Source organism: Variovorax sp. 278MFTsu5.1, assembly GCF_048305045.1.
In the GTDB taxonomy this organism is placed as follows: domain Bacteria; phylum Pseudomonadota; class Gammaproteobacteria; order Burkholderiales; family Burkholderiaceae_C; genus Variovorax; species Variovorax guangxiensis.
In genome coordinates this window covers 2,860,524-2,916,671 of the sequence record NZ_CP157622.1, presented here as the reverse complement: position 1 = coordinate 2,916,671, position 56,148 = coordinate 2,860,524, and the positions used below count along the sequence as shown (strand labels likewise).

Here is a 56,148-nt window from a genome sequence, read left to right as displayed (position 1 = left end):
TGGCAGGACTTGTGCAGCAGGTCGATGTTCACCAGCGGGTAGTCCGAGAGGTCGGACATGCGCCGCAGCCGGTTCTGCTGCTGCACCGCATCGAGAAAGAAGCGGTTGCCCGAGGCGCTGGCCAGCAGTTCGTGGAACTGCGCGTTGGCCTCGAAGAAATCCATCCACGAATAGCGTGAAGCCTGCGCGAGCAGCCCCTGCTGGCGCTCGCGGCAGGCGCGCAGCCGTTGCAGGTCGACCTTGAAGCCGGGCTCGCGCAGCCCGGCGCATTCGACGGTCAGGCGAAACCGGTAGCTCTCGCGCTCGCTTTCCACCGAATCCAGCGTCTCGGTGAACTCCCAGCGCTGGTAGTGGCGCCCGCGCAGCACGCCGTCCTGCAGCAGCGTGGTGAGCACGGTGCGCAGCAGCGGGCGCGGCACGGCGTAGGCCTGCGCCAGTTCCAGTTCGTTGACGCGCGTCGGCAGCTTGCCGGCCAGGCGGTCGCGCAGCAGGCGGTAGTAGAGCGTCTTCTCCTCGTCTTCGGGCATTTCGCGCCGGGCCTTGGCGAGTGCCTGGCGGTCGGCCACCAGCGTGTAGCCGCGGTTCGGCGTGTGGGCCAGCAATGCCCGCTCGTGCAGGACGCGCAGCGCCGCGCGCACCGGCGTGCGCGAGATGCCGAGCCGGCTCGCGAGCTCGGCTTCGGTGAGGTGGCTGCCGTTCTCGTAGCCGCCGGCCAGCGCCTGGTCGAGCACGTAGCGGCTCACGCGCTGGACGAGCGGAGCGACCGGCGCAAGGGGCGATGCAAGGGGTTTGTCGTCCGTCTGGGATGCGGCCATCCAGGGGTTCTCCGGAATCGCGGGGCTTGGGGCGCAGATCATCGCCCGGGTTTTGTATTTTTGGCCCGAAAAAACCATGTACATCTCGCGCCAAAAATACAATTCGAGTTTCAAGATCGGCTCCACGACGACCCGAGAGCCGGGTCGCTTCCCAACGGAGAACCATCTCGTGGCCCTTGCCGACACCCCCGCCTCCCCCGCGTCGCTCGACGCGTTCTGGATGCCCTTCACCCCCAACCGCAAGTTCAAGCAGTCGCCGCGCCTCATCGTCGGCAGCGAAGGCCTTTATTACGACCTGGCCGACGGCCGCCGCGTGCTCGACGCCATCGCCGGCCTGTGGTGCGTGAACGCGGGGCACCGCCACCCGCGCATCAGCGCCGCGATGAAGGCGCAGATCGACGTGCTCGACTACGCCTCCAGCTTCCAGATCGGCCACCCGGCTGCCTTCGTGCTCGCGCAGCGGCTGGCCGAAATGGCGCCCGCGGGCATGAACCACGTGTTCTTCACCAACTCGGGCTCCGAGTCGGTCGACACCGCGCTGAAGATCGCGCTGGCGTACCACCGCGCACGCGGCGACGCGGGCCGCTACCGCCTCATCGGCCGCGAGCGCGCCTATCACGGCGTGGGCTTCGGCGGCATCTCGGTGGGCGGCATCGGCCGCCAGCGCAGCACCTTCGGGCCGCTGCTCAACGGCGTGGACCACCTGCCGCACACGCTCGACCTGGCGCGCAACGCCTTCTCGCGCGGTGAGCCGGCGCACGGCATCGAGAAGGCCGACGCGCTGGAGGCGCTGCTCGCGCTGCACGACCCGTCGACCGTGGCCGCCGTCATCGTCGAGCCCGTGGCCGGCTCCACCGGCGTGCTGCCGCCGCCGCGCGGCTACCTCAGGCGCCTGCGCGAGATCTGCGACAAGCACGGCGTGCTGCTGATCTTCGACGAGGTCATCACCGGCTTCGGCCGCCTGGGCACCAACTTCGCGGCCGACCTCTTCGGCGTGACGCCCGACCTCATCACCACCGCCAAGGGCCTCACCAACGGCGCGGTGCCCATGGGTGCGGTGCTGATGCGCGACGAGGTGCACGACGCCTTCATGCAGGGCAGCGTGAGCGGCATCGAGCTCTCGCACGGCTACACCTACTCGGGCCACCCGCTGGCCTGCGCGGCGGCGATGGCCACGCTCGACGCCTACACGCAGGACGGGCTGATCGCCCAGGCGGCGGCCACCGCGCCCTACTTCGAGGAATGCCTGCACACGCTGCGCGGCCTGCCGGGCGTGATCGACGTGCGCAACGTCGGCCTGCTGGCCGGCATCGAGCTGCAGCCCTGGGCCGAGGGCGCGGGCACGCACGCACAGGCGGTGGCCCGGCACTGCGTGGACCAGGGCGGCGTGCTGGTGCGCTCAGTGGGCGACACCATCGCGCTGTCGCCGCCCTTCACGCTGGAGCGCCGGCACGTCGACCAGATCGTCGACAGCCTGCGCGCCGCCATCGCGCAGACCGCCCGGCCCACCGACGCCGCCGCCTGAACACACACGAAAGCACCAGATGGACATCGAATCGTTCCCCCTCTACGACATCGAAGGCGACGCCCGCCAGTGCGGCCAGCAGTACGGCCGCGCAGCAGGCGACCGCATCGACCTGAGCCTGCGCACCTACCGCGCCGCCTTCGAGCGCGTGGGACTCAGCTGGGAGCGCACACGCGCGCTGGCGCGCCGCTTCATGCCGGTGATCGAGGCCTTCGACGCCGGCATGCTGCGCGAGATCGAGGGCGTGGCCGAAGGCGCGGGCGTGCCGCCGGAAGACATCGCGGCGCTGAACGCGCGCAGCGAGATGCTCTACGCCTTCCAGCAGCTCGAAGCCACCGAGCCGCCAGACGGCTGCACCGGCGTGGTGGTGATGCCGTCGGCCTCGCGCGAAGGCCGGCTCATCCACGCGCAGAACTGGGACTGGCGCGTCGAGAGCCTGGAGTTGGGCATCGTGCTGCGCATCCAGCCCGCCAAGGGACCGTCGATGCTGACCTTCGCGGAGGCGGGCACGCTGGCGCGCGCAGGCCTCAACAGCGCGGGCATCGCCGTCACCGGCAACTTCATCAAGGCCGACAGCGACGGCAGGCAGCAGGGCGTGCCGCTGGCGCTGATCCGCCGCGGCATCCTGCAGTCGGAGCTGTATGCCAACGCGCTGGGGGTGGTGTGCCGCACGGCGCGTTCCATCTCCAACAACATGATCGTCACCCACGCCGAGGGCGAGGCCGTGAGCCTGGAGACCTGCCCCGAGCAGGTGTTCTGGCAGCAGCCCGAAGGCGGCATCCTGGTGCATGCCAACCACTTCAAGACGCCGGCCGCGCTCGCACGCGTGGTGGACCGCAGCCTGGAGACCACGCCCGACTCGCTCTACCGCGACCGCCGCGTGACCGAGGCGCTGCACAACCGGCGCGCCGCCGGCCTGCTCGGCGAGCAGGATGTGATGGACGCGCTGCAGGACCGCTTCGGCGCGCCGCGCGCCGTGTGCCGCAGCCCCAGCGCGGGCCCCGGCGGCGCCTCGTCGGCCACGGTGGCGACCATCGTGATGGACCCGGCGGCACGGAAGATGCGCATTGCACCGGCGCCCTTCAAGGAGCACCGCTTCACCGAATATTCCCTCTGAGTCCGACCGCTGTATCGACCGCCCAGCCCATGCCAGGAGTGTTGCCATGAAAGTCCCCGTTCCCCCTTCCCGCCCGCCCTCCGCATCGCCTGCATCGCTGATTGCCGCCCTGGCGCTCGGCCTGGCAGCCGCGGCTCCCGCCGTTGCCCAGCCGACGGTGGGCGCGGGCCAGACGCTGCGCATCCAGATCAACTCCGACATCCGCAGCACCGACCCCGGCGGCAACCGCGACGACAACACCGACAACGTGCTGCTGCACGTGGCCGAAGGGCTGGTCGCGCTGCGCGAGGACACCTCGGTGGGCCCGATGCTGGCGAGCAAGGTCGACACCTCGGCCGACGGCCTGACCTACACCTTCACGCTGCGCGACGGCGTGAAGTTCCAGAACGGCGCCACGCTCACCGCCGACGACGTGGTCTGGAACTGGCAGCGCTACCTCAAGCCCACGAGCGGCTGGCGCTGCCTGCCCGAGTTCGACGGCAAGGGCATGACCAAGGTGCTGTCGGTGGAAGCGCCCAATCCGAAGACGGTGGTGTTCAAGCTGGAGCGCGCGAGCGCCCTCTTCCTCACGATGATGGCGCGGCCCGACTGCGGCGGCGCAGCCATCCTGCACCGCAGTTCGGTCGGCCCCGACGGCCAGTGGAAGGAGCCCGTGGGCACGGGCCCCTACAAGCTCAAGGAATGGAAGCGCGGCCAGTACGTGGAGCTCACGCGCTTCGACGGCTACACCTCCCGCGCCGAGCCGCGCGACGGCCTCGCGGGCGGCAAGAAGGCCGAGATCGAGAACCTGCGCTTCGTCGTCATTCCCGACTCGGCCGCGGCCAAGGCCGCGCTCTACAGCGGCGGCATCGACGCCTTCGTCAATCCCAGCCCGGCCGACGTGGTCGAGATGCGCAAGCGCACCGACGTGCTGGTCGACACCACGCCGGTGATGTCGATGGTCGCGCTGCTGCTGCAGACCAACGACCCGGTGCTCAAGGACGTGCGCATCCGCCGCGCGCTGGCGCTGTCGCTCGACACGCCCGAGATCGCGCGCTCCGTCACCGAGGGCCTCTCTCCCGTCAACAACTCGGTGGTGCCGTCTTCCAGCCCCTACTACGACGCAGTGCAGGCCGGCGGCTTCAGGCGCGACATCGCCGCCGCGAAGAAGCTGCTGGCCGAAGCGGGCTACCGCAACCAGCCGATCCGCATGATCGCCAACAAGCGCTACGAGGCCCTGTACTCGGCCGCCGTGCTGGTGCAGGCCATGGCCTCCGAGGCGGGCATCAACATCGAGCTGGAGGTGCTCGACTGGGCCACCCAGCTCGACCGCTACACCAAGGGCCAGTACCAGAGCATGGCCTTCATCTACTCGGCGCGCATCGATCCCTCGCTCAACTTCGAGATGGTGTCGGGCGACAAGGCCGCCCAGCCGCGCAAGGTCTGGGACAGCGCCTACGGCCAGACGCGGCTGGCGGAGTCGATGGTCACGCGCGACAAGGCGCGCCGCCAGGTGCTGTTCGACGAGATGCACAAGCAGATGCTGCAGGACGTGCCGATGATCGTGCTCTTCAACGCCAGCGACGCCACCGCCATGCGCAAGAGCGTGACCGGCTTCAAGGGCTGGGCGCCGGCCAAGCCCAGGTTCTGGAACGTGCGGCTGGCCGCCGCCGGCTGAACGGAGCAGCGCAAGCAATGCCCGCCTATCTCCTGCGCCGGATCGCGATGACGATTCCGACGCTGCTGCTGGTCTCCATCGCGGTGTTCACCCTGATGCGGCTGATTCCGGGCGACCCGGTGCTGCTCATGCTGGGCGAAGGCGCCGACCCCGCGCAGCTGGCGCTCATGCGCCATCAGATGGGGCTGGACCAGCCCCTGCCCGTGCAGTACCTCGTGTGGCTGAGGCACGCGCTGGCCGGCGACCTGGGCGTATCGACCACCAACGGCCTGCCGGTGCTGCCGTTGATCTGGGAGCGCTTTCACGTCAGCGCGGTCATCGTGCTCGTCGCGGTGGCGCTGGCCTCGCTGATCGCCGTGCCCGCCGGCCTGGTCGCCGCCTGGCGCAAGGACAAGCCCACCGACCTCGCCATCATCGGCGCCGCGACGCTGATGCTCTCGGTGCCCAGCTTCTGGCTGGGCCTGCTGCTGCTGATGTTCTTCGGCCAGTACCTGGGCTGGCTGCCGGTGGTGGGCTACGTGCCGATGTCGGAGAACTTCTCGCAGGGCGTGCTCTACGTGATTCTTCCGATCGCCACTCTGCTGCTGGTGGAGACCGGCGTGCTCACGCGCATGTCGCGCGCCAGCACCATCGAGATTCTGCGGCTCGAATACGTGACGCACGCGCGCGCCAAGGGCGTGCCCGAGTCGCAGGTGCTGCGCCGCCATGTGCTGCCCAACGCCTTCAACCCGACCCTCACCATGATCGGGCTGATCCTCGGGCACCTGCTCAGCGGCATCGCGGTGCTGGAGACGGTGTTCACCCTGCCCGGGCTCGGGCGCCTGATGATCGACTCGATCTTCGCGCGCGACTACCCGGTGCTGCAGGGCTGCCTGCTGTTCACCGCCTGCATCTACGTCGTCATCAACCTGATCGTCGACATGTGCTACCCCCTCTTCGACCCGCGGGTCACTGTGCAGTGAAGACGAAGTTCAAGACCCATACCCTCATCGGCGGCGCGCTGGTCGCGGTGCTGCTGGCCGTCGCCGTGGTCGCCGCGCTGTGGACGCCCTACAACCCGCTGGGCATCGACCTGCGCTCCAAGCTGCAGCCGCCCTCGATGGCGCACTGGCTGGGCACCGACGAATTCGGCCGCGACGTGGCCAGCCGCGCGATGCAGGGCGCGGCCACCAGCTGCCTGGTCGCGCTGCTCACCGTGACGCTGGCCACCGCCATGGGGCTGGTGGTCGGCGTGGTCGCGGGTTTCGTGCGCGGCTGGACAGACCGCGTGCTGATGGCCTTCAACGACACGCTGCTGGCCTTTCCGGGCCTGCTGCTGGCGCTGGGCGTGATGGTGATCGTCGGCGCCAACAAGTGGGGCATCGTGCTGGCGCTGAGCATGGCCTATGCCCCTTCGGTGGTGCGCGTGGTGCGCGGCACGGTGCTGTCGCTGCGCGAGCGCGAGTACGTGGAGGCCTCGCGCATGATCGGCAACGGCGAGCTCTACACCATGTGGCGCCACGTGCTGCCCAACTGCATGGCACCCGTGGCGGTGCTGGCCACCAGCATGTTCGGCTGGGTGCTGCTGTCGGAAAGCGCGCTGAGCTTCCTGGGCCTGGGCGTGCCGCCGCCCGCGCCGACCTGGGGCAACATGCTCGCGAGCGCGCGGCCCTACATGGCCTCGGCCGTGTGGCTGTGCGTGGTACCAGGCCTGTGCATCGCGCTCACGCTGCTGGGCATCAACCTGCTGGGCGAATCGCTGCGCGACCGGCTCGATCCGCGGACGGAGAAGTCATGAGCGTTCAATCGAGTCAGACCGTGCTTTCCGTCGAGCACCTGAGGATCGAGCTGCGCAACGGCGCCCAGCCGCTGGTGCACGACCTGTCGTTCGAAGTGAAGGCCGGCGAGTTCCTCGCGGTGGTGGGCGAATCGGGCAGCGGCAAGACGATGGCGGCGCGTGCCATCCTGCAGCTGCTGCCGCCGGGCATTGCGCAGACCGGCGGGCGCATCGTGTTCGACGGGCAGGACCTTGCCACACTCGACGCGAAGGCCATGCGCCCCATCCGTGGACCGGGCATCGGCATGGTGTTCCAGGAGCCGATGGTCTCGCTCAACCCGGTGCACCGCATCGGCGAGCAGATGGCCGAAGGGCTGCGCATGCACACGCAGCTGCCGGCCGCAGAGATCCGCGCGCGCATCGTCGACATGCTGCGCCGCGTGCAGATCGCCGACCCCGAGCGCTGCATGCACGCCTATCCGCACGAGTTCTCCGGCGGCATGCGCCAGCGCATCATGCTGGCCAGCGTGATGCTGCTGAAGCCGCGCCTGCTGATCGCCGACGAGCCGACCACCGCGCTGGACACGCTGAGCCAGCGCGAGGTGCTCGACCTGATGGTGGGCCTGGCGCGCGACAACGGCACGGCCGTGTTGCTGATCACGCACAACCTCGGGCTGGTGGGGCGCTATGCGCAGCGCGCCATCGTGCTGGAGAAGGGCCGGCTGGTCGAGACCGGCGAGGTGCCGGGCATCCTGCTGGCACCGAGGCAGCCCTACACCCGCAAGCTGGTCGACGCGCTGCCGCGCCGGCAGGCGGCCAAGGCCGAACCCGCCGAGCAGCGGCAGCCGCTGGTACAGGTGCGCGGCCTGTGCGTGAGCTACGCCGGCGCACGCGCCGGCTTCTTCAAACGCCACGCGCCGGTTCGCGTGATCGACTCGCTCGACCTCGACATCCATCCGGGCGAAATGGTCGCGCTGGTGGGCGGCAGCGGCTCCGGCAAGACCACGCTGGGCCGCGCCATCCTGCGGCTCGCGCCTTCGCAGGCCGGGCAGATCCTGTTTCGCGGCGAGGACGTTCGCAGCGCCGGCCGTGCCGCGCTGCATCGCTTCAGGCTGGCCTGCCAGCTCGTGTTCCAGGACCCGTTCTCCTCGCTGGACCCGCGCATGCGCGTGCAGGAGATCGTGGCCGAGCCGCTGCGCCACCTGCCCGAGCTCGACGCGACGGCGCGCACGCGGCGCGTGAAGGAAACGCTGGACGAGGTCGGCCTGGACGGCCTCGGCGCGCGCTACCCGCACGAGCTTTCGGGCGGCCAGCGCCAGCGCGTGGCGATCGCTCGTGCGCTGGTACGGCGCCCCGCTTTCGTGGTGGCCGACGAGCCGGTGTCGGCGCTCGACATGACGATCCAGGCGCAGGTGCTCAAGCTGTTCCAGAGCCTGCAGCAGCACCACGGCTTCGCATGCCTGTTCATCAGCCACGACCTCGCGGCGGTGGAGCAGATCGCCGACCGCGTGATCGTGATGGAGCGCGGGCGCATCGTGGAGCAAGGCCCACGCGACGCGGTGTTCGACGATCCGCGCCATGCGTACACGCAGGCGCTGCTCGCAGCCACGCCGCGGCCGCTGGCGGCGCTGGATGCGCTGGACACGGCACAGGCAATGCCCGAAGCGGGTCGGGCCTTCGCGTGATGACGGGCGGCACGGCGGCACAATCGGCCGCGTGCCGCTCATCCGACATCACCTGCCCGCCGCCCTCCTCGCACTGACGCTCGTGTCCCCCGCTCCCGTGGCGCAAGCGGCGGAGCCGGTGCTGCTCGTCACCTCGCCCGCCGCGCTGCAGGCGGCCGAGAAATCCGGCGCCGGCTTCGCGCGCTGGATGAACGGCGAATCGGCACAGTCGGCCGATGGCGTCACCGCCAACGAGGCGCTGATGCGTACTCCTGCCTGGCGCTCCATCACCGAACCGCTGGGCGCCAGCCTTTCCGGCATCCAGCGGCGCGACAGGCAGGCGGGCGTGGGCATCTCGCGCTATCCGCACCGGCTGTTCGACGCGCGCTGGCTCGCGAGCCCCGATGCCTTCTTCGAGCTGGTCGGCGTCGCCAACCGCATGGACCGCCGGCCCTTCCAGAGCGGCGCCTGCGGCGAGACGCGGCTGGTGTACCGGCTGGCCTATCGCACGGCGGCGATGCAGTCTCGCCTGCCGATGACTGTCAACGTCGAACTGCGCGGCGACGCGCCCGATGCAGACGGAAGCTGCGCCGCCGCCGCGAAGCGATGGCAGCCGCCGCAGGCCGCGATGGCCGACGAGGCGCTGGGCCGCTGGCTGACCTCGGCCGATGGCCCGCTCGCGCCGAAGCGGCTGGAGCACGCGCGCATCGCGCAGCTCACCACCAACCTGCAGAGCGTGCGCTGGCCCTCAGCGGTGCGGCCCGACCTGGGCGGCCATGCCGAATACATGCTCCGCGCCTTCCATTGGAACGCGGGCGCCAGGCGCTTCGAGGTCGCGCCGCTGGAGAACACGCCCGACGTCGCCAGGCTCAAGGCCAATGCCCCGCTGCGCAAGGAACTGCAGCAGTGGCTTCGGCAACCCGCCAACCTGCGCGCGCTGGACGAGGCCACGCTGCAGATTCCCGACAGGTTCCTCGCGACCGAAGCCATCTCGGTCGCGCCGCGCGGACTCGAACGACTGGCCAACCGGCCCTTCGCGCAGATCTTCGCGCCCGGCGAATGGCAGGCCGTGCCCGGCAGCCGCACGCTGCAGTCGCCGCAGGCCATCCTGCGCCGCCTCGACGACCTGAGCTGCATGGGCTGCCACCAGAGCCGCGCGGTCGCGGGCTTCCACCTGCTGGGTGTCGACCGGCGCGGCGCCTCGCGGACCTTCACCACCGGCAACGCGCTGGCGGTGCCGCACTCGCCGCACGTGCAGGACGAGCTCGCGCGGCGCGAAAGCTACTTGCGGGCCGCGCTCTCCACGCCGCGGCCCGATCCGTTCCGGCCCCTGGCCGAGCCGATGGAAGCGGATCCCGCCGCCGGACGCGCGACGGTCGGCGCGCGCTGCGAGCCCACGCGCATCACGCAGTCGGCCAACGCGTGGACCGATCGCGCCGAGAAACTGCCGCCCGTTGCCTGCGAAGGCGCGGCCTCGGTGTGCGAGAAAACCTCGGTCGGCTTTCCGGGCGGCATGTGCTCCGGCCCCTGCGACCCCAGGGACCCGAACGGCACCTGCGGCGGCATCGCGATCCTCAGCGACTTCAACAGCTGCCTGGCCGCGAAGAAGCCCTTCGGCGAATGCCTGGCCAAGCACACGCGCCCCGGCAACCTGCGCAGCTGTTCGGCGCAGCAGGCTTGCCGAGACGACTACATCTGCGCGCAGGCCGATGGCAAGCCCGAGGGGCAAGGCGCCTGCATTCCGCCCTACTTCCTCTTCCAGATGCGGGTGGACGGGCACTCCTGAGGGCGGCCGGTCATTCGTTCGCGACAGGGCGCATCAGCCAGGCCGACCCCGCGGCCACCACGCCCAGCACCGCGACGTAGACGCCCACCGGCACGATGCTCGAATAGTTCGCCACCAGCGTCGCCGCGATGATCGGCGCCAGCCCGCCGCCGATGGCCGCCGCGAACTGGATGCCGATGGAGATGCCCGAGTAGCGCAGCTCGGGCGGAAACTGCGCCGCATAGAGGCTGGACTGCGGCGCGAACATCAGCGGGTAGTTGAGCGACAGCGCCAGCACCATCGCCACCGTGTAGGCCGTGAGCGAGCCGCTGCCGATGGCCTGGAAGAGCGGCACCGCCATGAGCGCCAGCAGCAGTCCGCCGAAGACGTAGAGCCGCCGCGCGCCCACCTTGTCCGCGAGCCAGCCACTGGCCGGAATGGTGAAGACCATCGCCGCCGAACCGGCGATGAGGGCGTGCAGCGCATCGGAGCGCGAGAAGCCGAGCCGGCTGGTCGCGTAGGAGATCGAGAACACCAGCACGGTGTAGATCAGCGTCACCTCGGCCAGCTTGCCGCCGATGGTCAGCAGCAGGGGCCTGAGGTGTGCCACCACCACCTCGCGCGCCGGCAGCACCGCCGTCCTGCGGTGGACCTTGACCTGCATGAACTCGGGCGACTCGTCCACCTTCATGCGGATGAAGACGCCCAGCACGATCAGCACCGCGCTCGCAAGGAAGGGCAGCCGCCAGCCCCAGCTCATGAAGCTGGACTCGGGCAGCTGCGTGACCAGCGCGAAGGCGCCCGAGGACAGCAGCACGCCGATGGGAGCGCCCATCTGCGGCATGCTGCCGACCAGCGAGCGCCAGCGCGGCGGCGCGTGCTCCACCGCCATGAGCATCGCCCCGCCGAGCTCGCCACCGAACGACAGGCCCTGCCCGATGCGCAGCAGCACCAGCAGCACGGCCGCCCACAGCCCGATGGACTCGTAGGTCGGCAGCAGGCCGATCAGCACCGTGCAGATACCCATCATCAGCAGGCTCAGCGTGAGCATCGACTTGCGGCCCAGGCGGTCGCCGTAGTGCCCGAAGATGATGCCGCCCAGCGGCCTGGCGAGCATGCCGCTGGCGAAGGTGCCGAAGGCCGCCAGCGTGCCGACGGTGGGGTCGAAGTTGGGGAAGAAAAGCTTGTTGAACACCAGCGCAGCGGCGGTGCCGTAGGCGAGGAAGTCGAAGGCCTCGATGGCCGTACCGACCATGGTGGCGGCGCCGATCTTCCACACGCTCTGGTGCTTTTTCTTCTCCACGGTGCCCTGCAACGGGGTAGCGATGCTGTTCATGGGCGCTCCCCGGTGATCTGCCGCGCGAACATCGCGAAACTGGCGTTGACGATGCTCCGCTGCAGCAGGAAGTCGTGCGACTCCCTGGCCAGTGCCGGGTCCACCAGCTTGAGGCGACCGTAGGCCGACTGCGCGATCAGCTGGTTGCGCGCCGCGCGCTCGATGAGCACCGACATGTAGAGCGACTCCTCGATGGTCGGCGTGGCGGCCAGGAAACCGTGGTTGGCAAGCAGCACGCAGCGCTTGGTGCCGAGCGCGGCCGAGATGATCTCGCCCTCGACGTCGGCGATCGGCAGGCCGGGCCACTCGGGCAGGAAGGCGCAGTCGTCGAAGAACGGGGTGGCGTCCATGTGCGCAATCTGCAGCGGCTCGCCGGTCATCGACAGCGCGGAGACGTATGGCGGATGCGTGTGGATCACGCAGTTCACGTCCGGCCTGCGCCTGTAGACCCACAGGTGGAAGCGCACGGCCGGGTTGGGCACGCCGCGGCCTTCGAGCACGCGCAGCGAATCGTCGATGCGCATGACCGAGTCGGGGCGGATCTCGCTGAAGGCATGCGCGAGCGGCGTGGTCAGGAAGCTGCCGTCCGGCTGCCGCACGGTGATCTGGCCGGCCAGGGTTTCGCAATGACCTTCCTTCGCGAGGATGCGGCAGCTCAGCGCGAGCTTCTCGGCCTCGGTCCAATTGCCGTAGCTGAGGCCGTCGAGGGACGGCGCGGGGCTTTCATGGGTTGTGGTGCGGGTGTCGTCGCTCACGCGTTGGCTCCTGTGTGCATTCGTGGGGGTGCGGCCAATGTATGAAGCAGCCCCCGCTTTGCTCTTGCGCGTGGGTGCACGCGCATTGATCCGGCGTGCCAACTAGTGGAAAGCCTCAGCCCCGGATCGGATGTCGGCCGCCTAGACTGCCCCTGCCGACGCTGCCTGGCACGAAGCATGCGCATCGGCGGCAGGAAACACAGCCATGCACCACGACACAGCAGCAGCCTCCGACCTGAGCTTCGCGCCATGCTTCCGTCCGTTCTACATGGGCGACGTGCAGGGCTACTCGAATGCGCTCGACTCGCTGGTGTACCCCGGCGAGCTCAGCGTGCGGGACAGCAACCCGCGCATGAGCCTGGAGGCCTGCCGGCTCGTGGGCGGCGGGCTGGCGATCAGCTTCGCATCCACGCCGCTGGCGGTTCGCCATGACACGGCGCTGGCTTCCATCGGCGGCGCGGGCGATGTGCTCGCGATGATCGCGGTCGAGGGCGAAGGCACCATCGAGCAGGGCGGGCGCTGCATGCCTTTCCGCAAGGGCGACATCACCTTCCGCACCACGCGGCTTCCTTCGGCCTGCACACTGACCACGCCCGGCAAGCTGGTGGTGCTGCGGGTGCCGTCGGACCGGTTCTTCGGCATCTACGCCGATCTGCACGACCGCTTCGTGCCTTCGATCTCGCGGGCGGATTCGCGCCTGGCCGAGGCGGCCCGTGTGCACATGGGGCATGTGTTTCCGGGCAATGCGCAGGCGTTGCCGGCATTGGCGTACTTCTCCGAGCAGTCCTTCGTCTCGCTGCTGGCTGCGGCCTATTGCGAATCGGTGGACGAAGACACGGCCGACGGCAAGCACCGCGAGCGCGACCGCTGGCAGCGGCTGGTGGCCTTCATCGAGGCGCACCTGGGCGATCCGGAACTCTCGGTCGATGCGGTATCGAGGGAGCTCGGCATCTCGAGGCGGCTCACGCATCGGCTCTTCGAGACGCAGCGCACGCAATATGGCGCGTACCTGCGCATGCGCCGCCTGGAGCGCGCGAAAGACGATCTGCGGAACAGGCGGCTCGACCATTTGAGCGTGGCCCAGATCGCCTATCGCAACGGCTTCGGCGACGCGAGCCATTTCAGCCGAAGCTTCAGGGACCGGTTCGGCGTGCCTCCTGGAGGCCTGCGCAAGTCGCCAGCCTGAGAAATCGTCCGGCCGATAAATATTGCTTGCCATTAGATCGCATGCGATCTAATATTCGCGCCATGCCTGCCAAGCGCATCACCGCCCCATCCACCGAAGCCCCGGCGAGCAATGCGCTGGCGCTGGACGAGCAGCTTTGCTTCGCCGTCTACTCGACGATGCTGAGCCTCAACAAGGTGTACCGCGGCCTGCTGCGCGATCTCGATCTCACTTACCTGCAGTACCTCGTCATGCTGGTGCTGTGGGAGAAGGACGAAATCAACGTCTCCGAGATCTGCACGCGCCTGGCGCTCGAAACCACCACCCTCACTCCCCTGCTCAAGCGGCTCGAAGCGCGCGGACTCATCCAGCGCGTGCGTTCGCCCAAGGACGAGCGGCAGGTCATCGTGTCGCTCACGGCCGATGGGCGCGCATTGCGCGCCAAGGCACAGGGGCTGCCGGGCTGCGTGGCGCAGGCGATGGAGCTCTCCCCCGAACAGATCGGCGAACTGCGCACCCAGTTGCTGGGCCTGCGCACAAGCCTCGACAGGAACGCGTGATGCACAGCAGCTTCGCCGTTCCTGCTTTTTCAAGACAAATACATCGCATGCGATATTAATTCATACGATATTTACCGCGCCGCACCACTTCACCACTCGACCTGCCAGCAAAAGGAAAGCACCATGACCGAACAACGCACCCAGACCATCGACTCCACCGCTCCCACCCGCCGCAGCCTGCTGCTGGGCGGAGCCTCCGTCGCAGCCGGCGCCCTCGTGGGCACCGGCTTCTCCAGCGCGGCATCCGCCGCATCCGCCGCCGCGCCCGCATCGGGCGCGGCCAACGCCTCTTCGAAAGGAAAGCAAACCATGAGCAAGAACATCATCGTCACCAAGGACGGCACCGAGCTCTATTACAAGGACTGGGGCCCCAGCACCGGCCAGCCCGTCGTGTTCAGCCACGGCTGGCCGCTGAACTCCGACAGCTGGGAATCGCAGATGCTCTTCCTCGCATCGCAGGGCTTCCGCACCGTGGCGCACGACCGCCGCGGCCACGGCCGCTCCAGCCAGCCGTGGAACGGCAACGACATGGACACCTACGCCGACGACCTCGCCACCGTCATCGAGACGCTGGACCTGAAGAACGCGATCCTGGTCGGCTTCTCGACCGGCGGCGGCGAGGTGGCGCGCTACATCGGCCGCCACGGCACGAAGCGCGTGGCCAAGGCGGCCCTGATCTCCGCCGTGCCGCCGCAGATGCTGAAGACCGCCGCCAACCCCGGCGGCCTGCCGATCGAAGTGTTCGACGGCCTGCGCGCCGCGCAGCTGGCGAACCGCTCGCAGTTCTACAAGGACGTGCCCTCGGGCCCCTTCTTCGGCTTCAACCGCCCCGGCGCGAAGGTGTCGCAGGGCCTCATCGACTCGTGGTGGGCGCAGGGCATGATGGGCGGCCACAAGAACACCTACGACTCGATCAAGGCCTTCTCGGAAACCGACTTCACCGAAGACCTGAAGAAGTTCGACGTGCCCACGCTCATCGTGCACGGCGACGACGACCAGATCGTGCCGATCGGCGCCGCCGGCCTGGCCTCGGCCAAGCTGGTGAAGAACAACAAGCTGATCGTCTACCCCGGCGCGCCGCACGGCCTGACCGACACGCACAAGGACAAGTTCAACGCCGACCTGCTGGCGTTCGTCAAGTCCTGATGCACTGATGCGTTGACGAAGAAGGGGCCCGCACGGGCCCCTTCTTCTTTTGCCGGGCGCGACAACGCGACCTCTTAGTATTCGGGGCAAACAACACCAAGACCGAGGCCCCGATGGACGTCTTCGAGAACGTGCTCGTCATGCTGATTGCCGCCTGCCTGCTGCTGCAGCTCTCTCGGCGTCTTGCACTGCCCTACCCGTCGATGCTGGCGCTGGCCGGCGTGTGCCTGGGCGCCATGCCCTGGGTGCCGCACGTGAGCCTCGATCCGCACCTGGCGCTCGCGCTCTTCATCGCGCCCGCCCTGCTCGACTCGGCCTTCGACACCTCGCCGCGCGAGCTGCGGCGCAACTGGATGTCGCTGGTCTCGCTGGTGCTGGTGGCGGTGCTGCTGACCACCGCCGTGGTCGCGTGGGCCGGCTGGGCTTTCGCGGGGCTGCCGCTGGCCGCGGCGATCACGCTCGGCGCCATCGTCGCGCCGCCCGACGCGGTGGCCGCGGCAGCGGTGATGCAGCAGTTCCGCATTCCGCGGCGCACGCTGTCGCTCATCAACGGCGAGAGCCTGCTCAACGACGCGGTGGCGCTGCTGGTGTTCGGCGTGGCGGTGTCGGCGGCCGGCGCCGCGCATGTGCCGATGACGAGCTCGCTGCCGATGCTGCTGGTGGCGGTGCCGGGCGGCGCGCTGGTGGGCTTCGCCTTCGCCAAGCTCAATCTGCACTTCGGCGCGCCACTCTTCGCGGGCACGCGCTCGGCCATCATCTTCCAGTTCGTGATGACCTTCGGCGCGTGGATCGTGGCCGAGCGGCTGCACCTGTCGCCCATCATCTCGGTGGTGGCCTTCGGCATGACGCTGGGCCAGTTCGCGCCGAAGCGCCATGCACCGCGCGACCGCGTGCATTCCTACGCGGTGTGGGGCGCGGTGGTGTTCACGCTCAACGTGCTGGCCTTCTTTCTCATGGGGCTGCAGGCGCGCGGCATCATCACGCGCCTGTCGGGGCCGCAGCTGGCGCATGCGCTGGAGTTCGCGGTCCTCGTGCTGGTGCTGGTCATCGCGGTGCGGGTGGCGTGGGTGCTGATCTATGGCGCGGCGATGCGCCGGTACAAGCTGCGGCTGATCGCGCGCGGACGCAAGGTTGCGCTGCCCTCGAAGCGCATCAGCCTGCTGGTCGGCTGGTCGGGCATGCGCGGGCTGGTCACGCTGGCCACCGCCTTTGCGCTGCCGGCGGATTTTCCGGGGCGCGATCTCATCGTGCTCAGCGCGTTCTCGGTGGTGCTGGGCACGCTGGTGATCCAGGGCTTCACCATCGGGCCGCTGATCCGCGCGCTGAAGATCGAGCCCGACGACTCGCTGGACAGGGAACTCTCGCTCGCCCGCACCGCGATGATGGATGCGGCGCTCGCCGCCATCGAAGCCGAGGACGGGCGCGAGGCCGACGCCGTGCGCGACGAATACCGCGCCGCGCGCGCCCTCGCGCAGGACCAGCGCCAGCCGCAGGCCAAGACCGCGCACGACCGGCTGCGCGCCGTGGCCATCCGCGCGCAGCGGGAGGCGCTCGACTCGCTGCGCCGCGCCGGCGAGATCGAGGACGACGCCTACCACCAGCTCGAGGAGGAGATGGACTGGGCCGAACTCAGCGCCATTCCGGCGAACGACGTGCGGCTGCAGAGCGTCTGACGCGCACTGCTCCCTCTCCCCTCGGGGAGAGGGTTGGGGTGAGGGCATCGGCCTCAACGCCAAGGCCGCGCCTCATCGATGGCACAGCGCCCTCACCCTGGCCCTCTCCCTGAGGGAGAGGGGACAAGACTTTCAGACCTCCTCGTACCACCGGTCCTTCGCCAGCATCACCCGGTGGTGCCCATGCCCCGAGGGCATCATCGGAAAGCAGTTTTCCTGCGCTTCGACCTGCACGTCGAGGAAGAACGGGCCCTCGCTGGCAAGGCACTCGGCCAAAGCATCCTCCAGCTCCGCCGGGTCGCTCACCCGCCGCGCACCCCAGCCGAAGGCCTTGGCCAGCGCCACGAAGTCGGGCAGCGCCTCGTTCCAGCTGTGGCTCAGGCGGTTGCCGTGGTTCAGCTCCTGCCACTGGCGCACCATGCCCATGTAGCCGTTGTTGCTCAGCACCAGCTTCACCGGCACGCGGTGCTGCACCGCCGTCGAAAGCTCCTGGATATTCATCAGCACCGAGGCGTCGCCGCTCACGCACACGGTCAGGGCGCCGGGGTGGCCGATCTGCGCGCCGATGGCGGCGGGCAGCCCGTAGCCCATGGTGCCGGCACCGCCCGAGGTGAGCCAGCGGCGCGGGCTGTCGAAGCGCAGGTATTGCGCGGCCCACATCTGGTGCTGGCCCACGTCGGTCGACACGATGGCGTCGCGCCCGGCGATCCGGGCGATCGCGCGCTGCAATGAAGACATCAGCTGCTGCGGCAGGATCGAGCCCGCCTTCGGCTCGAAGGCCAGGCAGTCGACTGCGCGCCAGCGCTCGATGCGCTCCCACCACGGCGCGAGCCGCTCGGGAGCGAAGCCCTCGGCCGGCAGCAGCGCGAGCAGGTTCTCGAGGATGGCTGCGCAGTCGCCCACCATCGGCACGTCCACGCGCACCACCTTGTTGATGCTGCCGGGGTCGATGTCGATGTGGATCTTGCGGGCGTGCGGGCAGAACTCGTCGAGCTTGCCGGTCACGCGGTCGTCGAAGCGCGCGCCGACGCACACCACCAGGTCGGCCTCGTGCATCGCGAGGTTGGCTTCGAGCATGCCGTGCATGCCCAGCATGCCGATGAACTTCGGGTCCGACGCCGGGAACGCGCCCAGCCCCATCAGCGTGAGCGTGCACGGCGCATGCATCAGGTTCACCAGCTTCGTGAAGGCCTCGCAGGCCGCCGGCCCCGAGTTGACCAGCCCGCCCCCGCCATAGATGACGGGCCGGCGCGCGGTCGAGAGCAGGTCGGCGGCGCGCTGCACCATGGCCTTCGGCGGCAACGCGGTACGGCTGGTGCGCAGGGCGCGCAGCGGGGCGGGCTCGGGGGCACGGCCCAGGCGTTGCAGCTGGATGTCCTTCGGCACGTCCAGCAGCACGGGTCCGGGGCGGCCGGTGGAAGCGATCTCCAGCGCGCGGCGCACCAGCGCGGGCACCTCGTCGGCGGCACGGACCTGGCGGTTCCACTTCGTCACCGAGCGCGACATGCCCAGCGCATCGCTTTCCTGGAACGCCTGCGTACCGATGACGGCGGTGGCGACCTGCCCGCTGATGCACAGCACCGGCACCGAATCGCTCATCGCGTCCAGCAGCCCGGTGATGGTGTTGCCCACGCCCGGCCCCGAGGTGACCAGCACCACGCCCACGCGGCCGGTGCTGCGCGCATAGCCCTCGGCCGCGTGCACGGCCGCCTGCTCGTGGCGCACCAGCACGTGGCGCAGCCGAGGCTCGCCGTGCAGCGCGTCGTACAGCGGCAGCGCCGCCCCGCCGGGGTAGCCGAAGATGGTGTCCACGCCGCACTCGACCAGGGTGTCGAGCAGTGCTTCGGCGCCGTTGCGGATGCGAACTGGCGTTGTGTCGGGGTGAAGGGACGGGGAGGACGTGGGGGGTAGGTCGAGCAGTCGCATGCCGTCAATTCTTCCGTTTCGGGCGCAGAATATGCATCTTTCTTTTGGCCCTTTAAGCTCGATTCATGAAAACCAATCGGCAAACACCGAGCGACAGCGAAGGATCTTTCGACAAGACCGACCTGGCGATCCTGCGGGTGCTCCTGCTCGACTCGCGCAAGACCCTGCAGGAGATCGGCAACGAGGTCGGCCTCTCGCCCACCAGCTGCTGGACACGCATCAAGAAACTGGAGGCCACGGGCGTCATCAAGCGCTACACGGTGGACGTCGACCCGGCCAAGCTGGGCTATCACGACTCGGTGATCGTGCAGGTCACGCTCGAGAGCCACACCGACGAGACGCTCTACGACTTCGGCCGCACGCTCGCCACCATTCCGGAGATCCAGGAGGCCTACCTGGTCTCGGGCGACTACGACTACTACATCCGCATCGCCGTGCGCGACACGCGCGACTACGAGCGGCTGCTGCGAGAGAAGCTCTACAAGATCCCGGGCATCCGCCACAGCAAGTCGCACTTCGTGCTGCGGGTGCTGAAGGAAGCGAGCGTGCCCATCATCTGAGGCACGCCGCCGTGGCCGGGCTCAGAGCCGGATCAGTTCCACCCGGCGGTTCTTCGCCCGCCCCGCCTCGCTGTCGTTGGGCGCCACCGGCTCCGAGGCGCCCGCGCCGCGGGTGGTGAAGCGGCGCGGGTCGACGCCGGCCTTCACCAGCACAGAGATCACCGCCAGCGCCCGGCGCTTCGAAAGATCGTCGTTGTGCTTCGCCTCGCCCTGCGCGTCGGTGTGGCCGACCACCGACAGCTTCAGCGGCGGGTTGTTGCGCATCAGCTTGGTCATCTCGTCGAGGGTGGGCTGCGACTCGGGGCGGATCACGTCCTTGTCGAGGTCGAACAGGATGCCGTAGAGATTGACACGCCCCGTCTCCGCCAGGCTCTTCTGCATGGCCGTGGCGTCGAGGAACACGATCTTGTTCTCCTCCATCGCCTTGCTCTCCACCACGCGCACGAAGGCATGGTTGCCGACCTCGGCGTTGTGCTCGGCCAGCGCGATGCTGGCGTAGACGGTGCCCGAGGGGCCGGTCTTCCGCGCGAGCAGATAGCGCCCGCTCACTGCGAAATAGTTGCGCGCATAGTCGCCCCGGCTGCCCAGGCGCGGCCATTCGGGCTGGTCGAAGGCCAGCGCGAAGTCGTAGGGCGTGGTGGTGTCCACGCTGCCGTCGCGCGGCTTGTAGCACGAGCCGTTGGCGGTGCCGCAGCTGAACACGATCTCGAAGCCCTTGGCCTTGAGGCTGGACTCGTAGTTGCGCTGCACTTCCAGCAGCGAGCGCTCCTTGGGCAGCCTGTATAGATAGAGCGTGACCTTGCCCTCCACCTTGAGCAGGTCGGGCTTGCCGCCGCCCCAGTTCTGCAACGGCTCCTTGATCAGGCCGACCTCGTCGTAGGCGGCGGCCTTGTAGCCGTCGAGCACCGAGCCTTCGTAGCGGCCGACGAGGGGGTTGTCCTTGGCCGGCTCGGCGGCGAAGCTGCCTGCGGAAGCCGAGATCAGCAGCGCGCCTGCGGCCAGGCGGGCAACGAGAACCATGAAGGCGGACTGTTTCATCGGCGGGCCTGGAAGATGAATGGAGGCGGAAAGCGGCGTCCTTTCCATGCTAGGCAATGCCGCCGTCGCTGTGCATTCGACGGACGGCCTATGCCGCGCACCACCCGTCGGACACCCCGCCGGGCACCCGTTGTGCACGGCCCCGGCTCGCGGCCCGCCCCGGGTCGCGGCCGTGTTAGAGGTCGTAATCGCGCGCGTATTCGACGGGGAACATAATCGCGCCCGTCTCGCGAGGGCGGGATCCGGGCTCCACGGCCCGAAGCCGCAACGCAGCGATTTCGGGCCGGTGCAAATCACAAAGAAGCGACTTCCAAGGCAGAGCGATCTATGAGGCTTGGCAGCAAGAGCTGTTGGCGAATCGGCAGGCGGATCGCAAAGCTTTTGCTGGCCGCCGTGCCGGTACTCCTGTCTAGCGCACAAGCCGCCGAGACGGCAGCACGGCAGTCGCCCCAGGACGGCGAGGCCCTCCACATCAGCCGGGCCGAGTTGCTTTCCGTGCCGGGCAGCGGCTACACCGCGCCTCCACGCAACGCGCAGGAGGCGGCACTGCCCGAAAAAGGCTGGAGGAAGGTCAACCTCCCGTACACGGTGGGACGCGAGCTGGTGCCCGACGAAGGCAGCGGCGCACGCACCGTGACCGACTGGTACCGCATCGACCTGTCCGGAAGGGCTTCGGTGCGAGAGCCTCAGCTGCTCTATCTCCCGCGCTGGAAGACACTGGGCCACATCGCGGTGTACGGCGACGGCACCCTGCTCTACCAGTCGCATGGCAGCCCCATCCACAACGGCTACAACCATCCGCTGCTGCTGCCGCTGAACCCGACCGCCGACACGCCGCCGCCGAAGACCGTGCTGATCCGCATCGACCGCCTGCGCAACAGCGGCAGCGGCTTCTCCACCGTCTGGGTGGGCAGCGAAGAGTCGCTGAGCTGGCGCTACCAGATCCGCCAGCTGCTGCAGGTGCAGTTGCCTTTCATGGGCAGCGCCGCCTTCCTCGCGGTCGGCGCCTTCGCTTTCGCGGTCTGGGTAGGCCGTCGGCGCGAGCTGCTCTACCTGCTGTTCTTCGCCATCTCGGCGCTCGCCTTCTTCAGGACGCTGCACTACTACGCGGGCGGCAGCTACATACCGATCTCGGACGAATGGTTCGAATGGATGACCGTCTCCAGCCTGCTCTGGCTGGTGATCCTCATCCACCTCTTCCTGCAGCGCCTGCACCAGCAGCCCTCGGTGTGGCTCACCCGCATCGCGGTCACGCTGGCCGTGGCCTGCAGCGTCTCCACGGTGCCGCACCTGTCGTCGAAGATCGTCAGCCTGTACCTGTTCACGCCGCTGCTCAACCTGGCGGTACTGCCCGTGGCGGTGCTGATCTTCACCGTCAACCTGCGCAAGTCGCTGGGCACCCAGCAGACCGAGGGGCGGCTGGTGGCGGTCTGGACGGTGTTCGCGCTCGCGCTCACTTCCTACGACGGACTGCTGCAGAACAACCTGGTGAGCCCGGAGAGCGTGTACATGTCGCCCTACGCCATCATCAGCCTGTTCTTCGTCTTCTCGTACATCATGTTCCAGCGCTACACCGGCGCCTTCGCCGAGGTGGGCCGGCTCAACCGGGGCCTGGCGCTGCGGCTGAAGGAGCGCGAGGCCGAACTGGAGCAGAGCTACCAGCGCCTTCGCGCGAGCGAGAACCAGCACATGCTCAGCGCCGAACGCCGCCGCCTGATGCAGGACATGCACGACGGGCTGGGCTCATCGCTGATCAGCGCGATCCGCTCGGTGGAGCGCGGCGCCATGACGGAGGCCGAGATCTCCCACGTGCTCAAGGGCTGCATGGAAGACCTGCGGCTGGTGATCGACTCCATGGAAAGCGTCGACGCCGACCTGCTGCTGCTGCTGGCGACCATGCGTTTCCGCCTCGCGCCGCGCATCGAGAGCGCCGGCATCGCGCTCCAGTGGGAAGTGCAGCCCGTGCCCGCCCTCGACTGGCTGGACCCGGATGGCGCGCTGCACATCCTGCGCATCGTGCAGGAGTGCGTGGCCAACGTGCTGCGCCACACGCGCGCGACCACCATCTGCGTGAGCACCACCGTTGTGGACGAAGGCGTGTGCGTGATCGTCGAAGACAACGGCGGCGGCTTCGACGTGAGCGAAGCCCTGCGGCGCGGCGGCCGCGGCCTGCGCAACCAGCAGCGTCGCGCGCAGGAAATCGGGGGCACCGTGAGCTGGGAGGCCGGCGCCGCAGGAACTCGCTTCGTGCTCTGGCTCCCGCTGGAGCGCACGGCCGGGGCCGGCAGGGTCCTGGGCGTGGCCTGACGGCTCAGAGACTCGACGCGATCTGCTCGCGCAGCCACCGGTGCGCAGGATCGCGATGCCGGCGCTCGTGCCAGAGCATCGCCATTTCGTAGCCCGGCACCTCCAGCGGCGCCTCGACCACGCTCAGCCCGGGTGCGCTGCGCGCCAGCCGCTCGGGCAGCATCGCGACCATGTCGGTGCCGGCCACCGCCGACATCATGAAGAGAAAGTGCGGCACCGACAGCACCACGCGGCGTGCCAGGCCCCTCTCGGCCAGCGCCTCGTCGGTGGGCCCCGCGAAGCCTCCGCCGGCCAGCGACACCACCACGTGCTCCAGCGCGCAGAACTGCGCCAGCGTCGGCCGGCGCTTCAGGCGCGGATGGCCGGCTCGGCCGACGAGCACATAGCGCTCGTTGAAGAGCACCCGCGCGTGCAGGCCCGGCGGCGCGCCCACGCTGGTGTGGAAGAACAGGTCGATCTCGCCGCTCTCCAGCTGCCGCGCCATGCGCGAAGGCACGGCCTCCACCACCGCCAGCCGCGTGTTCGGCGCCGCGGCGCGCAGCCCGGCCAGCGACGGCAGCAGGATGGCCGACTCGGCATAGTCGGCCGCGGCGACGCGCCAGGTGGTGCTGGCCTCGGCCGGCTCGAAGGGCCGCGTCGGCGCCACCGCGCGGCCCAGCGCCTCCAGCGCTTCGCGCAGCGGCTCGCGCAGTTCGTCGGCCCGCGCGGTGGGCCGCATGCCGCGCTGCGCGGGCAGCAGCAGCGGATCGCCGAAGACTTCGCGCAGCTTGGCCAGCTGCACGCTCACCGAAGGCTGCGACAGGTTCAACCGCTCGGCGGCGCGCGTGACGTTGCGCTCGGCCAGCAGGGTGTCGAGCGTGACCAGCAGGTTCAGGTCGAGGCGGCTGAAATTGTTCATGGCAATTCCTGGAATTCAGACTATTCATTTCCAATATATCGCCACGGCACCTAACCTGGGGGCATCTCCACTCGAACCTTCCAGAAATCATGAACGTCCTGCTCGTACTCGCCCATCCCGAAACAGCTTCGCTCAACGGCGCATTGCACCGCTTTATGGTCGACCGCCTCACGGCCGCCGGCCACACGGTGCGCGTGTCCGACCTCTATGCCATGCGCTGGAAACCCGCGCTCGACGCCGACGACTTTCCGGCGCGCGACACCGCCACGCGCTTCGACCCCGCCCTCGATTCGCAGCAGGCCTTCCAGGCCGGCACGCAGACCGCCGACATCACCGCCGAGCAGGAAAAGCTGCTCTGGGCCGACGCGGTGGTGCTGCAGTTCCCGCTCTGGTGGTACTCGATGCCCGCCATCCTCAAGGGCTGGATCGAGCGTATCTATGCCTACGGCTTCGCATACGGCGTCGGCGAGCACTCCGACACCCACTGGGGCGACCGCTTCGGCGAAGGCGTCATGGCCGGCAAGCGCGCCATGCTGGTCGTGACCACCGGCGGCTGGGCCTCGCACTACGCGCCGCGCGGCATCAACGGGCCGATGGACGACCTGCTCTTCCCGATCCACCACGGCATCCTCTACTACCCCGGCTTCGACGTGCTGCCGCCCTACGTGGTGCACCGTACCCGCAAGGTCGACGAGGCCGCGTATGCGCGCATCACGCAGGAATTGGGCGAGCGGCTCGACACGCTCTTCACCGCCGAGCCGATTCCGTTCCGTCGCCAGAATGCCGGCGACTACGAGATCCCCGCGCTCACCCTGCGCGAGCACATCGCGCCGGGCAAGACGGGCTTCGCGGCGCACACCGCCGGCTGAGCCAGCCTCAGGGCAGCACCGGATTCGCCACCGCGTTCGCGATGGCCGCATCGGCATCCACGCGCAGCATGAAGCGCTTCGCCACCAGGTCGTTGGCGGCCGCCGTCACCGCGGCCACGTAGCCGGCCTGGTCGGTGTAGCGCTCCTGCAGCGAGGGGCGCGGATCGGCGCCGCGCAGGGCAGCCGTCTTGGCGAACGGGAAGTACGAGCCGAACAGGCCCGCCTGGTCGATGCGGCCCGGCACGCCCGTGTAGTTCCAGCCGGTGTTCGTGCCCAGCGGCACGGCAACGTCGAGGCTGCGGATGCCGGCGAGGTCGTTGCCGTCGGTGTCCACCTGCGGCACCAGGATCGCGTAGTCGCGGCCCAGGTAGGCCGGCGGCACCTGGGTTGCGATGCCGCTCTCGTCCTGCGGGCGGTAGCCAGGGCCCCAGTCGAGCAGCGAGTAGTTGTTGACCAGGCCCGTGTAGCTCACGCCGGGAATGGCCGGGAACTTGACCTGCTGCGGCCGCACGAGTGTGGCGTCGGCGATCTTCGGCACCTGGCTGTCAGGCGGCGTCGTGCCCTTGACGACCCAGTCTTCCAGGTTCTGGTACAGCGCTCGCACCACCGGGATCACGCCGGCATTGCCGTTGGTCGCGTAGAGCGCGCCGGCGCTCGGGCCCGGCAGCGAGGCGAGGCCCAGCAGATGGTGCGTGCTCGCGTAGTAGTAGACGCGGGCGTTCGCGGGCTGCACGAGGTCGGTGGTGCCCCAGGCGTCGGTCAGCAGCGGCGAGCCCTGCAGCACGTAGAACTCGGTGCCGCTGAAGCCGATGAAGAGCTTCGGGCAGGTGCCGCTGGCCTCGCAGCGCGACAGGATGCCGCCACGGCGCTGGGCCACGTCGTCCACGTAGTCCTTCGAGAGCCCGCGCGTGCCGGCCTGCCCGAAGGCCGTGTGGTCGGCACGCACGCCGCCGCCGCCGCCCGGGATCGAGAAGCGCATGTTGATGTTGGTCTGCCGCGCCGCGATCTGCGCGAACACGCCGTCGAACACCTTCTGGCCCGCGCGGTCCTCATTGAAGCCCAGGTGCACGAAGGTCTTCATGAAGTTGCCGCACTGCGAGACGCCGGAGGCAATCGTGTTCTTGATCGCCGCGGCCACCGGGTTCGCCGTGCCGGACGAGTCGCTCGCGTCGCGGTGGAAGAAGCTGATCATGTCGCGCAGCGCCGCGAGCCCCAGGCCCATGACCTTCGGGTCCTTCGCGACGTAGACCAGCTCGTACAGGTAGGCCGGGTCCCACTTGTCCTTCAGGCACACGTTCGTCTCGTCGGGCGTGCCCGGGAACGGCGTGGCGGCGCTGCACTTGGCGAACTTCCAGTCGCTCGCGGGAATGAGCTGGCGCGCATCGCCTTCGTTGATGCGACGCGTGAGCACGTAGCCGGGCTTCGTGTTGTCGAGGCTCGCGGTCGGGTAGGCCTGCATCGCCGCGTTGAACGGGCCGCCGGGCAGCGGCAGCGAATCGTTGGTGGCCGCGGTGGGCAGCAGTTCGGCGCGGTAGGTGCCGGTGATGATGCTGCCGTCGGCATTCTTCGCGACGGGCACCTTCAGCGTGAGCTTGCCGGCTGCCGCCGGCACGTCGCCCTGCCATGCGGCCGTGAGGAACACGTAGCCGCGCGAGGCGAAGTACGGATCGAGGTTCACGATGTTGCCGCGATTCGGCGCGTCGTAGCGCAGCACGCCGCTGGCCTTGCTCATGTCCTTGGGCTTGAAGAGCACGAAGTCGGAGGTGTACTCGACCTTGCCGTTGGCATTGAGCGGCGCGAGCTGAAGGTCCTGGATGATCGCGTTGCGCGCGTCCTTCGGGTCGACCTCGCCGGTAAAGGTACCGGTGATCTTCTCGTAGGCACCGACGCTGCCGAAGGTGCCCGCCACGTCTTCCGTCGCGGTGATGGCGAGCTTGTATTTCGGCGCCGTGGCGGCCGCGGGCGGCGTGGTGGCAGGCGGCGTGCCGGCGGACGGCGGCAGCAGCAGGCCGCCCCCTCCTCCGCCGCTTCCGCCGCAGGCGCTCAGAAGAAAAAGGGCGGCCGAAGCCACCGTGGCAGCCCTGAGGCTCCAGCGTTTCATGGTTTGTCTCCTTCGTTGTGGATCTTCTGTATGCGTGCGGCGCCGATCCCCGCTACGGCGTGCGGGCCGTCAGATCACTCGGCCTCGATGCCGGCCGCCTTCACGATGCGGCCCCATTTCTGCGACTCGCCGGCCTGGAACTTCGCCAGTTCCTCGGGCGAGCTGGTGAACACCTCCGTGCCGGTCGGCTCGTAGAACGCGGTCTTCGCGGCTTCGCTCTTCGCGGCCTTCACCAGCAGCTCGTTGAGCCGCTTGACCACGGCCGGCGGCGTCTTCGCGGGCGCGTAGGCGGCGAACCAGTAGCCCATCTCGTAGCCCTTCACTCCCGCCTCGGCGATGGTGGGCACGTCGGGCGCGAGCGCCGAGCGCGTGGCGCTGGAGAACCCCAGCGCGCGCAGCTTGCCGGCCTTGACCTGCGGCAGGCCGGTGGCGGTGTCGGTGATCATCATGTTGATCTGCCCGCCCAGCAGGTCGGTCACGGCGAGCGTGTTGCTCTTGTAAGGCACATGCAGCAGCTTGATGTCGGCCATCTGCTGCAGCAGCTCGCCCGCCATGCGGCTCGATGAACTGCCGCTGCCGAAGCTGTACTTGCCCGGCTCCTTCTTGGCGAGCGCGATGAACTCGGCCACGCTCTTCGCGGGGAAGCTGGGGTTCACCACCATGATCTGGCCGCCCTTGCCGAGCGCGGCGACGGGCGCGAAATCCTTCACCGGGTCATAGGGCAGCTTCTTGAACAGGTGCTCGTTGGCGGCGTGCGTGGTGTTGGTGGTGATGAGCACCGTGTAGCCGTCGGCCGGCGCCTTCGCCACGCTCTGCGAGGCGATGAAGCCGCTGGCGCCCGCCTTGTTGTCGATGACCACGGCCTGCTTCGTTTCGGCGGTGATCTGCGTGCCGAGCGCCCGCGCGATCTGGTCGGTGGCGGTGCCCGCCGCGAAGGGCACGACGAAGGTGATGGGCTTCTCGGGAAAGGCCTCTGCTTGGGCCAACAGCGGCGCCACGGCGATGGCGGCGGCCAGCACGGCGAGGGGGAACAGCTTCATTGTTTTGTCTCCGTATGGGTCAGATGAAAAAAGAAAGGGGAAAGTCTTTGCTACGGCCCCGCCAGCAGCGGCTCGAATTCGCGCGGCACGCGCACCGGCATGTCGAGTAGCAGGAAGGAAAGCGCCTTGCCGTGCGCATCGAGGTTCAACGCGTCGTTGACGCCGCCGTCGAGCACCGCGTCGAGCACGAAATTCATCGCACCGAGCTTCGGCAGCAGGAAGCGCTGCACCTGTGAGGGCGAGCGGTGGTGGAACTGCGCCGCCACGCGCTCGGGCGTGAGTTGCTCGACCAGCATGGGATACAGCTGCGCATGCCAGGCGATGACGCTGATGTTGGAGCGGTCGCCCTTGTCGCCAGTGCGGCCGTGGGCGGCGCGGTACAGCGGCACTTCGATGGTGTCTGCCGTGTTCGTCATGCCAGTTCCTCCTGCGAGAGCAGCGCGAAGCGCACCGGTATCGCCTCGCGCGGCAGCAGGCACGACAGCGTGTTGAGCCGCGGCGTGAGCGCGGTACGCACGCCGCCGCCGCCCGCCGGGCCGCAGGTGTAGAGCGCCATCACCTCGCGCGCCAGCCGCTCGGCCTGCGCGCGCTCGGTGTGCGAGGCCGCGACGCGCAGGCGCACGTCGCGCAGGCCGGCATCGGGGGTGTCCGCCAGCGCGCGGCCGGCGTCGTCGCCGAAGATGCTCAGCGCGCCGATGAGGTCCACGCGCAGCGAGAGGCCGTCGAGGCGCTTTCTCAGCACTTCCGCCGCGAGCCGCGCGCGGGCCTCGGCGCGCGGGCCGGCGTAGGAGATCTCGCCCTCGGCCAGCCAGCCGCCTTCATGGCACACGTTGACCTTGTAGCGCTCAGGCCGCGCATGGCCGCGCACGCCCGAGAGCGCCACCCGGTCGGCGCCGTCGAGCGCGTGCACCTCGGCCTCGGAGATGTCGGCGACCACGTCGGGCGTCAGGTAGGCGGCCGGGTCGTGCACCTCGTAGAGCAGTTGCTCCTTCACCGTCGCCTCGCTCACGAGGCCGCCGGTGCCGTCGGCCTTGCCGATGGTGCAGCGGCCTTCGGCGTCGATCTCGGCGATGGGGAAGCCGACGGACTCCAGGCCGGGCACGTCCTTGTAGCCCGGATCGGCGAAGTAGCCGCCGCACACCTGCGCGCCGCATTCGAGCAGATGGCCCGCCATGGTCGCGCGGGCGAGCCTGTTCCAGTCGTCGGCGCGCCAGCCGAAGTGCGACATGGCCGGGCCGACAGTCAGCGACGGATCGGCCACGCGGCCGCACACCACGATCTGCGCGCCCGCGTCGAGCGCAGCGGCGATGGGCTCGGCACCAATGTAGGCGTTGGCGCTGACCACGCGCAGGCCTTCCATCCGTGCGCCCAGAGCTTCCTGGAACATCGCGCGATGCTCGGGCCCCGACAGGTCGTCGCCCTCCACCACTGCGATGCGCGGCGCGCTCGCGCCCAACTCGCGCGCCATGCGTGCGATATGCCGGGCAGCGGCACGCGGATTGGCCGCGCCGAAGTTGCTCACGATGCGGATGCCGTGCGCCAGGCAGCGCGCCAGCACGGGCCGCAGCATGGGGTCTAGCAGCGGCTCGTAGCCCGCCTCGGGGTTGTCGCGTCGGCGCAGCTGGGCCAGCGCGAGCGTGCGTTCGGCCAGCGTCTCGAAGATCAGGAAGGCGCGCCGGCCTTCGGGCCCTGCGGCCAGCCGCGCGATCAGCGTGTCGACCACCGGTCCGGCGGCGTCGGTGCGGTCGCCCGAGAAGCCTGCGGCGCAGCCGATCAGCAGCGTTGGCGTGTCTATGGGATTCATCGCCGTGCACTGTAGGCAGCGTGTTCTCATCCGTAAAATCGAAAATACGGATCGATTGATCTGCTTTTCAAATAAGAAGCCAGCTACCGGCACCAGAGACAGGACAGACATGCGAAAGACGCCCGACCTCTCCACGCGCCAGTTGCGCGCCTTTCTCGCGCTGGCCGAGCACCGCAACTTCACGCGCGCGGCGCAGGGCAGCCATCTCTCGCAGCCCGCCTTCAGCGCGTTGATCCGCACGCTCGAAGATGCCGTCGGCACGCGCCTGTTCGATCGCGACACGCGCAGCGTGCAGCTCACGCCCGAAGGCCGGCTGTTCGAAAGCTCGGCGCGCCGGCTGCTCGACGACATGGGCAGCGCCATGGACGACCTTGCCGATCACGTGGAGCGCCGCAAGGGCCGTGTGCGCGTGGCCGCCCTGCCCTCGCTCGCGGCCGGCTGGCTGCCCGCCGTCTTCGCCGAGTTCATGCAGGCGTGGCCCGGCATCCGCGTCGACCTGGACGATGCACTGTCGGACGCCTGCATCGCGCTCGTGCGCAGCGGCCAGGCCGACTTCGCGCTCGCCGCCTCGGGCGCGGGCGGCACGGCCGACAGCGACCTGCGCGCGAGCAGGCTGTGCACCGACCGCTTCCACCTCGTGTGCCGCGCCGACCACCCGCTCGCGCACGAACCGCGCCTGACGCTGAAGAAGATCGCGCCGCACCCGTTCATCCAGATGACGCGCAACAGCAGCGTGCGCCAGGCGCTCGACGCGGCGCTGCATCCGCAGCGGCTGAACTCGGTGTTCGAGGTGGAACATCTCGCCACGGTGATGGGCCTCATCGAAGCCGGCCTGGGCATCAGCGTGGTGCCCGCGCTCACGCTCTTCCACTTCCAGCGCGAAACGCTGGTGACGCGGCCGCTGCCGCTGCCTTCGCTCACGCGCACGCTCTACCTGGTGCAGCGGCGCGAGGGCAGCCTGTCGGTGGCGGCGCAGACGCTGCACGACCTCATCGTGGAGCGGCTCGGGTCGCTGCGGCTGGACTGAAGGCGGGCGAGCGCTGCTCGCCGCCTCAGGAGGAATCGAAAACGGTTCAGGCTGGTTCGGTGCCAGCCTCGGTGCCCGTTCCTGTCGCCTTGTCCGTTGCCTTCCCGGTCGCCGCCACCGCCTCCACCGCGGCTTCCACCACCGACTCCACCGCGGCCTCCGCCTGCGCCTTCATCGCGGCGAGCGCGGTCGGGTTCGGCGTTGGCTCGCCGATCTTGCGCATCGTGTTGCGGTCGGTGTGGCTGAAGGGCTCGGGCTTGCCGAGCACCTCGAGCACCGTTTCGAGCTCGTACGACCAGCTGCCGTCGTCGTGCACCGTTACCTCGATGCCGTAGCGCAGCGTCTTGAACGCATGCTGCAGAAAGGGGTTGTCCACGATGCCGTTGTTCTCGCTGCCGCGCACGGCTTCGAGCCTGAAGCTGCGGTCATCGGCCTTCGCACGGCCGGTGGCCATGGCGGTGAGGCCACGCGGAATGGTGAGCGTCTGGATCAGCGCGCCGGTGGAGGGCTCCCAGAGCCAGTAGCCGACCTGGTCATGGAAGGTCTCCACGTCGTCGGGCTTGACGATGCGCAGGTGATAGCGCAGGCCGTAGAAGATCTGCGGGCCGTTGGTCTGCGCATCGATGGGCTGGAACTCCGCGTGCTCGATGTAGGCCTCGGCCTCGGGGCCGTCCTCCTTCGGGCTCACGTCGTGGCCGGCCGAGCCGGTCCAGATGCCGGCCAGCGCGGTGAGCGGGCCCAGGTTGGCGAGCGTGTTCGGATCGGGTTCCGGCTCTGTGTAAATGTCGCGCGGGAATTGCGTCGCGGGTTGCTGCTGTTCCATGTTCTTCTCTCCTCGATGGGGCTTGCTGTATGGGGCAGGAGTGTCGCTCATCAACCTTCGGCTTCCCTGACTCGCCTGCCGCTCACTGGTCGAGCCGGATGCCGACCTTCGCGATGATCGCGCCCCATTTGCGCCCCTCGGCATCGATGAAGGCCCTGAACTCCTCGGGCAAACCGCCGCCCGCCACCAGCCCCTGGTTGGCCAGAAGTTCGCGCACCGCGGGCTCCTGCAGCACGGCATTGACGTCGGCGTTGATGCGCTGCACCACTTCGGGCGGCGTGCCGGCAGCGGTGAAAAGGCCGTTCCAGGCCAGCGATTCGAATCCGGGGTAGCCCGACTCGGCCACGGTCGGCAGGTCTTTCATGAGCTCGGAGCGCTTCGCGCTCGTGATGGCGATGAGCTTCACGCGCTGCCCCTGGATCAGCGGCAGCAGCGCGGGCGCCACCGTGAACAGCGCCTGCGTGTCGCCGGCCGCGAGCGAGAGACCGGCCGGCGGCGAGCCCGAGTACGGCACGTGCACCGCCTCGATGTGCGTCGCGCTGCGAAACAGCTCCATGGTGAGGTGCGACGAACTGCCCGCGCCCACCGACGCGTAGCTGAACCTGTTGCCGCGCTTCTTCGCCCATTCGACGAACTCGGGCAGCGTGTTCGCGGGGTTGTCGGCCTGCACCGCGAGCACGTTGGGCTGCGAGGTGGTGAGCACGATCGGGATGAGATCGCGCGCCGGCGCATAGGGCATGCGGGCGTACATGTAGGGTCCGAAGGCGATCGGCCCGTTGAAGCCGATGCCCAGCGTGTAGCCGTCGTGCGGCGCCTTGGCCACGGTGTCCATGCCAATCAGGCCGCCGGCGCCGGCCTTGGTCTCGATCACCACGGGCTGCTTCCACATCACGCGCAGGCGGTCGGCGAGCGTACGGGCGATCAGGTCGAGCGAGCTGCCGGCCGGCGCGGGGACGATCACGCGCACCGGCTTCGAGGGCCATGCCTGTTGCTGCTGCGCCCATGCGCCCGCCGAGAGAGCGGCGGCGAACAGAAAGACGGCAAGGGCCGGGAGCGGGTTCCTCATCTTCACTTTCTCGCCTCCTGCCGCGCGGCATCGATCTGCGCATGATTGGCCTCGGCCCATCGGTCGACCGCGATCAGCGTCCTGCTCAGCGACAGGCCCAAAGGGCTCAGCCTGTAATCGACGTGCGGCGGCACGGTCTGGTGGTCCTCGCGCAGCACCAGCCCGTTGAGCTCCAGGTCGCGCAGGGTCTGCGTGAGCATCTTCTGCGAGATGCCGCCCACCTTGCGCAGCAGTTCGTTGTTGCGCTGCGGCTTGCCGCGCAGCAGCGGAATCAGCAGCAGCGCCCACTTGTTGGCGATGAGTTCCAGGACGCGGCGCGAGGGGCAGTCCGCGCTCCACACGTCGGCGGAGGCTGCTTCGGCTTCTGCCTCCGCCTCTGCCACATCCAGGTTCTTCTTCGACGGCATCTTTGAATTTCCCATGGTTACCAGAAGGTGCGTACTTGTAGCTCGGTGCCCGGGCCGGAATTATCCGGTTCCTCTTTTCAGCAACCAACGACAACGAAGGAGTTTTTTCATGGGTTGGATATTTCTGCTGGCAGCGGGCCTGGTCGAGATCGCGATGGCCGCCGCGCTCAAGCAATCGGAAGACTGGTCGCGGCTCGTGCCCTCGGTGGTCGGCGTGCTGACCGCGTTGCTCAGCATCTACCTGCTGGCACGGGCGCTGCGCTACCTGCCGCTGGGGCCGGCCTACGCGATCTGGACCGGCATCGGCTCGGTGGGCGTCGTGCTCATGGGCGTGCTCTTCTTCGGCGAAGCGCTCTCCGCCGCGCGGCTTGCATGTATCGCAATGGTGATCGGCGGCACCGTGGGCCTGCGCCTGGTCAATGGGTGATGCGGAAAGGAAACACAATCGTGACCACACGCATCCTGCACATCGAGGCATCACCTTCCGGCGAGAGATCGCGCTCCGCGGATACGGCGCGTTACTTCCTTCAGCAACATCGGGCGCTGCATCCCGAGGTGGAAGTCGAGACGTTGCGCCTCTGGGACCTGGACCTGCCCGCCTTCGACGCCACGATGATCGAAGCCAAGTTCGCGGTGCTGCGCTCCACCAGTGCCACCGAGGACCAGAGGCGCCGCTGGCAGAGCGCCGTGCAGTTCGCGCGCGCCTTCAATGCCGCGGACAAATACGTCTTCAGCCTTCCGATGTGGAACTTCGGCATTCCTTACATACTGAAGCACTACATCGATATCGTTACCTTGCCCGGCGAGAACTGGCTTTGGACGCCCCAGGAAGGCTATAGCGGACTGCTGCGCGGCAAGCGTGCAGCCCTCGTCTATTCGAGTGCGGGCGACTATCCGGTAGGCATGCCGTCGCACGATAAGGATTTCCAGAAACCGTATATGCGCGCCTGGCTCGGCTTCCTCGGAATCCACGACGTTGCCGAGATAGCGGCGGCACCGACGCTCGCATCGCCGCAGGCTGTCGAGGCCTCTCTGGCCCGGGCGCGAAATGAAGCCGAAAGGCTTGCAGAGCGCTTCTGACGGGCATTCGGCCTTTAACCACGTCGGGAATGGGCTGATTTTCGGGGGACTTCAAATCGACATCCGGTCGCGGCAATATGCGCATCCCCCGATTCTTGTGTCACCCGATCTGACCTGAGGACTAAGGAGCTTTCCATGTTCGCTACAGCAGAGCGCACCATCAAGACCCCCGGCCCCGACCATCCCATCACCATCACACCGAACCCGCTGCGCGTGGTGGTGTCGGTCGATGGCTGCATCGTCGCCGATACCCGCGAGGCGCTGACAGTGCGTGAAGCCCATTTCGGCACCGTGCATTACTTCCCTCGCAAGGACGTGAAGATGTCGCTGCTGGAACGCACCTCTCACGCAACCTACTGCCCGTACAAGGGCGAGTGCAACTACTACAGCATCCCGGCCGGCGGCGAGCGCTCGGTGAATGCGGTGTGGACCTACGAGTCGCCGTACGACTCGGTCTCGCAGCTCAAGGACTACGTGGCCTTCTATCCCGATCGCGTCGGCCCGATCGAAGAGCGCGTCTACTGACCATTGCACGCGAGCACGCATCTTTCAGCAAAGCAAACAAAAAGCCGGGCCCCGCTTTCGCAGGGCCCGGCTTTTTGTTTTGCGCTTCTTCCAGCGCTGGGGTCGATTACAGCGGCAGTGCGTCACCGCGGGCCGCCGCACGGGCAGCGGCACGCACGGTGGAGCGATCGAGGCCGCTGGCCAATACCGGTGCGACGCGCGAGGTCACGCCTTCGGCATACGGGTTCTCGCTATGGGCGGCAGCCACTGCTTCGGCACGGACGGCGGCGCGGCTGGTGGTCGATGCGATCAGTTGCACGGGGCCTTGGTTGGCGCCGTCTGCATACGGGTTGCCGCTGCGCGCAGCGACCACAGCCTGGCTGGCAACGTCGGCACGGCTGGCGGCCGAGGTCAGCTGATGCACGCCGTCATAGCTTTCGGCATGGGCGGCACCGGCGGCAGCCAGCAGGGCGAGGGAGATGGCGGAGAGGAGCTTCGAGGCGGTCATTTGGATTTCCTTCAATTCAGTTCTTTGCATACGGGATGGTTTCGAACCGGTCTTGGGTGGGGCGCCGTCCCTCTCGGGGGCAGCCACCTCGCTCGGGGCCTGTTCATCCAGACTGGCTTGCTTGTTTGTCGTGGGCTGGTCTGTGAAATGAATTGTGAGCCTGCGGATAGGTAAAAACCCGAAGCAAAAAGAACCGCGGTGTTCATGCGGTGGAAACAATCGCCGCACCCGAAGGCGCGTTTCATCAGCCCCAGGTCAATGGGTCCAGGCGCAGATAGAAGTCGAGGCGCGCGTCGTCGGGCTCGCCGATCTCCAGGGTGTCGAACAGGCTCCTGCGCGCGGCAAGCTCGTCGTCGGGTCCGCGCCAGCTGTCGCGGGCGTTCGCAAGAAAGAGCGAGATATCCACATACCGGTCGGCGGTGCCGAGCCGGCCGAGGTCGATGAGCCCCGTGCAGCGCAGCGTCCGCGGATCGACCATGAAGTTCGGCATGCATGCATCGCCGTGGCACACGACACGATCGCGCGCCTCCTGCGCAAGGCGCTGCGGCATCTGCATGCGCACGACTTCCAGAAGTTGCGGCGGCGGAATGTCCTGCTGGTCCGGATCCAGGAACTCCTTGTTGACCGCATTGCGCCCGACCACGTCGACAGCGCGATCGAACATCGCCGAGAGGGGGCGCGCGAAGGGGCAATCCGCTACGGGAACTTCGTGCAGCAGCCTGAGCCGCCGCGCCATAGAGGGCCACGCCCGCAGCAGCTTGTCGGCCGGCAGCTCGCTGGCCGGTATGCCCGGCACAGCGCTCATGACGAGGCAAGCGCCCTCGTGCGACGCATGCCAGTCGAGCACTTTCGCGGACCCGAGATCGAAAGGCGCGAGCCACTCGGTGCGAAGCCGCTCCCCGGCCAGCGACTCTACACCGCCGACGGAGACCTTGGCGAACACCGAGGCATCGCTGCGGCGATAGACGCTGTCGCCCGACTCTCCATGATTCACGCAGAGCCACTCCATGCCGACTGGCAATGCGGGAAGAAGGAGACGGGGATCCGGAAGGGCCGATGTGGGCAGACTCATGCGAAGGAGCCTATCCAGTTCCGCCGGCCACGCGCCCAATTCCCCTATCCCGCCAACTACTGGCCGGCTTGCGCCACGTTCACCACACCCTTCATGCCCGCGTCGTAGTGCCCCGGCTGCAGGCAGCCGAAATCGACCTTCCCTGCCTTCGTGAACTGCCAGACGACTTCGCCCGTCTTGCCCGGCGCCAGCGTCACCATGTTCGGCTCGGCGTGCTCCATCTCGGGGTTCTTCATCATCGCGGCGTAGTGCGACTTCAGTTCCTGCGCGGTGCCGAGCACCAGTTCGTGCTTCAGCTTGCCCGAGTTCTTCACGACGAAGCGCACGGTCTCGCCCTTCTTGACCGTGATGTCGGCGGGCGTGAAGCGCATGCTGTCCGTCATGTCGACCTCGACCGTGCGGGTCGCCTTGGCGGCCACGCCGGGTTTGCCGATGGCGTCGCTGTGCGAGCCCGAGGCCGACGCGCCGGTGGCAGACAAAGCCAGCAGCGTTGCGAAGGCGGAGGTGGCGAGGAATGCGTGTTTCATGATTCGATGCTCCTTGAAGTGGCGATGGACGCGATGGACGATTGGCGAATGAATAAGAAAGAAGTCAGACCGACGCACCGGATTCTGGAAAGCCCATCCGGCCAGCGCCTTTCGCGCGGATTACAAGGGCGTAATCCGCGCACCCGCCCGTAAGATGGCGCCCGCCCCCTCCCGGGGCCATCCTGGAGCGAAGAAGAAAAAGATGTCCCACCCCGTCTACCTTTCCAGCTCGAAGCTGCCACGCATGCCCGAAGGCAGCCGCAACGAGTGGCGCGGCTTCTTCGGCCACGGCGGGGAACTGGAGGCCAACGCCTTCTTCCCGCTGTTCTGGCGGGCGCTCTTCAGCGAAGGCGACATCCGCCACGCACGCTTCGTCGAGGCCTACGACATCGATGACGAAGACAGCGCCATCGAACGCGAGGAGTGCCTGCAGGACTACGGCCCCGAAGCCGCCTATCCCTATCTCGTCACCGACAAGGCTACGGCGCTGTCACGGCTCGCTGCGCGGCGCGAAGCCATCGTCGCGGCCATCGGCGAGCGCTATCGGCCTCTGTACGAAGGCTTCGAGGCCTGGACCGCGCAAGGCTTCGCGGACCACATCCTGCTGCGGACCGAAGGCCTGCCCGATGCCGCCGATGCCGAGCCGTGGCTTCGCTCCGAATTGGCCCTCGTCGACAAGCTGAACGACACCGGCGCGCTCGCCGGGCTCGTGTCCGATCTCTCGCGCCATGACACCGACCCGGTCTGGCAGCTCGCGGGCATCGGCGCCTCGCCGGACGGCCCCTGGCCCACGCCGGCGGTGAGAGCCATCTTTCCCGACCCGAGGCAGCGAGCGCCTCGCAAACAAGGAAACGCCCGGCAGGCGGAGGAACGCAAGAGCAAACCCAGGAGCTGGATCGACCCGGTGCTCGAATGGCTGGCTGTCGCGCTGTCATCGGGCGCGGCGCTGGGAACCTATGCGTTCACGCGCTCGATCTGGCTGACCCTGCTTGTCTTTCTTTGCGCGGCCATCGCACTGGGCTTGGGAGTCGCCAGACTGCGCGGGCCGAGGTCCTGATGAAGCCCGGGGAAACTATCGGAGCCGGCCACGGTCCCAGCCCGCACAAGGAGTCCATTCGCACCATGCGCACATTCGCCGCAAGCGCCCTCTTCTGTCTTCTCGCCCTCATGCATGCCGGCGGCGCATCGGCCCAGTCGCTGAGCTGCGGCGGCACGCTTTCCGGCGTGGGCGATTCCAAGTTCTCGGTGGTGCAGAAATGCGGCGAGCCGATGTCGAAGGAGTTCGTCTGCGTGCCCCGGCCGCAGGTGGCGTGGGTGCTCTCGCCCTACCCGGGCGGCCCGGCGCAGCAGGTGGTGACGCAGCAGTGCGTGCCGATGGAAGACTGGGTGTACCACCGGGGCCAGGGCAACTTCCTCGGCATCGTCCGGTTCTACAACGGCGCTGTCGAATCGGTGCGCGACGGCGAGAAGATGCGATAGCCGGCAGCCGCAAGACCACGATGAACATCACGATCAGGAACGAAGCGGCGTCCGACGCGCCAGCCATCGAGGCAGTGACGGCCGCGGCATTTCTCGATGCCGGACACTCGAGCCGCACCGAACAATTCATCGTCAACGCGTTGCGCAGTGCCGGCCAGCTTTCCGTCTCGCTCGTTGCCGAGATTGCCGGCGGGCAAGTCGTCGGCCATGTCGCCATATCGCCGGTGCGCATCTCGGACGACTCGCCCGGCTGGTACGGGCTCGGGCCGGTTTCGGTTGCGCCCGAACATCAAGGGCAAGGCATTGGCACGCAGCTCGTGAACAAGGCGCTGGCTGCATTGTGCGATTTGGGCGCGGCCGGCTGCGTGGTACTGGGCGAGCCGGCCTATTACGGCCGCTTCGGCTTCGCGGCAACGCCCGCGCTGGTCTACCCCGGCGTACCGCCGCAGTATTTCCAGGCGCTGCTCCTGAACGGCACGATGCCATCGGGCACAGTCGCGTATCACGCGGCCTTCGAAGCGACCGCCTGATCAGGGCGGCAGCACCAGCGGGCCGCAGTTCTCCTCGGTCACGAACACCGACACCAGCCTGGCGTGCTTCACCGGATCGGGGTTCTCCGCGAACAGGTGCAGCGTGCCGGGCGGCTCGAAGAAGGTCTCGCCGGGCTTGTAGTCGCCCGCCGGTCCACCGGCCAGCTGCGAGCGCACCATGCCTTCGAGAATGATCGCCGTCACCGAGCCGGGATGCCGATGCGCCGGCGAGTAAGCCATGGGCGGAAAGTCGACGATCGCAGTGGTCACCGACTTGCCGGGCACATGGGGCAGCGCCTCGCAGGAGATCACCTTCACCGAGGTGCGCGGCCGCGCGGCGGCGGCGGAGCCTTCGGGCGCGGGCGCCGACGAGAACATCGGGCGGCTCACGGTGCTGCAGATGTCGTCGATGAGCCGCGCCGTCGACTGCCTGCTCGCATGCGGCAGCAAGGCCCAGCCCGCCGCCACGAACGCCAGCGCGGCAAAGCCGATGCCCGCGCGGCGCTGCATCAACAGCGGCAGCGCATTCACGGCGTGGCTCCCGACCGCGCCTCGGCCCGCCAGCCCAGCGCCTGCTTCGCCTTCTCGCTGCTGACTTCGTTGCCGTCCTCCGCGATGTTGAAGATGCCGCCCATGGAGCGCTGCAGCGCCAGCAAGGCGGCTCGCGCGGCGGCTTCCACATGCAGCGGGCTCGGGCCCTTGGATGTCTCGGTCGAAGTGTTCGGCCCGTACAGCTGGCCGTAGCGCAGCACCGTGGCGGTCATGCCATGTGCGCCCATCACGCTTTGCTCCAGGGCGGCCACGCCGCCCACGCTGACGCGGCGCGCGCCTTCGGCCCCGATGTCCAGCGGCTGCGCTTCGGTAAAGGGCTTCGGCCCCGGCGCGTAGGCCCAGGCGATGCTCTGCGCCACCAGCCGCTTCGCGCCCGCCGCCTGCGCCGCGGCCACGAGGTTGCGCGTGCCCTCGGTGCGCACTCGCGCATTGAGGACGGCGGCATCGGCCATGCGGGCCGGGTCCAGGTCCTTGGGCAGGTCGGTGAGCTGGTGGATCACGCCCCAGGGCGCGATGCGCACCAGCGCCTCGCGCAGGGCCGCCGCGTCGAACACGTCGACGACGACCGGGTGCACGCCCATCGCCTCCAATGCGCCCACCCGGTCCGCGCGCCGGGTGCTGCCGTGAACGGTGTAGCCCGCCTCGATCAGCATCGGCACCAGCGCGACGCCCACCGCGCCGGTCGCTCCCGCCAGAAATACCTTCTCGCTCATTGCATTCTTCCTTCCAGGCTGTCCATGAGGACGAGCTTAGGTCTACGATGCCCCATCCAAAAGAGCCAAGATTCGCCAAAACGACCAGGCCATGATGACCCAGCCCCAAGCACCGAAGGACGTACCGGGAATCGACCGGGCCAGGAAGACGCCGCTGTTCCGGCAGATCTACGAGCGCTACCGCAGCGCCATCGAGCAAGGCACGCTGCGCCCCGGCGACCGCGTCGCCTCGGCGCGCAGCCTCGCGGCCGAGCTCGGCGTGGCGCGCGGCACCATCGAGGCCGCCTACAACCAGCTGACCGGCGAAGGCTATTTCTCTTCTCGCGGACAGGCGGGCACGGTGGTGTCGCCATCGCTGCCGCAGCATCGGCCGGCAAGGCGGGAGCCGCCCCGCGGCATCGACAAGCCGGCGCCCGATGCGCTCAAGCACCCGGGCGAGCCACCGCTCATGCAGCTGGGCATCCCGGCGCTCGATGCGTTTCCGCGCAAGCTGTGGTCGCGCCTCGCCGCCCGCCGCGCGCGGGCCATGAACGCGGCCGACATGTTCTACGGCGACCCCGGCGGCTACCCGCCGCTGCGCGAAGCCATCGCGGCCTACCTGCAGGTGTCGCGCGGCGTCTCGTGCCATGCCTCGCAGGTGCTGGTGACGGGCGGCTACCGCGCCTCGCTCGCGCTCGTCGCGCGCACGCTGCTGAAGAAGGACGAGCGCGTGTGGATCGAGGACCCCGGTTTTCCGCCGACGCAGGAGGTGTTGCGCGCTGCCGGCCATCGCACGGTGCCGGTGCCCGTGGACGAAGACGGCCTCGTCGTCGCGCGCGGCCTGCGCAAGGCGCCCGAAGCCCGGATGGCTGTCGTGACGCCTTCACACCAGGCACCGCTGGGCGTGTCGATGACGCTCGCGCGGCGGCTTCAGCTGCTCGACTGGGCCTCGAAAGCCGGCGCCTGGATCGTCGAGGACGACTACGACGGCGAGTACCGCTACGCCGGCGCACCGCTGCCCGCGCTCAAGAGCCTGGATGGCCACGACCGCGTGCTGTACGCCGGCAGCTTCTCGAAGGTGCTCTTCCCCGGGCTGGCGCTGGGCTACCTCGTCGTTCCCGAATCGCTGTGCCCGCGCTTCGAGGAATCGGCGCGCACATGGTCGAACGGCAGCCCGCAGAGCACGCAGGCAGTGGTGGCCGACTTCATGCGCGAGGGCCACTTCCCGCGCCACCTGAAGAAGATGCGCCTGCTCTATGCGCGCCGCCGCGCGATGCTCGTTGCCGCGCTGCAGAAGGCTTTCGGCGATGCAGTGCACCTCGACCTGCGCAGCGGCGGCATGCACCTCATCGCGCGCTTCGACGGGCGCGAGGAAGACGACGTCGCGCTGGCCCGCCGCGCGCAGCAGGCGGGGCTCAACTGCCAGCCGCTGTCGGCACGCGGCGTCTCGGGGCCCGGCGCGCAGGGCCTGCTGATGGGCTTCACCAACATCGCGACCGCCGCCGAGGCCAACCGGCTCGCTGCCAGGCTGCGTGCGGCGCTGGGCTGAATGGCCGGCGTCAGGCGTCGTCGTCGCCGGCCGCCGCGCTTCGGTCCTTGATGCGCGTGACCTGCGACAGCACAGCGTCTTCCGCCGTCATGTCCGGCCGCTGCCCCTTGTAGACCGGCTGCTCGAACTTGCCGCCGGCATAGCGGTAGAGATAGCGCACCTCCACCAGCGTGCCCACGGCCGGCAGCGCCTCGTTGGGCGGCACCGTCACGTTGCCCAGGTCGATCATTTCGCCGCCATCGTCGCGCAGTCCCACGGCCACCGAGCGCTGGGCGTTGACGCGGATCACTTCGCAGGTCGCGCTCTGGTTGAACTTGAACTTCAGGCTGCTCGTGCTGCGGCCCGCGGCGAAGGGTGCGTCGAGCGACTTGAGCACATAGCCTTCGCCGTGCGCGGCCAGCAGCTCGGCGGCACGGCGGCGCTTGCCCTCGGCCGTGAGCTCGAGTTCGAGCAGGCTGATCCACGGCATCGACGGCGCGACCGTGCGCAGATGGCCGAATCGCTCGATGAAGGGCGCGCCGCGCAGGTCCTCGCCGTGCAACTCCAGGAGGTCGAAGGCCATGAAGGCATCGCCCACGTGCTCGCCCGCGATCACGGTGCGCCCAGGCTGTGCTGCGGCCGCTGCGAGCCAGGCCTGCGGAATGTCGACGAACAGTCCGCGCCGGTTGGTGCCGCGCACAGTCTCGCCCTCGATCAGCAGGATGCGGTTTTCTCCATCGGCCTTTTCCTGCAGGCCCCAGCCCGGGTCGTCGAAATAGCGCGCGGCCTGCTCCTCGAGGATCAGCGTGGGCAGCTGCGGCAGCTCCCCGCTCACGCGGCCAGCAAGGTCGGTGGAGGTGTAGAGCGCGCCGGACTGGTCGGTCGTGTAGCCCTTGGAAGTCTTCTCCTTGACGACCTTGTCGTAGATCTTCAGCGCGGCCTCGTAGGCGACCGGGCTGCTGGTCTTGGTGCCGGTGGAAAGCGTGCCGCCGCGCCGGCCGTTGCCGTAGTCGACCACCCAGCCGTCGCCCTTGGGCCGAAGGTGCACCTGGTAGACCTTGTCCGAGCCTGCGCCCGTGAAGTAGAGAAAGCTCGACTGCGGAGTCTGCGCGGTGTTCGACATCTGGAGAATCGCTGCGTGGTTGCCGGAGCGCGCATGCTACACAGGCAAGAGCGAAGTGATCGCCGTTAACTCCGCAAACGCCCGCTAAGATGCGCGGCGACACAAGAAAGCAGCACAAGCACCAACCGAAGGCAGGGGAGGCCTCCGCGTGAAGCGCATTCGCTCAGAGAAATTGATCCGCACGAAGCCCGGCGTGGCAGGCGCCGCCGGCTTCAGCACAGTGGAACTGTTCGCCCTGCCGGAAGCTCCCGGCCATGTGGTGCACGTGAGCACCAGCCGCGACGGGCTGCAATGGAAGGAAACGGTCTTCACCCCGTCGCCGCTGCCCTTCGAGGCAGCCAGCACAGCATTCGAGCATGCCGTTACCGCGCAGATCGCGCAGGGCTATGTGCCCGAAGGCTCCGCCGCACCGGCTCCGGCGGCAACCCCGCCCACCGCTGCCGCCATCGCGCACCCCGGCGACGCCGTGCTGCTGGCAGCCATCCGCCCCGACGCATGGCGGCTGCTGCCCCCGGTGCGCCGCACCCGAGTCGTGTGGCGCATCGGCGAACGCCGGCTCGCTGCCGCCGTGCCGCAGCTCATCGATCACATCGAGACCGGCGAGCCGATGCTCGACTACTGCATCGCCTGGGCCGTCGGCCGATGCGGCGACGCTGGCGCCTTCGAGGCGATGCGCGAGCTGTCGAAGCGCGGACGCACGCCGGTGGTCACGCGCGCCGCGCGATGGGCAGCGCTCGCACTCTGGCCCGAGGAGCAGCGCGCAGCCGAGGCGGCGCGCATCATCGACGACTGGCCCGCGCCGCTGCGCCGCGCCTGGGCCGCGATGGGCGAAGTGCCCATCGCACAGGCCATGCCGCTGCTCCAGCAGCATCTGGCCGACCCGGCGCTCTGGAACGGATTGAAGTACGCCGTCTGGGTCGAGCAGCTCTTCGACCTGTCGCTGCTCGAAGGCCGCCGCGCCGACGGGCTCGCGCATGCCGCGCTGCTCCAGATCGCGCCGACGCTGCAGCTCGCGGCCGGCAGCTTCCGCGCATGGCGGCGCCTCTACAAGGGCGCGGAGTTCGCGGGCGACTATGACCTGCTCGGCGTGCTGCACCAGCGCCTCGAAACGCAGCGCGCGGCATTCCGCACCGGCGGTCGCTGGGCGCAGGTCAACGGACGCTACGTCGAAATCGCCAAGGAAATCGTGCGGCCCGACAGCCGTCTCGCCTACAGCCAGCGCACGCGCGACTACCTGCGCCGCCGCACCTGGCGCAACCTGCGCAGGCTTGCCCTGGCCGGCGCGGCCGATGAAGCCGACTGGCTCCGGCTCGCCATGGGCGTGCTGCTCGCGGCCGACGACGCCGAAGCCGGCACCGCCGGCCAACAGCGCGAGTCGCGCTGGACGCCCGAGCCGCGCAGCTGGCACACCGGCCCCTACAGCCGGTGGCTGGTACTGATGCAGCTGCTGCACCGCCACGACCCCGAATGGGAAGCCCAGCGCGGCGGCCTGCAGTGGCGCCGCGGCACGCCGCTGCCCGCGCAGCGCCTGAACCGCACCGAAGCCTGGCCCGAACGCTGGGATCGCCATCCGCAGGCACTGCTGCAGCTGATGCAGCAGGGCCGCTGCGCCGCCGTGCACGCCTTCGCCGCGCGCGCGCTGCAGGACAACAAGCCCTTCTGCGAAGCGCTCGAAGCGCCCACCGTCTGGCGCCTGCTGGCCAGCACCTGGGAAGACACGGCGCGCTTCGCGCTGGGCATCGCACGCCAGCGCATCGCGGCGGGCGAAGCCCCCCTGCCCTGGTTGCCCGCGCTGCTGGGCTCCCCGCTGGCCGAGGCGCGCACGCTCGCGCTCGAATACATCGGGCAGGACCCGGGCCTCTACAGCCAGCAGGTCGGCCTGCTGCTGATGCTGCTGACCTCGGCCGACGCCGAAGTGCGCCGCGCCTCGCGCCTGCTGCTGCAGGCCGCCGCGCCGAACCCTTCGACGCTCGATGTGCTTGCCTCCGAACTGCTCTCGTGGCTGTCGGCCTGCGATGCCGCGCAGCCGCAGCTCGACGCCATCTGCGAGAACGTGCAGTGGGCTCTGCAGGGCCTGCTGCGCACGGCTGCCGCCAAGGCGCAGCTCGACCGGCTGCTGGCGCTCTTCGATCATGCGAGCTCCGATATCGTGCGCACCGCCGCCGAATGGCTGCTGCTGCATCCGGCCTCGGTACAGGGGTTGCCGGTGAGCGTGCTCACGCGGCTGCTGCAGTCCGACGACGAGCGCCTGCGCGGCGCCGGCGTGCGGCTCTTCACCTCGCTGCCCGACGAGTCGCTGGTCACCCAGCCCGAACTCTTTGCCGCCTTCTGCAGCAGCCCGATGCCGGTCGTGCGTGCCGCCGTCGCACCGCGTCTTGCGCAGCTGCTGCCCGCGCACCCGGCCTTCGCCGCCGCGCTGATGCCGCTGCTGCGCGACGAGCTGTTCCGCGCCGAAGCCGCCGAGGGCGTGTTCGATTCGCTGCTGCAATGGCTGTGCGGCCCGCTGGCCGAGCACACGCGCCGCGGCGAGCCCGCCGTGACGCTGCGCCTGCTCGAAGCGCGCAGCAAGGGTGCTCAGCGCCTGGGCGCATGGCTGCTGCCGCAACAGAATGCATCGAGCTTCAGCGTGCTGCAGACCGCGAGCTTCGGCCTTGTCGACACCGCCGCCGCGCGCCATTGGGCCACCGAGCAGCTGGCAGCGAGCCCGGAACGCACGCTCGCCGAACTCGGCGACGCGCTGCGCATCTTCGACAGCCGCTGGGACGACGCGCGCGACTGGGCGCGCCAGTGGTTCGGCGCCCAGGGCGAATCCAGCCTGTGGACGCCTGCGCTGCTCGTGCGCCTGTGCGACCACAAGGACGCCGGCGCCCAGCGCCTGGGCCGCGAGTTGCTCACCACGCATTTCGACGTGACCGACGTCACCACCTACATGCTGCAGCTGAGCCAGCATCCTTCGCCGGGCATGCAGCTCTTCGTGACCAACTGGCTGGCCTCGGCCGCGAGCCGCAATGCCGACGTGCTCGCGCGGCTGGAGCCCTACTTCCTCAGCGTGCTCTCGCAGGCCAACCGGGGCCGGCTGGCCAAGGCGCGCGTCATGGAGTTCCTGGCCGCGCAGGCGATGCACTCGGAAGACATCGCGCGCATCGTCGCCCGCGTGTTCGCACGGCAGGCCGTGACCGGCGCGATCACGGAGCGCGCGCAATACGTGGCGGGGCTGCGCAGCATCCAGGAAGCCTTCCCCGGGCTGGACAACCCCTTGCAGACCGCGCCGGTGCGCAGCATTGCGCCGCGCCGCGCGCCTCCGCCCTCTTCCTCCGCCCTGACCGGAGGGCCCGCCGCATGAGATTCCAGTACCGCTACTTCGGCCATTCAGGCGCACAGCACACGGCCAACAGCACCGCGCTGCAGTTCGCGCCCGATACGCTGCGCGCGCCGGTGCACTTCGTCGCCGACATCAACCGCCACCTGCCGTTCCGCGAAGGCATGTCGGCGCTGCACGACGTGGTGGTGGGCGACCTGCGCTTCAAGCCGCGCGACAAGAGCGCGTACCTCGAATGGCTGGCCGGGCAGGAGGGCCAGCTGCTCGCGCAGTTCATGGCGCGCAGCGACGAGTTGAAGGCGCAGATGGAGCCCATCAGCAAGGAGCTGGCCGAGCTGCGCAAGCGCAAGCAGTCGGTGCTGCAGCCCTTCATGAGCGCGCAGAAGCGCTACTTCGACCACCTCTACAAGGTCAACCGCGAGGCGTGGTTCGTGCTCGACCCGGTCATCACGGTTCACCCCGACCGCGTGTTCTTCGAGTGCTTCAGCCAGGACGAGTCGAGCTACGGCATGTTCTCGTGCAGCCACGACATCTTCGACCGGGTGAGCGACCATGCGTACGGCACCACCAACGTCGACTATTCGGAGTCGCTGTACGACGAGTTCCAGAAGATCCGCGACTACAAGACGACGCGGCTGGCCATCGACCCCGGCGGCTTCCAGGTTCAGAGCGACAACGATCCGGCCTTCCACGAGCCAAAGATCGACGTGCCCGACAGCTGGGTGCGCGGCTTCCTGCAGGTGAGCAGCGCGATGCTGCTGCCTGCGCACCGGCTGCAGCTGCACCCGATGGACATCCACAACATCTGCCTGGTGCTGCGCCGCCGCAAGGAGCGCGTGGGCCCGCGTTCGCTGCGCTTCGTGCTTCGGCCGGGGCAGCCGGTGCGCATCGTGTTCGAGCCCTGGGGCCACGAGCTGGTGTGCCCGCGCTCCACGCACAGTGCCGCCGCCGACATCGACATCCGCGTGTGGGGCCGGCGCCGCCTGCTGCAGCTCGAACGCCTGGTGCCGGTGGCACAGGGCTTCACCGTGCACCTGCTGGGCACCGGCATGCCCAGCTTCTGGGTCGCGCAGATGCCCGACATGGAATTCACCCTCGGCCTCTCGGGCTGGACCGCCAACGACTGGTCGCGCAACGGCCACTTCGAACTGCTGCAGCCGCGCCACACCGTCGACCAGGACAGCCTGCTGCGCGTGTTCGCGGCGCTGGGCGAACGCTGGCGCGCCACCACCGCCGAGCTGGCGGCGGCCACGGGTCTTTCGACGCTCACGGTCGATGCCGCGCTCGGCGGCTACGTGCAGGCCGGTCGCGTGGTCTACGACATCGCGCACGGCGTGTGGCGGCTGCGCGAGCTCAGCCGCGAGCCGCTGCCCATGGACAAGCTGCGCTACGCCAGCCCCGAGGAGGAAGCCGCGGCCGAACTGGTGCGCGCGCGCCGCATCGCGGGCGTGAAGACGCAGGCGCGCGCCGACGGCGGCGTTTCCATCAGCGGCAAGTGCAAGGGCGCGTCCGGGCAGCGCGAGTACTTCATGAGCCTGCAGCTCGACGCCGACCAGCGCGTCGCCTCGGGCGAATGCCAGTGCAGCCACTTCGTGCGCCACCGCATGACCAAGGGGCCGTGCGAGCACATGCTCGCGCTGCGCCTGTCGGCCGCGCCTTCGATCACCGCGAACACGACGACAACAACGACAGACCAGGAAAGGACCACCGCCCACATCGGCTGATACACTGCTTTTTGCGAACGGAGCGGGAAGGCTCTTGCAATCCGGTCGGCGTATCGCCGCCCTCGCATACAGCACTTCCCAAGCGTCACTGGACGTCTCTTCACTGTGCCGGATGGCCATGGTGACGCGACAACAGTGCGGCTTCCTCGAAGCTCATCGGCGTCACCATGGCCATCCGGCGTCGAGTGGAGCCCTCCAGTCCCGAGGCTCTTCGACGAGATTCCCGCTTCGTTCGCAACCTTTCTCTTCCAGCAGTGCATCGGCCGGTGGCGCAGCGCCATGACCATGCAGTCTCCCGCCTCCTCTTCTTCATCTTCCATTCCCGACTCCGCGCTCACCCGCGAGGAGCTGTACGAGCGCATCCGCAAGAGTTCCAAGCAGGAAGTCGTCCTCGAGGAAATGCAGCGCCTGGGCTTCTGGCCGCGCGACGCAGCGCAGCCGACGGTCGAGGAGCAGTTGATCCGCCGAGAGGGCGAGCTGCAGACGGCGCTCTCGAAGCTCGGCAGCGAACTGCGCGGCATCGAGGACCGCGACCGGGCCCTGAAGATCATGCGCAAGGAGCGCATGGCCCGTGCCCGCGAGCGCCGCGAGGAAACCCGCCAGCGCGCAGCACAAGGCCGCCATGCGCGCGCCGTGGCATGGCACGAGCGGCGCCAGCGCGAGTTGCTGTACGTGGGCGACGGCGTCTCGGGCGGCCTCAACGACGCCCACAGCGACAGTCAGGCGCTCGCGCGCAACGCCCTGCCCGCGCTGGACCACGCGAGCGATCTCGCGCAAGCCATGGGCATCGGCCTGGGCGAGCTGCGTTTTCTCGCATGGCATCGGGAGGTGTCGAGCGTGAGCCACTACCAGCGCTTCACCATGCCCAAGAAGAGCGGCGGCGAGCGCCACATCTCCGCGCCCATGCCGCGGCTGAAGCGCGCGCAGTACTGGGTGCTCGACAACATCCTCGCGAAGATGCCGGTGCACGAGGCCGCGCACGGCTTCATGCCGGGCCGCTCGATCCTCACCAACGCCGCGCCGCACGTGGGCCGCGATGTGGTCATCAACCTCGACCTGAAGGACTTCTTCCCCTCCATCGGCATGCGCCGCGTGCGCGGCGTGTTCCGCCAGCTCGGCTACTCGTCGCAGGTGGCGAGCCTGCTGGCACTGGTGTGCACCGAGGCGCCGACCGACGAAGTACAGCTCGACGGCAACCGCTATTTCGTCGCGCGCGGTGACCGCGTGCTGCCGCAGGGCGCGCCCACCAGCCCGATGATCACCAACCTGCTGTGCCGCCGGCTCGACGCCCGCCTGTCGGCGAGTGCGGCGAAGCTGGGCTTCCGCTACACGCGCTACGCCGACGACCTGACGTTCTCGGCAGGCCCCGAGCACAGCCGCGACACCGCCAAGCTGCTGTGGCGCGCAAAGCAGATCGTGGCCAGCGAGGGCCTCACGCTGCACCCCGACAAGCAGCAGGTGATGCGAAAGCACCGCCAGCAGCATGTGACGGGCATCGTCGTCAACGACAAGCTCTCGGTCGACCGCGACACCCTGCGGCGCTTCCGCGCGGTGCTGCACCAGGCCGAGCGCAACGGCCCGCAGGGCCTGCAATGGAACGGCAACAGCGACGTGATCGGCGCGCTGCGCGGCTATGCCAACTTCATCGCGATGACCGATGCGGCGCGTGGCGAGCCGTATCTGCAGCGCGTTCGCGCGCTGGCGGCGAAGCACGAAGGCGGCGCTGCACCGAAGACGCAGGCATCGCAGCGCAGGCTCGGCGCAGGCGAGTTCCGCAAGCAGTCCGCCGCGGGCAAGGCGCCATGGCCGGCGTGGTGGCAGCCGACGGAAGCGGCCGTCCCGGTGCTGGAGAAGACGGCCGAGCAGATCGCGGAAGAAAAGAAGGCGCAGCGCGAAGCGGCACGCCCGCAACCGGTCACAGCCGGCCCGGCACCAGCGAGCGCGCCCGCTACGGCACAGCCCGCTGCCGCGCCGGCTGCAAAGCAAGCACCGGGCGCACTCGCTCAGATCGGCTGGGTCGCCAGCATGATGCTGCAGGCCCTGTACGTCGTCAGCGTCTTCCTCTCGGGAACCAGTCCGCTGATCTGGCTGATGACGGGCGGCGTCGCCATCGGCAACTTCGTGCAGCGCAAGTCGGGCTGGCTGCGCTTCATCGTGGCGATCTTCATATCGTCGGCGCTGGCCTCCCTGGTCCACAGCATGAAGAACTGAAGGCATGTTCAGGGCCGACGCACCGATCACGCTGCGCCGGCTCTCGCGTGCCGACTTCGCGATGCTTTCGCGCTGGCTCAGTGAGCCGCATGTGGTGCGCTGGTGGAACCACGAGACATCGCAGGAAGCCATCGAGCGCGACTTCGGCCCTTCGGTGGATGGAACCGACCCGGCCGAGATCTACATCGCCTCCGCCGAAGGCCGAGACTTCGGCCTCGTGCAACGCTACACCTTCGAGGACAACCCCGGCTATCTCGAAGAACTCGCGCCTCTCGTCGAGGTGCCGCCCGCGGCGCTGAGCATCGACTACTTCGTCGGCGAACCCGATGCGCTGCGGCGTGGCCTTGGCGCGGCGATGATCCGCACGCTGGTCGATGCCACATGGCGCGACTACCCAGCTGCACCATGCATCGTGGTGCCGGTGTCGGCCGCCAACGCGGCCTCTTCTCGCGTGCTGGAGCGCGCCGGTTTCCATCGCATGGCCGAGGGGCCGCTCACGCCCGACAATCCGATCGACGGAACCGCGCATTTCGTCTATCGAATCGATCGGCCCGGCACCACGCAATGATCCGGCGCGTGCGCCAGAACCACGCGGCACTTCACAGCGCGCGGCAAGCCCGCTACATTCACCGCTTCGACAACCACGCAGCAAAGGAGGTACGAGATGGAAAACGCCGTAATTCATGCCCCCCATATCGTGCGGTTTGTCGGGCCTCATCTGAACTGATCGTCCAACAGCAAGCGCCGACCGCCTAGCCGGTCAGCCGTCGCGGCCACCCTCACCGGCCGCAGCGCCCACCGAACCGCCCCGATTCAAACAAGACGCCGCCGCAGGCACGCCCGTGCCTGTGGTGCCCCGTTCATTTGTCGAATCAAGGCAGCAACCATGCTTGAAAACAGTGCCGCGAACGCGCGGCATACCGTGACAACGGTATTCGATCCCCAGCGCGCGAGCGAAGCCGACTGGGCCAATTTCCTGACCTACTGGCGAGTGCGCGCCACGGAAGACTTTCCCGGCGATCCCGTCGCCCCCGATGCCGATACCCGGCACAACGTGCTGCGCTTCAATCCGCTGTACGAGTTCCACCGCGTGCTGGCCGTCGGAGCGCATGGCGAATTCATCGGCAGCCTGAGCGCGAGCTTCCGCCGCGAAGGCACGCCCGAGCACGAGGCCTTCGCGCCCTTCCTCGAAACCTGGGGCGGCGTGCTGCGCCCGCACCGGCGCCAGGGCGTGGCGAGCGCCCTGCTTCGCGCGCTGCTGGAGCTGATGGAAGCGCGCGGCAAGACCGTCGCGACCATCAAGACCCACCTGCCCGAGGGCCACGCATTCCTGCAGGCCGTCGGCGCCACGCAGAAGCACCGCAGCATCGAGAACCGCATGTATCTCGCGGATCTCGACTGGCGCGAGCTCGCACGCTGGCAAGCCGACGGCTTCGCACCCGCTCACGGCCTGCGCACCGAAGTGCATGCGGGCCGTGTGCCGATGGAGCGCCTGGCGACGCTGATGGCGCCGCTCTCCGCGCTACTGAGCGATGCGCCCACCACGCTGCTCGATCGCCCTCCGCTGCGCTACGAGCTGGAAGACTTCCCGCACTGGTACGCCGACATGGACCGGCGCGGCGGCGAACACTTCCTGGTGCTGCTGCTCGACGGCGACGAAGTGGTCGCGGTGTGCGAGGCCTCCTGGAACCTGCAATTCCCCGACCGCATGCACCAGCGGCTCACCGCCGTCGACAGGCGATGGCGCGGCAAGGGCCTGGCCAAGGGCGTGAAGGCCGCGATGCTGCAGCTCGTGCACGAGCGCCACCCCGAAGTGACGCTGGCCTACACCCACAACGCCGAAGTCAACGCGCCGATGCTTTCCATCAACCACCGGCTCGGCTACACGGAATACAGGCGCGACGGCTTCTACCAGCTGGGCACCAAGACCCTGCGGACCTACCTCTCTGGCCGGGAGGTACGCCCATGAAGGTACCCGAACGACTCCAGGCGCTGGTCGAAGAAGGCCTGATCGACTCCGTGGTGCGCCAGCTCATGAGCGGCAAGGAAGCCATGGTCTACGTCGTGCGCTGCGGCGAGGAAACGCGCTGCGCCAAGGTCTACAAGGAAGCCGACAGGCGCAGCTTCCGCCAGGCCGTGGACTACACCGAGAACCGGCGCGTGAAGAACAGCCGCGAGACGCGCGCGATGGCCAAGGGCACGCGCTTCGGCCGGCGCGTGACCGAGGCCATCTGGCAGAGTGCCGAAGTAGACGCGCTCTACCGCCTCGCTGCCGCCGGCGTTCGCGTGCCAGCGCCGCACAACTTCCTCGAAGGCGTGCTGCTGATGGATCTGGTGACCGACGCCCACGGCGACGCCGCCCCGCGCATCGGCGACGTGGCCTTCCGGCCCCGCGACGCGCTGCGCCACCACGCCAGCCTGCTGAGGGAGGTGGTGCGCATGCTGTGCGCCGGCATCGTGCATGGCGACCTCTCGGAGTTCAACGTGCTGCTGGCAGAAGACGGGCCCGTGATCATCGACCTGCCGCAAGCGGTGGATGCGGCTGGCAACAACCACGCGCAGCGCATGCTGCTGCGCGACGTGGCCAACCTGCGCGGTTTCTTCGGCCGCTTCGCTCCCGCGCTGCTGGAGACGAACTACGGCGAGGAGATCTGGCACCTTTACGAGCGAGGCCAGCTGCGCCCCGAGACGGAGCTCACCGGCCGCTTCGCGCAGGCGAGCGGCCCGGTCGACCTGCGCGGGCTGATGCGCGAGGTGCACGACGCGCGCGCCGAGGAAGAAGCGGCCCGTCGCTTTCGCATGCGCGCGCCACGACGACAATAGCCGGCGCGCCGACGATGCCCGTCCTGTTCCGTTCCGATGAACTCCTCCACCCTGCAGCCCTTCCCGTTCTCCCCCTCCATCGCCGCCCGGCAGGTCGCGAAGGCCGCCGCCTTCGTGGCCCTGGGCCTCGGCGCCGCGGCATCCCACGGCGCCGGCATCCGCCTGGAGGACGACCGGGGCACCACGGTCGAGCTGCAGGCGCCGGCCAAGCGCATCGTGTCGCTGATGCCCTCGCTGACCGAGACCGTCTGCGCGCTCGACGCCTGCGACCGGCTGGTGGGCATCGACCGCCATGCCAACTGGCCGGCCTCGGTGAAGGGGCTGCCGCAGGTGGGCGGCATCGACGACGCGAACGTCGAACGCATCCTCGCGCTCAAGCCCGACCTGGTGCTGCTGCGCCCTCGCAGCCGCGCCGCCGAGCCGCTGGAGCGGCTGGGCCTGAAGGTGCTGGCGCTGGACGCCAAGACCCACGCCGACATGCGCCGGGTGATGGAAACCGTGGCCCGTGCCACCGGCCGCCCCGGCGCGGGCGAGGCCTACTGGCGCAAGCTCGACGCCGGGCTGGACGCAGCCAGGGCCCGCGTGCCGGCCGGCTGGCAGGGCCGGCGCGTGTATTTCGAGGTGCATGGCGGCATGGCCGCGGCCAGCGAGAGCTCCTTCATCGGCGAGACGCTGGCCCGCCTCGGCCTCGGCAATGCCGTGCCGGGCACGCTCGGCCCCTTCCCGAAGATGAGCCCCGAGTTCGTGGTGCGCGCCAACCCCGACGTGCTGATGGTCTCGGCCCTCGGCGAGATCTCCGCCATGGCCTCGCGGCCCGGCTGGTCGGCCATGTCGGCCATCCAGCGCGGGCGGGTGTGCAGCTTCGCCTCGGCGCGCTTCGACCTCATGATGCGCCCCGGCCCCCGTCTCGACGAGGCGGCCGACGCGATCGTGGGCTGCCTGGCGTCTCTGGGCGAGCCCAGGCCCTGAGCAGATGACTGTCATCCGCCCGATCGAAACAGCGTCGACACTCCAGCGGCAAGACAACGCCAACAACAACGCGCCAGACGGCCCCTTCTCCCCTCCATGAAGCACCACAAGCGAACCTCGTCCACTCCCTTCGTCCGGGTCGGCCCCAGCGGCGTGCACGGCCTCGGCGCCTTCGCCACCCGCGACCTGCCGGCCGAAGCTTTTCTCGGCCTCTACGAAGGCCGCCGCTACACCAAGGCCGAGATCGCCACCAAGGTCTGGGACGACCAGCTCACCTACCTGTTCACCCTGTCGAACAACGAAACCATCGACGGAGCCAAGGGCGGCAACGCCACCCGTCACCTGAACCACTCCTGCGAGCCGAACTGCGAGGCAGTGGAGGAATACGACGAGGGCGGCGAACTGGTGCTGAAGTTCCAGACGCTGGTGGCGGTGGACGCGGGCGACGAGCTCTTCATCGACTACTCGCTCACCGCGGACGACGGCTCTCCGCCGTCGAAGTACCCCTGCCATTGCGGCTCGCCGAACTGCAGGGGGACGATGCTGGCGCCGCCGGAGGAGGCGCCAGTCGAAGCAGCACCTGCTGACGTGCAGCCCGCCTAGGCGCCATCCGCCGCCAGATAGCGCGCGTCCCAGTTTTCGGCCAGTTGCCTCGCGCGGTGCAGCGGCAAGCGCGCGGCCTCGAAGTCGACCACGCACACCACATCGGCCGACCCGGGCCGCTCGGGGCTTTCGCTGCTGCGGCCATCGGTCAGCAGCCACAGCCAGTTCTGCCGGGTTCCGCTCTTCGCAAGCAACTGGTCCGCGCGCCGCACGCCCAGCGCGAGGGGCGTGCCGCCGCCGGCCGCGATCGGCGTGATCCAGTCGTCGTTCCAGGCGCTGGCGCGGCGCGGCGGCAGGCGCAGCTCCACAACATCGCCCGCGAAGCACAGCAGCGCGACATGGTCGCGGCGCTGGTAGGCCTCCTGCATCAGCGCCAGCAGCAGGCCCTTGGCGCGAGCGAGGTTGCCGTCGTTGCGCATCGAGGCCGAGCAGTCGAGCAGGAAGCAATGGAGCACGCCACTGCGCGCTTCTTGTGGGCGATGGCGCAGATGCCCGGCGCGCAGCCGGTCGGCGCCGCGTGCCGCGAAAGTGCGCGGCCAGTCGAAGGCCGGGCCCTGCTTCGCGGGCCCGCGCCATGCGTCCCTTTGCGGGCCCTGCCTCCGGTCGCCCTGGCGTGCGCCAGCGGGCGGTGCGGCGTGCCGGAGGCTCAGGCTTTTTTTGGGGTTGGCTGCCGCTGGCGCGAGTCGATCAGCGGGCGCAGCGGCTTCACGCGCTCGATGCCGACGGGCTCGGGGGGCATGGCGCCCCAGTCACCGTCGTCCGGGCTGCCTGTGCTGTTCTTTCCGTCCGCATCGCTGCTGGCCTTGCCGCCCGCTTCGGGCGGCGCAGTCCGAGGAGCGGGAGCTTCGGCCTCCGGCTTGCGCCGGTGCAGCAGCACGGCCTCGGCCACTCGTTGCACATGGTCCGACGTGACGGCCGCAGCACCTTCCCACGCCGCAAGAGCACGGGCCGAGCGCAGCATCACGAGGTCGGCACGCAGCCCATCGACGGCTGCGGCGATGCACATCGCGCTCACCGCCTCGTGCACCGCATCGGTGTACGGCAGCGCCGCCGCGTCGGCCACGAGCGCGCGTGTACGCACCAGCGCCGCCGACAGCTCGCCCTGCGCCTGCGCATGCCTGTCGCGAAAGCCCTGCGGATCGGCATCGAAGGCCAGCCGCGCACGCACGATGGCCTGCCGCTCGGACGGGTCGTCGATGTTGCGCAGCTGGACGCACAGGCCGAAGCGGTCGAGCAGCTGCGGGCGCAGCGTGCCCTCCTCCGGGTTCATGGTGCCCACGAGCACGAAGCGCGCGGCGTGACGGTGCGAGATGCCGTCGCGCTCGACCACATTGACGCCGCTGGCGGCAGCGTCGAGCAGCGAATCGATGAGCGCGTCGGGCAGCAGGTTGATCTCGTCCACGTAGAGCACGCCGCCGTGCGCGCGCGCGAGCAGGCCGGGCGCGAACTGGAGTTCGTGGCCCGCCATCGCGCGGCCGAGGTCCAGCGTGCCGACCAGGCTCTCGAGGCTCGCACCCAATGGCAGCGTGACGAAGGGCGCGTCGGGCAGCAATTCGGCGAGCGCGCGCGCCGCGGTGGTCTTGGCGGTGCCGCGCGGTCCTTCGATCAGCACGCCGCCCAGGCCGGGATCGACGGCGGCCAGCAGCAGCGCCTGCCGCAGGTGTGGCTGCCCCGCTATCGCGGAAAAAGGAAAAGGCGCCGGCATGGCGGCGGCGGTGATCGTCATCGGAGGCTTCCTTCCATCCGCTGCTCGTGGTCGAGCAGCAGGTTCTCGAGCCGGGCGCGGTAGTCGCCGGGCGATTGCCAGAGGCCGCGCTGCATGGCTTCGAGCAGGCGGCTGAGCATGTCGTGCAGCGCGCGCGGGTTGTGTTCATTCACGAAGTCGCGGGTGGCGTCGTCGAGCACGTAGGCGTCGGCCACCATGGCGTACTGGTGGTCGCCGACCACGCGCGCGGTGGCATCGAAGCCGAACAGATAGTCGACCGTCGCGGCCATCTCGAAGGCGCCCTTGTAGCCGTGGCGCTTCACGCCGTCGATCCACTTCGGGTTGACGACGCGCGAGCGCACGACGCGGCCGATTTCTTCCTTCAGCGTGCGCACGCGC

52 protein-coding genes (2 of these 52 running past the window's edge) are annotated in these 56,148 nt (G+C 69.0%); 30 read left to right on the top strand and 22 right to left on the bottom strand.

Annotated features, from left to right (window positions below; translation table 11 throughout):
- Positions 1-815, bottom strand: the 5' portion of a protein-coding gene (locus ABL844_RS13520) for a GntR family transcriptional regulator (protein ID WP_184641994.1). 130 nt of this gene lie to the left of the window's left edge; 815 of the gene's 945 nt are visible here — the first part of the coding sequence; it begins with the start codon at positions 813-815; the stop codon falls past the left edge of the window.
- A 169-nt stretch (positions 816-984) separates the two neighbouring features.
- Between ABL844_RS13520 and ABL844_RS13515 the strand changes: the two genes are divergently transcribed.
- From ABL844_RS13515 to ABL844_RS13485, 7 genes are all read left to right on the top strand, one after another.
- Entirely contained in the window at positions 985-2,340 is a 1,356-nt protein-coding gene (locus ABL844_RS13515) for an aspartate aminotransferase family protein (RefSeq protein ID WP_369658500.1), read from the top strand.
- Between the two features lie 19 nt (positions 2,341-2,359).
- On the top strand, positions 2,360-3,457 hold the full coding sequence (locus ABL844_RS13510) for a C45 family autoproteolytic acyltransferase/hydolase (protein WP_418131615.1): 1,098 nt from the start codon (positions 2,360-2,362) through the stop codon (positions 3,455-3,457).
- A gap of 46 nt (positions 3,458-3,503) precedes the next feature.
- A complete protein-coding gene (locus ABL844_RS13505) occupies positions 3,504-5,114 on the top strand; it encodes an ABC transporter substrate-binding protein (RefSeq protein WP_418131614.1) in 1,611 nt (536 codons plus the stop codon).
- Positions 5,115-5,131: 17 nt separating this feature from the next.
- Complete coding sequence (locus ABL844_RS13500) at positions 5,132-6,076, top strand: ABC transporter permease (RefSeq protein WP_184641991.1); 945 nt, start codon at positions 5,132-5,134, stop codon at positions 6,074-6,076.
- The gene (locus ABL844_RS13495) at positions 6,073-6,891 is read left to right on the top strand and encodes an ABC transporter permease (RefSeq protein WP_184641990.1); all 819 of its coding nucleotides are present in this window, start codon (positions 6,073-6,075) and stop codon (positions 6,889-6,891) included. Before ABL844_RS13500 ends, ABL844_RS13495 begins: the two co-directional genes overlap by 4 nt.
- The gene (locus ABL844_RS13490; protein ID WP_418131613.1) at positions 6,888-8,555 is read left to right on the top strand and encodes an ABC transporter ATP-binding protein; all 1,668 of its coding nucleotides are present in this window, start codon (positions 6,888-6,890) and stop codon (positions 8,553-8,555) included. Before ABL844_RS13495 ends, ABL844_RS13490 begins: the two co-directional genes overlap by 4 nt.
- A gap of 82 nt (positions 8,556-8,637) precedes the next feature.
- A complete protein-coding gene (locus tag ABL844_RS13485; protein ID WP_418131612.1) occupies positions 8,638-10,320 on the top strand; it encodes a hypothetical protein in 1,683 nt (560 codons plus the stop codon).
- 10 nt (positions 10,321-10,330) lie between these two features.
- On the opposite strand, the gene ABL844_RS13480 is transcribed toward ABL844_RS13485, so the two are convergent.
- Positions 10,331-11,554: an MFS transporter gene (locus ABL844_RS13480; protein ID WP_418131901.1), complete on the bottom strand. Its 1,224-nt coding sequence runs from the start codon at positions 11,552-11,554 to the stop codon at positions 10,331-10,333.
- Positions 11,555-11,631: 77 nt separating this feature from the next.
- Positions 11,632-12,390, bottom strand: coding sequence for an aldolase (locus ABL844_RS13475; RefSeq protein ID WP_240650464.1), 759 nt, complete (start codon positions 12,388-12,390; stop codon positions 11,632-11,634).
- A 205-nt stretch (positions 12,391-12,595) separates the two neighbouring features.
- On the opposite strand from ABL844_RS13475, the gene ABL844_RS13470 reads away from it, so the two are divergent.
- The 4 genes from ABL844_RS13470 to ABL844_RS13455 all read left to right on the top strand — a co-directional run bounded on the left by ABL844_RS13470 (position 12,596) and on the right by ABL844_RS13455 (position 16,934).
- A complete protein-coding gene (locus tag ABL844_RS13470; protein WP_418131611.1) occupies positions 12,596-13,576 on the top strand; it encodes a helix-turn-helix domain-containing protein in 981 nt (326 codons plus the stop codon).
- A gap of 62 nt (positions 13,577-13,638) precedes the next feature.
- The gene (locus tag ABL844_RS13465; RefSeq protein ID WP_418120112.1) at positions 13,639-14,115 is read left to right on the top strand and encodes a MarR family winged helix-turn-helix transcriptional regulator; all 477 of its coding nucleotides are present in this window, start codon (positions 13,639-13,641) and stop codon (positions 14,113-14,115) included.
- A gap of 123 nt (positions 14,116-14,238) precedes the next feature.
- Positions 14,239-15,261 (top strand): alpha/beta fold hydrolase, encoded by a 1,023-nt coding sequence (locus ABL844_RS13460; RefSeq protein ID WP_184641985.1) that lies wholly within the window; start codon positions 14,239-14,241, stop codon positions 15,259-15,261.
- A gap of 113 nt (positions 15,262-15,374) precedes the next feature.
- Positions 15,375-16,934, top strand: coding sequence for a cation:proton antiporter (locus ABL844_RS13455; RefSeq protein ID WP_418131610.1), 1,560 nt, complete (start codon positions 15,375-15,377; stop codon positions 16,932-16,934).
- Between the two features lie 132 nt (positions 16,935-17,066).
- Here ABL844_RS13455 and ilvB read toward each other — a convergent pair whose 3' ends face one another.
- Positions 17,067-18,860, bottom strand: a complete 1,794-nt coding sequence (gene ilvB, locus ABL844_RS13450; protein WP_418131609.1) for a biosynthetic-type acetolactate synthase large subunit — start codon at positions 18,858-18,860, stop codon at positions 17,067-17,069.
- Positions 18,861-18,925: 65 nt separating this feature from the next.
- Here ilvB and ABL844_RS13445 point away from each other — a divergent pair, with 65 nt between their 5' ends.
- Positions 18,926-19,420, top strand: a complete 495-nt coding sequence (locus ABL844_RS13445; protein WP_184641982.1) for an Lrp/AsnC family transcriptional regulator — start codon at positions 18,926-18,928, stop codon at positions 19,418-19,420.
- A gap of 21 nt (positions 19,421-19,441) precedes the next feature.
- Here the strand turns inward: ABL844_RS13445 and ABL844_RS13440 are convergent, their stop codons facing one another.
- The gene (locus tag ABL844_RS13440) at positions 19,442-20,458 is read right to left on the bottom strand and encodes an OmpA family protein (RefSeq protein ID WP_369658510.1); all 1,017 of its coding nucleotides are present in this window, start codon (positions 20,456-20,458) and stop codon (positions 19,442-19,444) included.
- A gap of 393 nt (positions 20,459-20,851) precedes the next feature.
- On the opposite strand from ABL844_RS13440, the gene ABL844_RS13435 reads away from it, so the two are divergent.
- Entirely contained in the window at positions 20,852-22,765 is a 1,914-nt protein-coding gene (locus tag ABL844_RS13435) for an ATP-binding protein (RefSeq protein WP_418131608.1), read from the top strand.
- Between the two features lie 4 nt (positions 22,766-22,769).
- Here ABL844_RS13435 and ABL844_RS13430 read toward each other — a convergent pair whose 3' ends face one another.
- Positions 22,770-23,663 (bottom strand): LysR family transcriptional regulator, encoded by an 894-nt coding sequence (locus tag ABL844_RS13430; RefSeq protein ID WP_369658512.1) that lies wholly within the window; start codon positions 23,661-23,663, stop codon positions 22,770-22,772.
- 89 nt (positions 23,664-23,752) lie between these two features.
- Between ABL844_RS13430 and ABL844_RS13425 the strand changes: the two genes are divergently transcribed.
- Positions 23,753-24,532 carry an NAD(P)H-dependent oxidoreductase gene (locus tag ABL844_RS13425; RefSeq protein WP_418131607.1) on the top strand — a complete coding sequence of 260 codons (780 nt, stop codon included), beginning with the start codon at positions 23,753-23,755 and terminating at the stop codon, positions 24,530-24,532.
- A gap of 7 nt (positions 24,533-24,539) precedes the next feature.
- Here ABL844_RS13425 and ABL844_RS13420 read toward each other — a convergent pair whose 3' ends face one another.
- From ABL844_RS13420 to ABL844_RS13405, 4 genes are all read right to left on the bottom strand, one after another.
- Entirely contained in the window at positions 24,540-26,633 is a 2,094-nt protein-coding gene (locus tag ABL844_RS13420) for an alpha/beta hydrolase domain-containing protein (RefSeq protein WP_184641978.1), read from the bottom strand.
- A 74-nt stretch (positions 26,634-26,707) separates the two neighbouring features.
- Positions 26,708-27,673 carry a Bug family tripartite tricarboxylate transporter substrate binding protein gene (locus ABL844_RS13415; RefSeq protein ID WP_184641977.1) on the bottom strand — a complete coding sequence of 322 codons (966 nt, stop codon included), beginning with the start codon at positions 27,671-27,673 and terminating at the stop codon, positions 26,708-26,710.
- A gap of 50 nt (positions 27,674-27,723) precedes the next feature.
- Complete coding sequence (locus tag ABL844_RS13410; protein ID WP_184641976.1) at positions 27,724-28,089, bottom strand: hypothetical protein; 366 nt, start codon at positions 28,087-28,089, stop codon at positions 27,724-27,726.
- Positions 28,086-29,477, bottom strand: a complete 1,392-nt coding sequence (locus ABL844_RS13405) for an acyclic terpene utilization AtuA family protein (protein ID WP_418131606.1) — start codon at positions 29,475-29,477, stop codon at positions 28,086-28,088. The genes ABL844_RS13410 and ABL844_RS13405 overlap by 4 nt, the downstream gene beginning before the upstream one ends.
- A 109-nt stretch (positions 29,478-29,586) precedes the next feature.
- On the opposite strand from ABL844_RS13405, the gene ABL844_RS13400 reads away from it, so the two are divergent.
- Positions 29,587-30,504: a LysR family transcriptional regulator gene (locus tag ABL844_RS13400; RefSeq protein ID WP_369658516.1), complete on the top strand. Its 918-nt coding sequence runs from the start codon at positions 29,587-29,589 to the stop codon at positions 30,502-30,504.
- A gap of 46 nt (positions 30,505-30,550) precedes the next feature.
- Here ABL844_RS13400 and ABL844_RS13395 read toward each other — a convergent pair whose 3' ends face one another.
- From ABL844_RS13395 to ABL844_RS13385, 3 genes are all read right to left on the bottom strand, one after another.
- On the bottom strand, positions 30,551-31,327 hold the full coding sequence (locus ABL844_RS13395; protein WP_418120104.1) for an FABP family protein: 777 nt from the start codon (positions 31,325-31,327) through the stop codon (positions 30,551-30,553).
- A gap of 82 nt (positions 31,328-31,409) precedes the next feature.
- The gene (locus tag ABL844_RS13390; protein ID WP_418131605.1) at positions 31,410-32,393 is read right to left on the bottom strand and encodes a Bug family tripartite tricarboxylate transporter substrate binding protein; all 984 of its coding nucleotides are present in this window, start codon (positions 32,391-32,393) and stop codon (positions 31,410-31,412) included.
- Positions 32,394-32,395: 2 nt separating this feature from the next.
- Positions 32,396-32,800 (bottom strand): winged helix-turn-helix transcriptional regulator, encoded by a 405-nt coding sequence (locus ABL844_RS13385; protein WP_184641971.1) that lies wholly within the window; start codon positions 32,798-32,800, stop codon positions 32,396-32,398.
- A gap of 109 nt (positions 32,801-32,909) precedes the next feature.
- Here ABL844_RS13385 and ABL844_RS13380 point away from each other — a divergent pair, with 109 nt between their 5' ends.
- From ABL844_RS13380 to ABL844_RS13370, 3 genes are all read left to right on the top strand, one after another.
- Positions 32,910-33,227 carry a DMT family transporter gene (locus ABL844_RS13380; protein WP_369658518.1) on the top strand — a complete coding sequence of 106 codons (318 nt, stop codon included), beginning with the start codon at positions 32,910-32,912 and terminating at the stop codon, positions 33,225-33,227.
- A gap of 20 nt (positions 33,228-33,247) precedes the next feature.
- The gene (locus tag ABL844_RS13375) at positions 33,248-33,880 is read left to right on the top strand and encodes an FMN-dependent NADH-azoreductase (RefSeq protein ID WP_418131604.1); all 633 of its coding nucleotides are present in this window, start codon (positions 33,248-33,250) and stop codon (positions 33,878-33,880) included.
- Between the two features lie 135 nt (positions 33,881-34,015).
- The gene (locus tag ABL844_RS13370) at positions 34,016-34,405 is read left to right on the top strand and encodes a DUF427 domain-containing protein (protein WP_126018631.1); all 390 of its coding nucleotides are present in this window, start codon (positions 34,016-34,018) and stop codon (positions 34,403-34,405) included.
- Between the two features lie 106 nt (positions 34,406-34,511).
- On the opposite strand, the gene ABL844_RS13365 is transcribed toward ABL844_RS13370, so the two are convergent.
- From ABL844_RS13365 to ABL844_RS13355, 3 genes are all read right to left on the bottom strand, one after another.
- Positions 34,512-34,892 (bottom strand): helicase SNF2, encoded by a 381-nt coding sequence (locus ABL844_RS13365; protein WP_126020343.1) that lies wholly within the window; start codon positions 34,890-34,892, stop codon positions 34,512-34,514.
- Positions 34,893-35,136: 244 nt separating this feature from the next.
- Positions 35,137-35,901 (bottom strand): aminoglycoside 3'-phosphotransferase, encoded by a 765-nt coding sequence (locus tag ABL844_RS13360; RefSeq protein ID WP_184641969.1) that lies wholly within the window; start codon positions 35,899-35,901, stop codon positions 35,137-35,139.
- 119 nt (positions 35,902-36,020) lie between these two features.
- Complete coding sequence (locus ABL844_RS13355; protein WP_418120098.1) at positions 36,021-36,491, bottom strand: cupredoxin domain-containing protein; 471 nt, start codon at positions 36,489-36,491, stop codon at positions 36,021-36,023.
- A 202-nt stretch (positions 36,492-36,693) separates the two neighbouring features.
- Between ABL844_RS13355 and ABL844_RS13350 the strand changes: the two genes are divergently transcribed.
- From ABL844_RS13350 to ABL844_RS13340, 3 genes are all read left to right on the top strand, one after another.
- The gene (locus ABL844_RS13350) at positions 36,694-37,548 is read left to right on the top strand and encodes a hypothetical protein (protein WP_418131603.1); all 855 of its coding nucleotides are present in this window, start codon (positions 36,694-36,696) and stop codon (positions 37,546-37,548) included.
- Positions 37,549-37,613: 65 nt separating this feature from the next.
- Positions 37,614-37,970, top strand: coding sequence for a DUF2845 domain-containing protein (locus ABL844_RS13345; RefSeq protein ID WP_126018622.1), 357 nt, complete (start codon positions 37,614-37,616; stop codon positions 37,968-37,970).
- Positions 37,971-37,990: 20 nt separating this feature from the next.
- A complete protein-coding gene (locus tag ABL844_RS13340) occupies positions 37,991-38,500 on the top strand; it encodes a GNAT family N-acetyltransferase (protein WP_418131602.1) in 510 nt (169 codons plus the stop codon).
- Here the strand turns inward: ABL844_RS13340 and ABL844_RS13335 are convergent, their stop codons facing one another.
- Positions 38,501-39,031 carry a cupin domain-containing protein gene (locus ABL844_RS13335; RefSeq protein WP_375792109.1) on the bottom strand — a complete coding sequence of 177 codons (531 nt, stop codon included), beginning with the start codon at positions 39,029-39,031 and terminating at the stop codon, positions 38,501-38,503.
- On the bottom strand, positions 39,028-39,765 hold the full coding sequence (locus tag ABL844_RS13330) for an NAD-dependent epimerase/dehydratase family protein (RefSeq protein WP_418120094.1): 738 nt from the start codon (positions 39,763-39,765) through the stop codon (positions 39,028-39,030). Before ABL844_RS13330 ends, ABL844_RS13335 begins: the two co-directional genes overlap by 4 nt.
- Before the next feature lie 91 nt (positions 39,766-39,856).
- Between ABL844_RS13330 and ABL844_RS13325 the strand changes: the two genes are divergently transcribed.
- On the top strand, positions 39,857-41,293 hold the full coding sequence (locus ABL844_RS13325; RefSeq protein ID WP_418131601.1) for a PLP-dependent aminotransferase family protein: 1,437 nt from the start codon (positions 39,857-39,859) through the stop codon (positions 41,291-41,293).
- A 10-nt stretch (positions 41,294-41,303) separates the two neighbouring features.
- Here ABL844_RS13325 and ABL844_RS13320 read toward each other — a convergent pair whose 3' ends face one another.
- Positions 41,304-42,395, bottom strand: coding sequence for an ATP-dependent DNA ligase (locus ABL844_RS13320; RefSeq protein WP_418131600.1), 1,092 nt, complete (start codon positions 42,393-42,395; stop codon positions 41,304-41,306).
- Positions 42,396-42,543: 148 nt separating this feature from the next.
- Between ABL844_RS13320 and ABL844_RS13315 the strand changes: the two genes are divergently transcribed.
- The 8 genes from ABL844_RS13315 (at position 42,544) to ABL844_RS13280 (ending at position 54,044) form a co-directional block, all read left to right on the top strand.
- A complete protein-coding gene (locus ABL844_RS13315; RefSeq protein ID WP_418131599.1) occupies positions 42,544-45,738 on the top strand; it encodes a hypothetical protein in 3,195 nt (1,064 codons plus the stop codon).
- Positions 45,735-47,438, top strand: a complete 1,704-nt coding sequence (locus tag ABL844_RS13310; RefSeq protein WP_418131598.1) for an SWIM zinc finger family protein — start codon at positions 45,735-45,737, stop codon at positions 47,436-47,438. The genes ABL844_RS13315 and ABL844_RS13310 overlap by 4 nt, the downstream gene beginning before the upstream one ends.
- Positions 47,439-47,717: 279 nt before the next feature.
- Positions 47,718-49,649: a reverse transcriptase family protein gene (locus ABL844_RS13305; protein ID WP_418131597.1), complete on the top strand. Its 1,932-nt coding sequence runs from the start codon at positions 47,718-47,720 to the stop codon at positions 49,647-49,649.
- Positions 49,650-49,653: 4 nt separating this feature from the next.
- Complete coding sequence (locus tag ABL844_RS13300; RefSeq protein ID WP_418131596.1) at positions 49,654-50,217, top strand: GNAT family N-acetyltransferase; 564 nt, start codon at positions 49,654-49,656, stop codon at positions 50,215-50,217.
- A gap of 318 nt (positions 50,218-50,535) precedes the next feature.
- Positions 50,536-51,618 carry a GNAT family N-acetyltransferase gene (locus ABL844_RS13295; RefSeq protein ID WP_418131595.1) on the top strand — a complete coding sequence of 361 codons (1,083 nt, stop codon included), beginning with the start codon at positions 50,536-50,538 and terminating at the stop codon, positions 51,616-51,618.
- Positions 51,615-52,472, top strand: coding sequence for a PA4780 family RIO1-like protein kinase (locus tag ABL844_RS13290; RefSeq protein WP_418131594.1), 858 nt, complete (start codon positions 51,615-51,617; stop codon positions 52,470-52,472). Before ABL844_RS13295 ends, ABL844_RS13290 begins: the two co-directional genes overlap by 4 nt.
- Positions 52,473-52,508: 36 nt before the next feature.
- Positions 52,509-53,441 carry an ABC transporter substrate-binding protein gene (locus ABL844_RS13285; protein ID WP_418131593.1) on the top strand — a complete coding sequence of 311 codons (933 nt, stop codon included), beginning with the start codon at positions 52,509-52,511 and terminating at the stop codon, positions 53,439-53,441.
- A 96-nt stretch (positions 53,442-53,537) separates the two neighbouring features.
- The gene (locus ABL844_RS13280) at positions 53,538-54,044 is read left to right on the top strand and encodes an SET domain-containing protein (protein ID WP_418131592.1); all 507 of its coding nucleotides are present in this window, start codon (positions 53,538-53,540) and stop codon (positions 54,042-54,044) included.
- On the opposite strand, the gene ABL844_RS13275 is transcribed toward ABL844_RS13280, so the two are convergent.
- From ABL844_RS13275 to cobN, 3 genes are all read right to left on the bottom strand, one after another.
- Positions 54,041-54,499 (bottom strand): vWA domain-containing protein, encoded by a 459-nt coding sequence (locus ABL844_RS13275; RefSeq protein WP_418131591.1) that lies wholly within the window; start codon positions 54,497-54,499, stop codon positions 54,041-54,043. The two genes, ABL844_RS13280 and ABL844_RS13275, sit on opposite strands and share 4 nt — an antisense overlap.
- 191 nt (positions 54,500-54,690) lie before the next feature.
- Entirely contained in the window at positions 54,691-55,770 is a 1,080-nt protein-coding gene (locus tag ABL844_RS13270) for an ATP-binding protein (RefSeq protein ID WP_418131589.1), read from the bottom strand.
- Positions 55,767-56,148, bottom strand: partial view of a cobaltochelatase subunit CobN gene (gene cobN / locus ABL844_RS13265; protein WP_418131588.1) — the end only. 3,431 nt of this gene lie beyond the right edge of the window; 382 of the gene's 3,813 nt are visible here — the last part of the coding sequence; its start codon lies off the right edge, out of view — the gene reads right to left on this strand; its stop codon occupies positions 55,767-55,769. Before cobN ends, ABL844_RS13270 begins: the two co-directional genes overlap by 4 nt.

Coding starts and splice junctions, on each gene's coding strand:
- ABL844_RS13300 (WP_418131596.1), top strand. CDS start 49,654: ATGTTCAGGGCCGACGCACCGATCACGCTGCGCCGGCTCTCGCGTGCC.
- ABL844_RS13395 (WP_418120104.1), bottom strand. CDS start 31,327: ATGGAACAGCAGCAACCCGCGACGCAATTCCCGCGCGACATTTACACA.
- ABL844_RS13480 (WP_418131901.1), bottom strand. CDS start 11,554: ATGGTCGGTACGGCCATCGAGGCCTTCGACTTCCTCGCCTACGGCACC.
- ABL844_RS13305 (WP_418131597.1), top strand. CDS start 47,718: ATGACCATGCAGTCTCCCGCCTCCTCTTCTTCATCTTCCATTCCCGAC.
- ABL844_RS13280 (WP_418131592.1), top strand. CDS start 53,538: ATGAAGCACCACAAGCGAACCTCGTCCACTCCCTTCGTCCGGGTCGGC.
- ABL844_RS13405 (WP_418131606.1), bottom strand. CDS start 29,477: ATGAATCCCATAGACACGCCAACGCTGCTGATCGGCTGCGCCGCAGGC.
- ABL844_RS13290 (WP_418131594.1), top strand. CDS start 51,615: ATGAAGGTACCCGAACGACTCCAGGCGCTGGTCGAAGAAGGCCTGATC.
- ABL844_RS13320 (WP_418131600.1), bottom strand. CDS start 42,395: ATGTCGAACACCGCGCAGACTCCGCAGTCGAGCTTTCTCTACTTCACG.
- ABL844_RS13490 (WP_418131613.1), top strand. CDS start 6,888: ATGAGCGTTCAATCGAGTCAGACCGTGCTTTCCGTCGAGCACCTGAGG.
- ABL844_RS13445 (WP_184641982.1), top strand. CDS start 18,926: ATGAAAACCAATCGGCAAACACCGAGCGACAGCGAAGGATCTTTCGAC.
- ilvB (WP_418131609.1), bottom strand. CDS start 18,860: ATGCGACTGCTCGACCTACCCCCCACGTCCTCCCCGTCCCTTCACCCC.
- ABL844_RS13470 (WP_418131611.1), top strand. CDS start 12,596: ATGCACCACGACACAGCAGCAGCCTCCGACCTGAGCTTCGCGCCATGC.
- ABL844_RS13420 (WP_184641978.1), bottom strand. CDS start 26,633: ATGAAACGCTGGAGCCTCAGGGCTGCCACGGTGGCTTCGGCCGCCCTT.
- ABL844_RS13345 (WP_126018622.1), top strand. CDS start 37,614: ATGCGCACATTCGCCGCAAGCGCCCTCTTCTGTCTTCTCGCCCTCATG.
- ABL844_RS13380 (WP_369658518.1), top strand. CDS start 32,910: ATGGGTTGGATATTTCTGCTGGCAGCGGGCCTGGTCGAGATCGCGATG.
- ABL844_RS13415 (WP_184641977.1), bottom strand. CDS start 27,673: ATGAAGCTGTTCCCCCTCGCCGTGCTGGCCGCCGCCATCGCCGTGGCG.
- ABL844_RS13370 (WP_126018631.1), top strand. CDS start 34,016: ATGTTCGCTACAGCAGAGCGCACCATCAAGACCCCCGGCCCCGACCAT.
- ABL844_RS13505 (WP_418131614.1), top strand. CDS start 3,504: ATGAAAGTCCCCGTTCCCCCTTCCCGCCCGCCCTCCGCATCGCCTGCA.
- ABL844_RS13295 (WP_418131595.1), top strand. CDS start 50,536: ATGCTTGAAAACAGTGCCGCGAACGCGCGGCATACCGTGACAACGGTA.
- ABL844_RS13350 (WP_418131603.1), top strand. CDS start 36,694: ATGTCCCACCCCGTCTACCTTTCCAGCTCGAAGCTGCCACGCATGCCC.
- ABL844_RS13365 (WP_126020343.1), bottom strand. CDS start 34,892: ATGACCGCCTCGAAGCTCCTCTCCGCCATCTCCCTCGCCCTGCTGGCT.
- ABL844_RS13460 (WP_184641985.1), top strand. CDS start 14,239: ATGACCGAACAACGCACCCAGACCATCGACTCCACCGCTCCCACCCGC.
- ABL844_RS13500 (WP_184641991.1), top strand. CDS start 5,132: ATGCCCGCCTATCTCCTGCGCCGGATCGCGATGACGATTCCGACGCTG.
- ABL844_RS13340 (WP_418131602.1), top strand. CDS start 37,991: ATGAACATCACGATCAGGAACGAAGCGGCGTCCGACGCGCCAGCCATC.
- ABL844_RS13285 (WP_418131593.1), top strand. CDS start 52,509: ATGAACTCCTCCACCCTGCAGCCCTTCCCGTTCTCCCCCTCCATCGCC.
- ABL844_RS13355 (WP_418120098.1), bottom strand. CDS start 36,491: ATGAAACACGCATTCCTCGCCACCTCCGCCTTCGCAACGCTGCTGGCT.
- ABL844_RS13390 (WP_418131605.1), bottom strand. CDS start 32,393: ATGAGGAACCCGCTCCCGGCCCTTGCCGTCTTTCTGTTCGCCGCCGCT.
- ABL844_RS13465 (WP_418120112.1), top strand. CDS start 13,639: ATGCCTGCCAAGCGCATCACCGCCCCATCCACCGAAGCCCCGGCGAGC.
- ABL844_RS13310 (WP_418131598.1), top strand. CDS start 45,735: ATGAGATTCCAGTACCGCTACTTCGGCCATTCAGGCGCACAGCACACG.
- ABL844_RS13270 (WP_418131589.1), bottom strand. CDS start 55,770: ATGACGATCACCGCCGCCGCCATGCCGGCGCCTTTTCCTTTTTCCGCG.
- ABL844_RS13330 (WP_418120094.1), bottom strand. CDS start 39,765: ATGAGCGAGAAGGTATTTCTGGCGGGAGCGACCGGCGCGGTGGGCGTC.
- ABL844_RS13425 (WP_418131607.1), top strand. CDS start 23,753: ATGAACGTCCTGCTCGTACTCGCCCATCCCGAAACAGCTTCGCTCAAC.
- ABL844_RS13385 (WP_184641971.1), bottom strand. CDS start 32,800: ATGCCGTCGAAGAAGAACCTGGATGTGGCAGAGGCGGAGGCAGAAGCC.
- ABL844_RS13430 (WP_369658512.1), bottom strand. CDS start 23,663: ATGAACAATTTCAGCCGCCTCGACCTGAACCTGCTGGTCACGCTCGAC.
- ABL844_RS13410 (WP_184641976.1), bottom strand. CDS start 28,089: ATGACGAACACGGCAGACACCATCGAAGTGCCGCTGTACCGCGCCGCC.
- ABL844_RS13400 (WP_369658516.1), top strand. CDS start 29,587: ATGCGAAAGACGCCCGACCTCTCCACGCGCCAGTTGCGCGCCTTTCTC.
- ABL844_RS13360 (WP_184641969.1), bottom strand. CDS start 35,901: ATGGAGTGGCTCTGCGTGAATCATGGAGAGTCGGGCGACAGCGTCTAT.
- ABL844_RS13510 (WP_418131615.1), top strand. CDS start 2,360: ATGGACATCGAATCGTTCCCCCTCTACGACATCGAAGGCGACGCCCGC.
- ABL844_RS13440 (WP_369658510.1), bottom strand. CDS start 20,458: ATGAAACAGTCCGCCTTCATGGTTCTCGTTGCCCGCCTGGCCGCAGGC.
- ABL844_RS13455 (WP_418131610.1), top strand. CDS start 15,375: ATGGACGTCTTCGAGAACGTGCTCGTCATGCTGATTGCCGCCTGCCTG.
- ABL844_RS13325 (WP_418131601.1), top strand. CDS start 39,857: ATGATGACCCAGCCCCAAGCACCGAAGGACGTACCGGGAATCGACCGG.